46 protein-coding genes and 1 pseudogene (2 of these 47 cut by a window edge) are annotated in these 57,671 nt (G+C 71.7%); 26 read left to right on the top strand and 21 right to left on the bottom strand.

Features of this window, described 5'->3' with window-relative positions; all coding sequences use genetic code 11:
• Positions 1-1,590: the 3' portion of an MFS transporter gene (locus BGM09_RS35590; RefSeq protein WP_188285906.1), read on the top strand. Its footprint begins 72 nt before the window's first position; the window shows 1,590 of its 1,662 coding nt (coding positions 73-1,662); its start codon lies off the left edge, out of view; the stop codon is at positions 1,588-1,590.
• Here BGM09_RS35590 and BGM09_RS35585 read toward each other — a convergent pair.
• The 4 genes from BGM09_RS35585 to BGM09_RS35570 form a co-directional block, all read right to left on the bottom strand.
• The gene (locus tag BGM09_RS35585; protein WP_188285880.1) at positions 1,562-1,936 is read right to left on the bottom strand and encodes a hypothetical protein; all 375 of its coding nucleotides are present in this window, start codon (positions 1,934-1,936) and stop codon (positions 1,562-1,564) included. The two genes, BGM09_RS35590 and BGM09_RS35585, sit on opposite strands and share 29 nt — an antisense overlap.
• 85 nt (positions 1,937-2,021) lie before the next feature.
• A complete protein-coding gene (locus tag BGM09_RS35580; RefSeq protein ID WP_188285879.1) occupies positions 2,022-2,663 on the bottom strand; it encodes a GNAT family N-acetyltransferase in 642 nt (213 codons plus the stop codon).
• Positions 2,664-2,836: 173 nt separating this feature from the next.
• Complete coding sequence (locus BGM09_RS35575) at positions 2,837-3,451, bottom strand: SPW repeat protein (RefSeq protein WP_188285878.1); 615 nt, start codon at positions 3,449-3,451, stop codon at positions 2,837-2,839.
• Between the two features lie 641 nt (positions 3,452-4,092).
• Entirely contained in the window at positions 4,093-4,536 is a 444-nt protein-coding gene (locus tag BGM09_RS35570; protein ID WP_188285877.1) for a MarR family winged helix-turn-helix transcriptional regulator, read from the bottom strand.
• Between the two features lie 242 nt (positions 4,537-4,778).
• Between BGM09_RS35570 and BGM09_RS35565 the strand changes: the two are divergent.
• The 5 genes and pseudogenes from BGM09_RS35565 to BGM09_RS35545 all read left to right on the top strand — a co-directional run.
• A pseudogene (locus tag BGM09_RS35565) lies at positions 4,779-5,963 on the top strand (MFS transporter); the annotation flags it as partial.
• Between the two features lie 141 nt (positions 5,964-6,104).
• Entirely contained in the window at positions 6,105-6,515 is a 411-nt protein-coding gene (locus BGM09_RS35560) for a hypothetical protein (RefSeq protein WP_188285875.1), read from the top strand.
• 5 nt (positions 6,516-6,520) lie between these two features.
• Positions 6,521-9,238, top strand: coding sequence for a substrate-binding domain-containing protein (locus BGM09_RS35555; RefSeq protein ID WP_188285874.1), 2,718 nt, complete (start codon positions 6,521-6,523; stop codon positions 9,236-9,238).
• Positions 9,235-10,695, top strand: a complete 1,461-nt coding sequence (locus tag BGM09_RS35550) for an extracellular solute-binding protein (RefSeq protein WP_188285873.1) — start codon at positions 9,235-9,237, stop codon at positions 10,693-10,695. The genes BGM09_RS35555 and BGM09_RS35550 overlap by 4 nt, the downstream gene beginning before the upstream one ends.
• A gap of 107 nt (positions 10,696-10,802) precedes the next feature.
• Entirely contained in the window at positions 10,803-11,891 is a 1,089-nt protein-coding gene (locus BGM09_RS35545) for an alpha/beta hydrolase family protein (RefSeq protein ID WP_188285872.1), read from the top strand.
• Positions 11,892-11,952: 61 nt separating this feature from the next.
• Here the strand turns inward: BGM09_RS35545 and BGM09_RS35540 are convergent, their stop codons facing one another.
• Positions 11,953-12,633 (bottom strand): TetR/AcrR family transcriptional regulator, encoded by a 681-nt coding sequence (locus BGM09_RS35540; RefSeq protein WP_188285871.1) that lies wholly within the window; start codon positions 12,631-12,633, stop codon positions 11,953-11,955.
• A 158-nt stretch (positions 12,634-12,791) separates the two neighbouring features.
• Here BGM09_RS35540 and BGM09_RS35535 point away from each other — a divergent pair, with 158 nt between their 5' ends.
• Positions 12,792-13,826, top strand: a complete 1,035-nt coding sequence (locus tag BGM09_RS35535; RefSeq protein WP_188285870.1) for a medium chain dehydrogenase/reductase family protein — start codon at positions 12,792-12,794, stop codon at positions 13,824-13,826.
• 90 nt (positions 13,827-13,916) lie between these two features.
• Here BGM09_RS35535 and BGM09_RS35530 read toward each other — a convergent pair whose 3' ends face one another.
• The 4 genes from BGM09_RS35530 to BGM09_RS35515 all read right to left on the bottom strand — a co-directional run bounded on the left by BGM09_RS35530 (position 13,917) and on the right by BGM09_RS35515 (position 17,756).
• A complete protein-coding gene (locus BGM09_RS35530; protein WP_411158411.1) occupies positions 13,917-15,299 on the bottom strand; it encodes an RNA polymerase sigma factor in 1,383 nt (460 codons plus the stop codon).
• Positions 15,272-15,691: a YciI family protein gene (locus BGM09_RS35525; protein ID WP_188285869.1), complete on the bottom strand. Its 420-nt coding sequence runs from the start codon at positions 15,689-15,691 to the stop codon at positions 15,272-15,274. The genes BGM09_RS35530 and BGM09_RS35525 overlap by 28 nt, the downstream gene beginning before the upstream one ends.
• A gap of 132 nt (positions 15,692-15,823) precedes the next feature.
• Complete coding sequence (locus tag BGM09_RS35520; RefSeq protein WP_188285904.1) at positions 15,824-17,218, bottom strand: MFS transporter; 1,395 nt, start codon at positions 17,216-17,218, stop codon at positions 15,824-15,826.
• A gap of 49 nt (positions 17,219-17,267) precedes the next feature.
• Positions 17,268-17,756 carry a MarR family winged helix-turn-helix transcriptional regulator gene (locus BGM09_RS35515; RefSeq protein WP_188285868.1) on the bottom strand — a complete coding sequence of 163 codons (489 nt, stop codon included), beginning with the start codon at positions 17,754-17,756 and terminating at the stop codon, positions 17,268-17,270.
• A gap of 125 nt (positions 17,757-17,881) precedes the next feature.
• Between BGM09_RS35515 and BGM09_RS35510 the strand changes: the two genes are divergently transcribed.
• Positions 17,882-19,333 (top strand): amidase, encoded by a 1,452-nt coding sequence (locus BGM09_RS35510; RefSeq protein WP_188285867.1) that lies wholly within the window; start codon positions 17,882-17,884, stop codon positions 19,331-19,333.
• A gap of 8 nt (positions 19,334-19,341) precedes the next feature.
• Here the strand turns inward: BGM09_RS35510 and BGM09_RS35505 are convergent, their stop codons facing one another.
• Positions 19,342-20,631: a lanthionine synthetase LanC family protein gene (locus tag BGM09_RS35505; RefSeq protein WP_188285866.1), complete on the bottom strand. Its 1,290-nt coding sequence runs from the start codon at positions 20,629-20,631 to the stop codon at positions 19,342-19,344.
• A gap of 24 nt (positions 20,632-20,655) precedes the next feature.
• The gene (locus BGM09_RS35500; protein WP_188285865.1) at positions 20,656-21,120 is read right to left on the bottom strand and encodes an ATP-binding protein; all 465 of its coding nucleotides are present in this window, start codon (positions 21,118-21,120) and stop codon (positions 20,656-20,658) included.
• A gap of 160 nt (positions 21,121-21,280) precedes the next feature.
• Between BGM09_RS35500 and BGM09_RS35495 the strand changes: the two genes are divergently transcribed.
• The 3 genes from BGM09_RS35495 (at position 21,281) to BGM09_RS35485 (ending at position 23,371) form a co-directional block, all read left to right on the top strand.
• On the top strand, positions 21,281-22,150 hold the full coding sequence (locus tag BGM09_RS35495) for a helix-turn-helix domain-containing protein (RefSeq protein WP_188285864.1): 870 nt from the start codon (positions 21,281-21,283) through the stop codon (positions 22,148-22,150).
• On the top strand, positions 22,147-22,392 hold the full coding sequence (locus BGM09_RS35490) for a DUF397 domain-containing protein (protein WP_188285863.1): 246 nt from the start codon (positions 22,147-22,149) through the stop codon (positions 22,390-22,392). Before BGM09_RS35495 ends, BGM09_RS35490 begins: the two co-directional genes overlap by 4 nt.
• Positions 22,393-22,468: 76 nt before the next feature.
• The gene (locus tag BGM09_RS35485) at positions 22,469-23,371 is read left to right on the top strand and encodes a TIGR03619 family F420-dependent LLM class oxidoreductase (RefSeq protein WP_188285862.1); all 903 of its coding nucleotides are present in this window, start codon (positions 22,469-22,471) and stop codon (positions 23,369-23,371) included.
• A 75-nt stretch (positions 23,372-23,446) separates the two neighbouring features.
• Here the strand turns inward: BGM09_RS35485 and BGM09_RS35480 are convergent, their stop codons facing one another.
• A complete protein-coding gene (locus tag BGM09_RS35480; RefSeq protein WP_317453021.1) occupies positions 23,447-23,800 on the bottom strand; it encodes a beta/gamma crystallin domain-containing protein in 354 nt (117 codons plus the stop codon).
• A gap of 183 nt (positions 23,801-23,983) precedes the next feature.
• On the bottom strand, positions 23,984-27,043 hold the full coding sequence (locus tag BGM09_RS38680; protein ID WP_188285861.1) for an ATP-binding protein: 3,060 nt from the start codon (positions 27,041-27,043) through the stop codon (positions 23,984-23,986).
• Positions 27,044-27,652: 609 nt separating this feature from the next.
• Between BGM09_RS38680 and BGM09_RS35470 the strand changes: the two genes are divergently transcribed.
• From BGM09_RS35470 to BGM09_RS35460, 3 genes are all read left to right on the top strand, one after another.
• Positions 27,653-28,942, top strand: a complete 1,290-nt coding sequence (locus BGM09_RS35470; protein ID WP_188285860.1) for a hypothetical protein — start codon at positions 27,653-27,655, stop codon at positions 28,940-28,942.
• A gap of 81 nt (positions 28,943-29,023) precedes the next feature.
• Positions 29,024-31,336, top strand: coding sequence for a tetratricopeptide repeat protein (locus BGM09_RS35465; protein WP_188285859.1), 2,313 nt, complete (start codon positions 29,024-29,026; stop codon positions 31,334-31,336).
• 74 nt (positions 31,337-31,410) lie between these two features.
• Complete coding sequence (locus tag BGM09_RS35460; RefSeq protein ID WP_188285902.1) at positions 31,411-31,866, top strand: flavin reductase family protein; 456 nt, start codon at positions 31,411-31,413, stop codon at positions 31,864-31,866.
• Between the two features lie 80 nt (positions 31,867-31,946).
• On the opposite strand, the gene BGM09_RS35455 is transcribed toward BGM09_RS35460, so the two are convergent.
• The 3 genes from BGM09_RS35455 to BGM09_RS35445 all read right to left on the bottom strand — a co-directional run bounded on the left by BGM09_RS35455 (position 31,947) and on the right by BGM09_RS35445 (position 36,504).
• Entirely contained in the window at positions 31,947-33,767 is a 1,821-nt protein-coding gene (locus BGM09_RS35455) for an ABC transporter permease/substrate binding protein (RefSeq protein WP_188285858.1), read from the bottom strand.
• A complete protein-coding gene (locus BGM09_RS35450; RefSeq protein ID WP_188285857.1) occupies positions 33,760-34,998 on the bottom strand; it encodes a glycine betaine/L-proline ABC transporter ATP-binding protein in 1,239 nt (412 codons plus the stop codon). Before BGM09_RS35450 ends, BGM09_RS35455 begins: the two co-directional genes overlap by 8 nt.
• Positions 34,999-35,139: 141 nt before the next feature.
• On the bottom strand, positions 35,140-36,504 hold the full coding sequence (locus tag BGM09_RS35445; protein WP_188285856.1) for an MFS transporter: 1,365 nt from the start codon (positions 36,502-36,504) through the stop codon (positions 35,140-35,142).
• A gap of 72 nt (positions 36,505-36,576) precedes the next feature.
• Here BGM09_RS35445 and BGM09_RS35440 point away from each other — a divergent pair, with 72 nt between their 5' ends.
• The 4 genes from BGM09_RS35440 to BGM09_RS35425 all read left to right on the top strand — a co-directional run bounded on the left by BGM09_RS35440 (position 36,577) and on the right by BGM09_RS35425 (position 41,280).
• Positions 36,577-37,383 (top strand): DeoR/GlpR family DNA-binding transcription regulator, encoded by an 807-nt coding sequence (locus BGM09_RS35440; RefSeq protein ID WP_188285855.1) that lies wholly within the window; start codon positions 36,577-36,579, stop codon positions 37,381-37,383.
• Between the two features lie 370 nt (positions 37,384-37,753).
• On the top strand, positions 37,754-39,199 hold the full coding sequence (locus BGM09_RS35435) for a family 2B encapsulin nanocompartment shell protein (protein WP_188285854.1): 1,446 nt from the start codon (positions 37,754-37,756) through the stop codon (positions 39,197-39,199).
• Between the two features lie 95 nt (positions 39,200-39,294).
• Positions 39,295-40,341: a family 2 encapsulin nanocompartment cargo protein terpene cyclase gene (locus tag BGM09_RS35430; RefSeq protein ID WP_188285901.1), complete on the top strand. Its 1,047-nt coding sequence runs from the start codon at positions 39,295-39,297 to the stop codon at positions 40,339-40,341.
• Positions 40,342-40,404: 63 nt separating this feature from the next.
• A complete protein-coding gene (locus BGM09_RS35425) occupies positions 40,405-41,280 on the top strand; it encodes a geranyl diphosphate 2-C-methyltransferase (RefSeq protein WP_188285853.1) in 876 nt (291 codons plus the stop codon).
• Positions 41,281-41,385: 105 nt separating this feature from the next.
• Here BGM09_RS35425 and BGM09_RS35420 read toward each other — a convergent pair whose 3' ends face one another.
• The 5 genes from BGM09_RS35420 to BGM09_RS35400 all read right to left on the bottom strand — a co-directional run bounded on the left by BGM09_RS35420 (position 41,386) and on the right by BGM09_RS35400 (position 47,647).
• Positions 41,386-42,555: an ROK family transcriptional regulator gene (locus BGM09_RS35420; RefSeq protein WP_188285852.1), complete on the bottom strand. Its 1,170-nt coding sequence runs from the start codon at positions 42,553-42,555 to the stop codon at positions 41,386-41,388.
• Between the two features lie 70 nt (positions 42,556-42,625).
• Positions 42,626-44,128 (bottom strand): glycoside hydrolase family 36 protein, encoded by a 1,503-nt coding sequence (locus BGM09_RS35415; RefSeq protein WP_188285851.1) that lies wholly within the window; start codon positions 44,126-44,128, stop codon positions 42,626-42,628.
• A 172-nt stretch (positions 44,129-44,300) separates the two neighbouring features.
• Entirely contained in the window at positions 44,301-45,653 is a 1,353-nt protein-coding gene (locus BGM09_RS35410) for an ABC transporter substrate-binding protein (protein ID WP_188285850.1), read from the bottom strand.
• Positions 45,654-45,731: 78 nt separating this feature from the next.
• Positions 45,732-46,664 (bottom strand): carbohydrate ABC transporter permease, encoded by a 933-nt coding sequence (locus BGM09_RS35405; protein ID WP_188285849.1) that lies wholly within the window; start codon positions 46,662-46,664, stop codon positions 45,732-45,734.
• A gap of 32 nt (positions 46,665-46,696) precedes the next feature.
• Complete coding sequence (locus BGM09_RS35400) at positions 46,697-47,647, bottom strand: carbohydrate ABC transporter permease (RefSeq protein ID WP_188285848.1); 951 nt, start codon at positions 47,645-47,647, stop codon at positions 46,697-46,699.
• Positions 47,648-47,790: 143 nt separating this feature from the next.
• Here BGM09_RS35400 and BGM09_RS35395 point away from each other — a divergent pair, with 143 nt between their 5' ends.
• The 8 genes from BGM09_RS35395 to BGM09_RS35360 all read left to right on the top strand — a co-directional run.
• Positions 47,791-49,821, top strand: coding sequence for a DUF4832 domain-containing protein (locus tag BGM09_RS35395; protein ID WP_188285847.1), 2,031 nt, complete (start codon positions 47,791-47,793; stop codon positions 49,819-49,821).
• A gap of 87 nt (positions 49,822-49,908) precedes the next feature.
• Positions 49,909-50,889: a DeoR/GlpR family DNA-binding transcription regulator gene (locus BGM09_RS35390; protein ID WP_188285846.1), complete on the top strand. Its 981-nt coding sequence runs from the start codon at positions 49,909-49,911 to the stop codon at positions 50,887-50,889.
• Positions 50,890-51,219: 330 nt separating this feature from the next.
• Positions 51,220-52,539 carry a hypothetical protein gene (locus BGM09_RS35385; protein WP_188285845.1) on the top strand — a complete coding sequence of 440 codons (1,320 nt, stop codon included), beginning with the start codon at positions 51,220-51,222 and terminating at the stop codon, positions 52,537-52,539.
• A gap of 146 nt (positions 52,540-52,685) precedes the next feature.
• Entirely contained in the window at positions 52,686-53,627 is a 942-nt protein-coding gene (locus BGM09_RS35380) for a DUF4397 domain-containing protein (protein WP_188285844.1), read from the top strand.
• Positions 53,628-53,635: 8 nt separating this feature from the next.
• A complete protein-coding gene (locus tag BGM09_RS35375) occupies positions 53,636-54,301 on the top strand; it encodes a class F sortase (RefSeq protein WP_188285843.1) in 666 nt (221 codons plus the stop codon).
• Positions 54,302-55,007: 706 nt separating this feature from the next.
• Entirely contained in the window at positions 55,008-55,301 is a 294-nt protein-coding gene (locus BGM09_RS35370) for a lactococcin 972 family bacteriocin (RefSeq protein ID WP_188285842.1), read from the top strand.
• A 211-nt stretch (positions 55,302-55,512) separates the two neighbouring features.
• Positions 55,513-57,615 (top strand): hypothetical protein, encoded by a 2,103-nt coding sequence (locus BGM09_RS35365; RefSeq protein ID WP_188285841.1) that lies wholly within the window; start codon positions 55,513-55,515, stop codon positions 57,613-57,615.
• A gap of 47 nt (positions 57,616-57,662) precedes the next feature.
• Positions 57,663-57,671: the beginning of an ABC transporter ATP-binding protein gene (locus BGM09_RS35360; RefSeq protein ID WP_223188051.1), read on the top strand. Its footprint extends 771 nt past the window's final position; 9 of the gene's 780 nt are visible here — the first part of the coding sequence; its start codon is at positions 57,663-57,665; the stop codon falls past the right edge of the window.

Raw genomic sequence — 57,671 nt, 5'->3', positions numbered from 1 at the left:
GACCCGTTCGCGGCCGGGAACATCAGCTATCTGCTGTGGATGATCATGGGGTATCTGCTGGTCACCGCGGTCCTGGTGGTCACCCTCGGGCGGCTCGGCGACATCGTCGGCCGGGTGCGGATCTACAACCTCGGCTTCGTCGTCTTCACCCTCGCCTCGGTCGCGCTCTCCTTCGACCCCGCGCACGGCGGCGCGGGCGCGATGTGGCTGATCTGCTGGCGGATCGTCCAGGCGGTGGGCGGCTCCATGCTGATGGCGAACTCCGCCGCGATCATCACCGACGCCTTCCCCGCCGAGCAGCGCGGCATGGCGCTGGGCATCAACCAGATCTCGGCGCTGTCCGGCCAGTTCGTCGGCCTGGTGCTGGGCGGACTGCTGTCGGCGTGGGACTGGCGGGCGGTGTTCTGGGTCAATCTGCCGTTCGGCATCCTCGGCACCGTGTGGGCCTACCGCTCGCTGCGCGAGACCTCCGCCCGCAGGCAGTCCCGTATCGACTGGTGGGGCAATCTCACCTTCGCCGTCGGCCTCGGCCTGCTGCTGGTCTCCATCACCTACGGCATCCAGCCCTACGGCGGCCACACCATGGGCTGGCTGAGCCCGAAGGTGCTGACCGGGCTGATCTCCGGCGTCGTGCTGCTCATCGTCTTCGTGATCGTCGAGACGCGTGTGGCGCAGCCGATGTTCCGGCTCGCGCTGTTCCGCAGCCGCGCCTTCGCCGCCGGGAACGCGGCCTCGCTGCTGGCGGCGGTCGCCCGCGGCGGGCTGCAATTCATGCTGATCATCTGGTTGCAGGGCATCTGGCTGCCGCTGCACGGCTACGACTTCGACGACGCGCCGCTGTGGGCCGGGATCTTCCTGCTGCCGCTGACCGCCGGGTTCCTGATCGCGGGGCCGCTGTGCGGGTGGCTGTCCGACCGGTACGGCGTCAGGGCGTTCACCACCGGCGGTCTGCTGGTCTTCTCGCTCAGCTTCGTCGGCCTGCTCCTGCTGCCGATCACGTTCTCGTACTGGGCGTTCGCGCTGCTGATCATGTGCAACGGGATCGGCTCCGGGATGTTCTCCGCGCCGAACACCTCGGCGATCATGAGCAGCGTGCCCGCCACCGACCGCGGCGCGGCGTCCGGGATGCGCTCGACGTTCCAGAACTCCGGGATGTCGCTGTCGATCGGCGTGTTCTTCTCGCTGCTGATCGTGGGCCTGGCCGACCGGCTGCCGTCGGCGCTGGACAGCGGGCTGCGGGCGCAGGGCGTGCCGCCGGACGTGGCGGCGCACGCGGCGTCGCTGCCGCCGGTCTCGACGGTCTTCTCGGCCTTCCTCGGGGTCAACCCGGTGCAGACGCTGCTCGGGCCGACCGGTGTGCTGGACACGCTGCCCGCGCACAACAGGGCGGTGCTGACCGGGAAGGAGTTCTTCCCGCATCTGATCTCGGCGCCCTTCCACCACGGGCTGGTGATCGTCTTCGCGACGGCGGCCGGGATGGGCCTGCTGGCCGCCACCGCGTCGCTGCTGCGCGGCGGACCCGCGACGCGGGCGGTGGCGGCCGAGGCCAAACCGCCCCAGGTCAGGGCCGGTTCAAGACGATCGAGTTGACCGGGGTGAGGTTGTACGACCAGTGGTCGTTCAGCTCCAGGGTGATCCGGCAGTCGCCGCCGTTGTACTGCCAGCAGAGCTGGGCGGTGGCGTTGGCGCTGCCGTACTGGTTGTTGAGCACGGTGTGGTTGCCGAGCTGGCCGCTCAGATTGTGGGCGCCGTAGCTGTAGAAGATGTCGGTCGGGTGACCGGCCGTGTAGTCCGCGTTCTGCGCGTAGATGCAGACCGCGCCGCCCGGACAGCCGTACGCGGGCTTGTCGCTGGCGTGGGCCGAGCCGGTGCCGACCGCGGCCACGGCGGCGGTGGCGATGGCGAGCGCGGCGGCGCCCCGGGTGATCCTGCGCATGGTGATGTCCCTCCGTCCGCGGCCGGACCCCCGCCGGCCGTCGTGTCGGCGGCCGGGTCCCGCCGGCCGCCGTCACCGCCTGACGCTAGGAGAGGCCGGGCCCGGTCCGCTCCTGACGAATGACAGGGACTGGCGCGACGGTGCCGTCGAGGCGGACCTGGAGGGCGGGGTGCGGCGGGTTCGCGAAGCCGAGACCGGTGTAGAGACCGACGCCGTCGGAGGTCGCGTTGAGGTTGATCACCCGCGCCTGCGTCTCGTCGGCGAACCAGTCGAGCACGGCCTCCATGCAGGCCCGCGCGTAACCGCGGCGCAGGCGGCGCGGGTCGGTGCAGACGTTGGAGATGTGGCCGTGCAGGCCGCTGAGGTTGGCCGGGCCCGGCGCGTGCCGGTCGCAGGCGCCGACCGCGTTGCTGACCACGCCCAGTTCCGGGTCGTCCACGACGAAGGCGGCGAATTCGCCGGTGGCGGCGAGGCGTTCGGTGAACCAGGTGCGGGCCCGCGCCCGCCACGGCGCGTCGTCCCCGCCGACCCGCGTGCCCATCGCGTCGAGCATCACGGCTCTGAGACGTACGAGGGCGTCCGCGTCGGCGGCCGTCGCACGGCGCACGATCACGTCGGGGGCCGGGTCCGAGGCGGCCGGGCCTGAGACGGCCTGGCCCGGGGTGGCCTGGCCCGAGCCCAAATCCCTTTCGGGGGCGGGGAGTTCACCGTCGGTGCCGATCTTCATACAGCGCATTGTCACTCATACGGACAGCGCACGGCATCTCAGTTCCCCGAGCCCTTCACAAGGGCGCCCAGGAGTGGTAGGTGGGGCGGATGGTACGTGACGGTGGTACGGGCGGCCTCGCGGTCGTCCGTACCACCGGGTTCCGGAGTCGGTGCTCCGGACTCAGTACCGGATCAGCGGTCGGGGTCGATCCTCCGGTCGGTGTCGGCCCGTCGTTCGGTGCCCAGTCCGCGGTCGGAACGCACATCGCGGTCGGTGCTCATCGTGCGGTCCGAGCTGAAGCCGCGGTCCGTGCTCATCGCGCGGTCCGCGCCCGTCCGGCCGCCGGCCGGGAGCCCGCGGCTCTTGGACCGGCCACGGCCGAGCATGCCCATGCCCATCGTGGCGAGTCCGACCAGGCAGATCACCGCTCCGGTGATCACGTTGCTGAGGATGGTCTTGTGCACGTGGGGGCTACCGGACACCACCCAGGGTGCGACGATCGTGAACGCGCCGATCACCACGGCGGCCCAGCCCAGTCCGTGCGTACGTTCCAGGACGGAGCCGAAGCCCAGGGCCAGGACGGCCAGGGCGATGCCGAGGATCAGGTTGGTCACGGTGAGAGCGCGGAAGCCGGTGAATCCGGCCACCCACGGCGAGATCGCCAGGTAAAGACCGGCCAGCAGAGCCAGACCTTCGACCAGACCGGCCCATGGCTTCGCCGCCGCTTCCTCGTACCGGCCCCGAAGGGCCATCAGGTCCGGGTGGGTATCGATTCCCGTCGTCGGGTTGGTCGATTCGGTGGCCATTCGAGCCACCTCCTTTGCTGAGTGCAGTCGCTTCTACCACCGGATGTCCTTCGGGTCTCCGCCCCGAAGCTGCCGCATCCTCACACAGCGTAAATCGCCTGATACCACTCAGGCCACTCGGATGGCGTACATATCTCCTCATATCGCCCCGCCGCCCCCCGTCGGACCCTTGCGGCGACCGCCCAAGGGCGTTTCCTCGCCGATTTCGCGGGGCGGGGCGAGAGCGGGGGTGAGGACGGGGCGAGACCGGGGGGCGAGGGCAGGGGTGCGGGCGGGGTGACAGGGCCGGATCACCCCGGCGGATCACCCCGGGGGGTGACGACCGCGGCCGGGGCGCTCCGTAGCGTCCGGCCGGTCGGCGCACCGGCCGACCCCCGACGGGAGGCGGAACCCGATGGGTGCGCTCGAAGTGCCGGCCGCGGTCGCAATCGCGGTCCACGTGATCGGACGGCAGCTCCGCGGCGAACCGCTGCGCGGCAGGCGGCTGATCCTGCCGCCCGCGGTCTGACCAACTCCGAGATCGCCTCGACGCCCTTCCGCAGTCCCAACACCGTCAAGACGCACATCAACCCGGCCTCGGCTGACGTCTCCGCCTCGACTGACGGACCGTCACCTCGCCCTACGCGTAAGGCAGTCGGGCCTCAGCGGGCGCCGAGCGCCTCCACCGTACGGACCAGCGGAGCGAGTTCGGGCTCGCGGGCGGCCTCGTCGAGGGCTTCGCGCAGGGCGCGGTCGTTGGCGGGCCGGGCCTCGGCGAGCAGGGTGAGGCCGGTTTCCGTGACGTCGGTGTAGATGCCGCGGCGGTCGGTGTCGCAGAGGTAGCGGACCAGCAGGCCGCGGTCCTCCAGGCGGCTGACCAGCCGGGTCGTGGCGCTCTGGCTGAGCACGACCGCGTCGGCGACCTTCTTCATCTGGAGGTGGCCGCCGGGGCCGTCGTGCTGCTTGCTGAGCACGTCGAGCAGCGAGAACTCGCGCACGCTCAGCTCGTGCCCGGCCTGGAGCGCGCGCTCGATGCGCGCCTCGATCCTGCCGTGCAGCAGGGACAGCGCGCACCAGCCCTGGGCCAGCGCCACGGTCTCGGTCATCCTCGGCTCCTCCACCGGCCTCGCGGCGGCTCGCACCACGGCCATCCCGACCGGCCGGATCGAACCGGTCGGTCCAGCGGTCGTCGTCGGCCGCACCTTCAGGATAGCCCGCTTCCGCAATAGGCGGCGTTTGCACTTATCCCGCGTCTGCAATTATTGTGGGCGCTGGCTAAACATGCGCCGGTCCCGTACCCGTCCCGTACCGCCGGTTCCGTCCCCTCTCCCTCCGGAAGGTGTTTCCCATGCCGCTCGCGCTGCTCGCCCTGGCCCTCGGGGCCTTCGGCATCGGCACGACCGAATTCGTGATCATCGGGCTGCTGCCCGACATCGCCGGGGACTTCGGGGTGTCCATCCCGACCGCGGGCTTCCTGGTGACCGGCTACGCGCTCGGCGTCGTCGTCGGCGCGCCGCTGATGACCGTGCTCGGCACCAGGACCTCCCGCAAGCGGATGCTGATGCTCCTGATGGGGCTCTTCATCGCCGGGAACCTCGTCTCCGCGGTCGCGCCCACCTTCGCCCTCATGCTGGCGGGCCGCATCGTGGCCTCCCTCGCGCACGGCGCCTTCTTCGGCATCGGCTCGGTCGTCGCGGCCGGTCTGGTCGCCGCGGAGAAGAAGGCCGGGGCCATCGCGATGATGTTCACCGGCCTGACCGTGGCCAACGTGGTCGGCGTACCGCTGGGCACCTTCGTCGGGCAGTCCGCCGGGTGGCGCGTCACCTTCTTCGTCGTCGCCGGTTTCGGCGTCCTCGGCCTCGCGGGCATCGCGAAACTCGTCCCCGAGATCCCCCGGCCCGAGGGCGTACGCCTCGGACACGAGCTGGCCGCCTTCCGCAACGTCCAGGTACTGCTCGCCATGGCCATGACCGTGCTCGGCTTCGGCGGCGTCTTCGCCGCGATCACGTATCTCGCGCCGATGATGACGCACGTGACCGGCTACGCGGACTCCTCCGTCACCTGGCTGCTGGTGCTCTTCGGGCTCGGCATGGTCGGCGGGAACCTGCTCGGCGGCCGGTACGCCGACCGGCGGCTCATGCCGATGCTCTACGCCACGCTCGGCGGGCTCTCGCTCGTCCTCGCGCTCTTCACCGTCACCGCGCACAACAAGGTGGCCGCCGCCGTGACGATCTTCCTGATCGGCGCGCTCGGCTTCGCGACCGTGCCGCCGCTCCAGAAGCGGGTTCTCGACCAGGCGTCCGGCGCCCCGACGCTCGCCTCCGCCGTCAACATCGGCGCCTTCAACCTCGGCAACGCGCTGGCCGCGTGGCTCGGCGGGCTCCTGCTCTCGGCCGGGCTCGGCTACACCGCCCCGAACTGGCTCGGCGCGGCCCTCGCCGCGGCGGCGCTGGCGCTGGCCCTGACATCGGCCGCGCTCGGCCGCGCGCGCGGGGTCGCGGGCTCCCGGGCCGTCCTGACACACGAGGCCGAGCACCTCGAAGCCCGGCCCCTCGAAGCCCGGCCCCGCGGCAGCGCGGCGCACCGGCCATGTGCGGGAGAAAACCGGCCGTGCGGCGACGCGGGCGCGCAAGGCAGTGACGGAGTGTCAGCGTCCGTGCAAGAGTAGTGAGTTATGACTCATGGGGACGGGGAACCGGGCCGCAGGATCCGGATTCGGGTCACTGGCGACGACCCGCAGGATCTGGAAGCGCTGTACCGCTGGCTGAAGCTGGAGGAGTGGTTCGCGCAGGCCGAGGCGGCGCGTGAACTCACGGTGGAGCAACGGGAGTACGACGGCGTGCGGCCCGACGCGGAAGAGCGGCCGGACGGCCCGTCGATGGGCGGCGTCCTCAGCGAACTGGTGCTGGTGATCGCGGGCGCGGCCGTCACCCCGGTCTTCGAGGACCTGTACAACCGCGCGAAGATCGCCGCCCACGCGTGGGCGGACAACAGCAGCAGTGCCGATCACCCCATGGTGACCGACGTCCAGGCGGACGACGCCGACGAGGAGCCGGAGGACGACGAAGGCGGAAGGAACACCTAGCCATCGTGTCCTCGCATGCTTACGACCCACGCGGCAAGGCCAATCGCGCACTGCTCTTCGGGGTGTACCGGTACGACCACTTGGACGACCTGCCGGGCGTGCGGCACAATCTCGGCGAGTTGGTCAAAACCCTGGTGGCCGGAGGGGTGTTCGGGGCCGACGAGGTCCAGCAGGCGGTGCCCAGGACCCAGCTCGAATTCCTCTCGCGCCTGGAGACCGAGGCCAAGGCCGCCAAGGGCCTGTTCCTGCTCTACTTCGCCGGGCACGGCGGAGTGGACCGGAACGGCGAAAACTTCCACCTGCTGGTCCGCGAGTCCCGCAGGACCGGCCGCGACGGCTACGCGGAGGCGGTCTCCTGGAGCAGCCATGTGCTGCCCAAGCTCAGGGACATCGCCGAACGCCGCCTGGTCGACCGGATCGTGGTGATCCTGGACTGCTGCTACGCGGGCAACGCGCTGCTCGAATTCAAGCCGGGCGACCTGCTTCCCGGCAGGGACCGTATCTCGGTGCTGACCGCCGTCCAGATCAACCGCCGGATACAAGGGGGCAACGGGCACGAGCCGACGCCGTACACCAAAGCGCTCATCAGGCTGCTGCGCGACGGGCTGCCGAGGACCGATGAGGACGTCGGGCCGGAACAGGCCGCGCGGATCGAGCTGATCCCCCTGTCGGGCGCGGTGTACGAGGCGATGCGGCACAAGTTCACGGAAAGCAAGGACCCGTGGGTGCCGCGTCACCACGCCGCCGAGTCCCGGCAGGACGTGCTGCTCGGGCTCTCGCCGCGGCTGCTGGAGGAGATGGACCGGCAGAACGCCGCGGGCCGGGCGGCCGGGTGGGGACGCCGCCGAGAGCGCGGACGCCACAGAGAGCGCGAGCGGCGCAAAGGCCGTCCCCGTAACGAGAGTTCGGGTAACGGCGGCCCCCGCAAGGACCGCAATCTCAGGGTCCTGATCCCGCTGCTCACCGCCTTCGCGGTGCTCCTCGCCGGAGGCGGCTACGGCGTCTACACGTGGGTCGGCGGGAGCACGGCCTGCCCGCCGCCGGTCGAACTGCGGCTGCTCACCGACCCGGACGCGGCCCCGACCGTGAAGAAGGCCGTGGCCGCGTATCTGACCTCGGGCGACAACCACACGGGGAGCGGCTGCCGCCGCTCCGGGATCAGCCTGGTCGACCCCAAGTCCACCGACGCGGTGACCGGTTTCCAGCACGCGGCCGACTGGCGTACGCCGCGCTCGACCGGTGAACTGCGCCCGCAGCGCGACATCGGCGCGCAGCCGGACATCTGGATACCGGGGTCCGAGGTCACCCTGGCCCGCGCCAAGTCCCTTGTCGGCAAAGGCGACGACGTGGAGTTCGGCTCGCTCGGCCCGGTCGCGTACACCCCGGTCGTACTGGCCATCCCGACGACCCTGGCCAGTACCCCGGCCTCGGTCAGGGGCACCCCGCTCGGTCAGCTCCTCGACCAGCTCAGGCGCAACAACCCCAAGGCGGTGCCGGTGCTCCGCGCCGATCCCGAGTCCACGGACTCGGCGCAGCTCGCGACGGTCGGGGTGTACGGGCAGAACGGCGCCGCGCCCGTGAACGACGCGGTGGTGGGGCAGTTCGAGCGGCAGGCGGCCCAACTGCGCCCCGCGCAGCCCGACTCGTACGCGCTGATGTGCGCGCTGGCCGGAGCGGACCCCGAACTGAAGGACAACGCGGCGGTGTTGGTGCCCGAGCAGGTGATGACGCAGTTCAACAACCACGCGGGCGCCAAGACGCGGGTGGGCTGCGACAACAACAGGCTCCACCTCCGCGCGCCGCAGTATCCGGCCGATGTCGCGCCGCTCGACCTGCCGTTCGTGCACGTCACATGGAAGGGCGCGGACCGCGACGCGACGGCCAGGAAGGACGCCGTCGGCCGGTTCCACACGTGGCTGACCGGCGCGGCCGGGCAGAAGGTCTTCACCGACGACGGCTACCGGACGGTCGGGGGCCCGACCGGCACCGCCAGTGGTTCCGCGAGCGGCACGGCGACGGACACGGACTCCGGGGCCGCCTTTCCCGGCGGTACGGTCATGCCCGCCACGGACCCTCCCGACGCCCAGTGGCTGGCGAAGTACGCCGCCGCCGTGGGCAGTGCGCTGGACCGCTACCGGCACGCGCTCGGCCCCGGCCGGGTGCTGTACCTGCTGGACAAGTCCAGCTCGATGGACACCTACTGGAGCAATTCCGCGGGCGCCCTCGACCTGCTGTCGCAGTCGCTCGACACCTTCGGGCCGGACGACGAGTACGGCGTGTGGACGGTGGTCGGCACGCCGCCGACGCGGCAACTGGTGCCGCTGGGCAGGCATTCCGACCTCGCCGGTATCCGCGGCAAGGTCAAGGCGACGAAACTGGTGGACGAGGAGTCCTACCCGGGACCCGCGCTGGACGCCGCGCTCACCGAGATGACTGAGCGCCAGAAGGCCACGAGCGGCGCGCAGTTGATTGTCTACATCACGGACGACGAGGACGACGGGCACTTCAGTGGCCGGGATCTGCCCGATCTGCTGGCGCGGATCGCCGCCCGTCCCGTACCGGTGGAGTGGGTGTCGCTGGCGCCGGGCGGCGGCTGCGCGGCCGGGTCGGTCGGCGCGCAGATCGCCAAGACCAGCGGCGGGCGCTGTCTGAACGCGTCGAGCAGCCAGGTCTCGGAGCTGCGCGACGACGTCGCCCGCGCGGGAACGGGGAACGCCCGGTGAGGCGCCGTCGCGCGGCGACCGCCGCCGCCCTGTGCCTGCTCGCGCTCGCCGCCGCCGCGTGCACCGGCGGGGGCGGCGGGGGCCGTGCCGCACAGCCCACGACGACCGGCGACGGCGAGATCATCGTGGCCAGCGGTCTTGACGTGACCGGCAGCGACGGGGTGCGCCAGCAGCTCATCGAGCAGTGGAACGGGACGCCGGAGGGCAAGCGGCACCCGGCGCGGCTGGTCGAACTGCCCGGGGAGGCCGACCAGCAGCGCAGCCAGTTGCTCGGCGCGCTCCAGTCCGGCAGTTCCGCGTACGACGTGGTGAATCTGGACGTCACCTGGGTGCCGGAGTTCGCCCAGGCCGGGCTGATCAGCCCGCTCGACCACCAGATGAATCTCGACGACGGGGACGTCATCCCGTCCGTCGCGGGCACCGCACAGTGGGACGGCCACACCTATGCGGCGCCCTTCAACAGCGATGTGGGGCTGCTCTATTACCGCGTCGACACCATCAGAGCCATCGGCATCGATCCGGCGAGCTTCCCGAAGGCCGACACCACCTGGCAGGAGCTCCAGACGCTCATCAGCGATGTCGACGCCGACAAGGACCACCAGCCCAAGGGCTACATGGCGGGGTGGACGAGCCAACTCGGCGCGTACGAGGGGCTGACGGTCAACGCGATCGAGGCGTTCGCCTCGGTAGGGGTCCAACTCACGGACGCCGAAGGTCACTACACGGCCGACCCGGAGAAACTGCGGGCCGCTTTGAGTGAGTTGAAGTCCCGCGTGGGCCATGACGAGACGCTGCCCGAGGCGCTCAGCTCCGACGAGTCGACATCGCTCGGCGACTTCGCGGCCGGGCACACCGTCTTCCTGCGGCACTGGCCGTACGCGTACGGCGCGCTGTCGCGGACGTTCGGCCCGTCGCAGATGCAGGTGGCGCGGCTGCCGGGGAAGGCCGTGCTCGGCGGGCAGAATCTGGCCGTGGCGGCGGGGTCGCCGCGCGCGAAGTACGCGCTGGACCTGATCAAGTACCTGACGAACGCGCAGTCGGAGCGGTGCCTGCTGGACGCCGGATTCGCGGCGACGCGGGAGTCGGCGTACAAGGACGCGAAGGTGCGGTGCACGCTCGCGCCGGGCACGAAGGGGCCCGGGGGGTCCGGGGGCTCCGCGGGCTCCGGCGGCTCTCCGAGTCCGGGGGCCTCGGCGTCGTCGGAGTCGCACGACATGCCGCGCGACGCCGACGGCCGCCCCGAGTACGCCTCTTCCACGCTGCTGACCGCGCTGACCCAGGCGGTGCAGCGCCCCCGCACTCCGTACTACGGTGCTCTCACCCAGCTCCTCCAGACGCAGTTGCACAACTGGATCACCGACACCGGCCCGTTCAGCAACGGCAGTTCTTCCTTCGACTCGGGGCCGCTCGCCGGCTCCCTCGACCGGTCGCTGGCGAAGATCCTGAAGGGCAAGTAGGGCGCTCGCGATCGTCTTGACGCGCCTGCCGGGCCGGTGAGGCAACTCGTCCGGTGCCCCAGCGTGTTGACCGGAGTATGAGATCTCCTCTTCGATCCACCGTCCGCATGGCGGCGGCCTCGCTGCTGCTGGCCGCCGGGCTCCTGGCGGCGGGCACGCAGACACCGGCCGTCGCCGCCGTACCGAATGCGACCGCCGCCGTCACCGTCGCGACCGCCACGTACGACCTCGGCGACACGGCGTTCACCGATCCGGAGTCCGGCACGGTCAGCGAGGTGCGGGCCGTCGTGCACTATCCGCGTCATCTGACCGGGCGACTGCCGCTGGTCGTCATGTCGCACGGCTCCTGGTACGCCTGCGACGACCCGGACGCGCAGACCTGGCCGTGCCCGGCGGGCTCGCACCCGTACCCGAGCTACCGGGGCTACGACTACCTCGGCCGGGCGCTGGCCGAGCGCGGCTTCGTCGTGGTCTCGCTCAGCGCCGACGGCATCAACATGACGTCCTTCGACTACGGCGACCGCGCCCGCCTGATCAATGAACACCTGCGGCTGTGGCGGGACTTGGCCGACGGCGGCGGCGCTCTGAAGGGCCGCTTCACCGACCCGGCGACCGGCCGCAAGGTCGCGCCCGCGTTCACCGGCCACGTCGACATGACGCGCGTCGGCACCCTGGGGCACTCGCGCGGCGGCAAGGGCGTCATGTGGCAGGCGTCGGACAAGCACCGCGCCGAGTGGCCGACGGGCGTACGGGTGAAGGCCGTTCTCGCGCTGGCGCCGGTCAAATTCGACTACCCGGAGGGCGAGAACAGCGACACCCTCGACACGCAGGTGCCGTTCGCGGTCGTCACCGGCACCTGCGACGGAGCCGTCCGCGAGCAGGGCCAGGAGTACCTGGACGACATAGCGGGCCTGAACTCCGTGACGGACTTCTCCCTCTCGGTCCGGAACGCCAACCACAACTACTACAACCGGTCCTGGACACCGCCGGCCTCGCTCGGCGAGGACGACAGCACCTGCCCCGCGCAGGAGCTGACCCCCGCCCACCAGCAGGACGCCCTCACCGCGTACGCCGTCGCCTTCTACCGCTACGAGCTGTACGCCGATCCCGCCGGCCTCCCCGTCCTGACCGGCCGCCACCCCCTTCCCCACACCCCCGCCACCACCCGCGTAGCCCTCCCCGCCACCACGTCCTAGTTCCTAGGGTCCTTGTGGGCCCCGCCCGCTCGCGGCGGCGTGCCGTACGCGGGTCACGGCCTCAGGGCTTGAGGAGGGCGTGGAGTTCGGCTTCGTAGAGCTGGGCGGGGTCGAGGGACATGCCGGTGAAGTGGCCGGCGGCTTCGAGGGAGAGGACGCCGTGGAGCCGGGTCCAGCAGGTGAGGGCGCGGTGGAGGGCGGTGGCGGGGGCGGGGTGGGGGTCGGCCCATTGACGGTGGGCGGCCAGGTGGGTGTCGAAGGGCGTGACGGGGGCGGTGGCGTCGGGGTCGAGGGCGACGCAGGCGTCCAGGAGGACGGACATGATCTCGGACGCGATGCCGGTGATGTCGTCGGGGGCGTGGTAGCCGGGGACGGGCGTGCCGTAGAGGAGGAAGTAGCGGTGCGGGTCCTCCAGGGCCCAGCCGCGCAGGGCGTGGGCGAGGGCGGCCAGCTCGGGCCGGGAGTCGTAGGCCGAGGCGGCGGCGTGGACGCTGAGGAAGGTGTCGGCGAGGCTGCGGTAGCCGTCCCTGACCAGTTCGGTGATGAGTTCGTCGCGCCCGGCGAAGTAGCGGTAGAGCGCGGGGCCGCTCATGCCCATCTGTTTGGCGATGGCGTTGAGGGAGAGCGCTGAGGCGCCCGCTGTCGCGATCTGCTCCCACGCGTGTTTCTTGACCTCCTCGCGGACCTGGGCCCGGTACCGCTCGCGCGGGGTGGTGGTGGTCGTCGTACCCGGTTCAGCCACTGGCCTTGCCTCCTTCCCGTAGGTCGTGCCCGTGTGTCGTTCTCACATCACGTTAGTTAGAGGCTATCACGAACGCTATTGACACTCCCGACCGTGAGGTGTTAGAACTTCTAACGAACGCAAACGCCAGTAACGAGCAGATCGCAGCGGAGGCCGCCATGAACACCACCGAAGAACTCACCGAGGTCGTCCTGCCCGGCAAGGTCGAGCCGGAGGGCCTCCAGGTCCGGCACGGCGCCGTCCCCGCGCCGGGCCCCGGCCAGGTCGTCGTGCGGATGGAGGCCACCGGCGTCTCCTTCGCCGAGCAGCAGATGCGCAGGGGCCGCTACTACGACCAGCCGCCGTTCCCCTTCGTGCCGGGTTACGACCTGGTCGGCACCGTGCAGGCGGCGGGCGAGGGCGTCGGCACGGACCTGGTCGGCACGCGGGTCGCCGCGCTCACCAAGACCGGCGGCTGGGCCAGCCACGTGCTGGTCGACGCGGCCGACACCGTCCCGGTGCCCGAGGGGGTCGGCGCGGCGGAGGCCGAGGCGATGGTGGTCAACGGCGCCACCGCCTGGCAGATGCTGCACCGCAAGGCGCGGGTCCGCGCCGGACAGACCGTCCTCGTGCTCGGCGCGAACGGCGGCGTCGGCTCCGTCCTGGTCGAACTGGCACGGGTCGCGGGCGTCAAGGTGATCGGCACGGCGTCCGTACGGCACCACGACGCGCTCCGGGAGCGCGGCGTCACCCCGGTCGACTACCGCGCGGGTGACGTCGCCGCCCAGGTCCGCGCCCTCGCGCCCGGCGGCGTGGACGCCGTCTTCGACCACGTCGGCGGCCGGGGCGTCGTCGACTCGTGGCGGCTGCTCGCGCCCGGCGGGGCGCTCGTCTCGTACGGCACCGCGTCCACGCTCGACGACGAGGGCTCCAAGCAGTGGCCCGTGCTCAAGATCATCGCCCGCGTCTGGGTCTGGAACACGCTGCCCAACGGCCGCCGCGCCTACTTCTACAACCTCTGGGCCGGAAAGGCCCTGGCCAAGGACCGCTTCCGGGCCCGGCTGCGCGCCGACCTCACCGAGGTCTTCGCCGCGCTCCAGCGCGGCGACGTCACCGCCCGGATCGCGGCCCGACTGCCGCTGGCCCGCGCGGCGGAGGCGGTCCGGCTGGCCGAGTCGCGGACGGTCAGCGGGAAGGTCGTCCTCACGGCGTGACGTGCCCGGCCCCCCGGTCGGGCACAGGCCCGGCCGGTCCGGCACCGGCACCAGCTCACCGCTGACGCCCGGCAGCGGTCACAGCCCCGGTCACGGCAGCGGCAGGGCATCGGCCTTGCGGAGCAGCGCGGCGCGTTCGCGGGTGTTGGGGCAGTGGCGGGCGGCCAGGTGGAGGGCGGCGCGGGCTTCGGCGGTGCGGCCGAGGCGCGCGAGGAGTTCACCGCGCACGGTGGGCAGGAGATGCGAGTGGGAGAGGTGACCGGCGGCGGCGAGTTCGTCGACGAGGTCGAGGGCCGGCTGCGGCCCGTGGGCCATCGCGACGGCGACCGCGCGGTTGAGGTCCACGATCGGCGAGGGAGCGATCCGGCCGAGGGCTTCGTAGAGCACGACGATCCGTTCCCAGTCGGTCGCGGCGACGGAGGGCGCGGAGGCGTGGCAGGCCGCGATGGCCGCCTGGAGGCCGTACGGGCCGAGGCCGCGTCCGACGGCGGAGGCGCGTTCGAGAGCCGCCCGGCCACGGCGGACCGCCGAGCGGTCCCACAGGCGCCGGTCCTGGTCCTCCAGGAGTACGGCCTCGCCGTCGGGTCCCGTGCGGGCGGGGAAGCGGGCGGCGGTGAGTTCGCACAGGGCGAGCAGGCCGTGCACCTCGGGCTCGCGCGGCAGCAGCGCGGCCAGTACGCGGGTGAGCCGGATCGCCTCGTAGGCCAGGTCGGGGCGCAGGAGGTCGTCGCCGGACGTCGCGGTCGAGCCCTCGGTGAAGATGACGTAGAGCACGCTGAGGACGCCGCCGAGCCGTTCCCGCCGCTCCTCGGCCGGTGGCAGCGCGAACGGGACCCCGGCGGCGGCGATCGTACGTTTCGCGCGGGTGATCCGCGCCTGGACGGTCGGCACCGGCACCAGGAAGGCGCGCGCGATCTCCTCGCTGGCCAGGCCGCCGACCGCGCGCAGGGTCAGGGCCACGCGGGCCTCGGGCGAGAGGACCGGGTGGCAGGAGATGAACATCAGGGCCAGGAGGTCGTCGTCGATGCGGTCCGGGTCCCAGGGCAGGTCGGCGTCGGCCGCCGAGCCCACGCCCGTACCCGAGCCCATTCCCGTACCCGCGTCCTCGGCCGCCTCCCCGGCGAGCAGCGCGTACCGCTGGTCCAGCGCCGAGCGGCGGCGGAAGGCGTCGATCGCCCGCCGCCGCCCGGTCGCGAGCAGCCAGCCCACCGGGTTCGCCGGTGTGCCGTCGCGTGACCAGCCGGCCAGCGCCTCGGCCAGGGCCTCCTGCGCCACGTCCTCGGCCAGTTCGAAGTCCCCGGTGTAACGGGCCAGGGCCGCCACCACGCGGGCCGACTCGATCCGCCAGACGGCCTCGACGGCGCGACGCGCGGCCTCCGTACTGCGGGGAGCCGGCCCGCCGGGGGCCGACCCGCCGGGGGCCGACCCGTCGGGAACCGGCCCGCTCAGATCTGGCCCGTCCGCTCGCGCCACGCCCGCTCCTTGGTGATCCACTCGTTGTCCTGCGGGAACTCCTCGATGCTCGGCACCCGGCGTACCTCGCACTTCGACCCGGCGACGGCGGGCAGCCGCTTCGCCCACTCGACCGCTTCCTCCTTCGAGGCCACGTCGATCAGGTAGAAGCCGCCGAACAGCTCCTTCGTCTCGCCGTACGGGCCGTCGGTGACCACCGGCGCCTCACCGCTGAAGTCGACCACGACCCCCTGGCCCGGGTCGTCGAGACCCTCCGCCGCCACCAGGACCCCGGCCCGGATCAGCTCCTCGTTGAACCGGCCGACCGTCTCCAGCATCTCGTCGAACGGGGTCTCCATCATCTTCGCGACGGACTCGTCCGTACCCCGCATGATCAGCATGTACTTCGCCATGACCGCTCTCTCCGCTCTGTTCCGTGCGTTCAGCGCCGATGCGCTCCGGAGGCCGTTTCCCGACCCTCTCACCCCCAAGGTCGAACGGCACGGGAGCGGATCGACACGGCGGGCGGATCGGATCAGGAGAATTTACGGGACCGGGCCCGGGACGGGTGCCGGGACCGGCTCGGCATCCGCGTCGGCATCGGCATCGGCGTGGGACGGCGTGCGGTACGCCCGGAGCGGCGCGTTCGTCGCGGCCACGGCCAGCACCGCCAGGACGGCGGACACCCCGCCGAGGACCAGGGAGAACGGGGCGGAGGTCGCCGAGGCCAGCAGGCCGCCGCGGAAGTTGCCGAGTTCGGGGCCCGCGACACCGATCACGTGCTCCACGGAGGACACCCGCCCCCGGTAGGCGTCCGGCGTCTCCCACTGGACCAGGGCGCTGCGCGTGACGACGGACACGGTGTCGGCGGCCCCCGCCGCGGCCAGGCAGCCGAGCGCCAGCCACAGCGGCCCCGCCAGCCCGAACCCGGCCAGCGCCAGGCCCCAGACCACGGCGGCGGAGAGCTGTACGAGGCCGCCGCGCCGCCAGCGGGTCACGGTGCCGGAGAGCAGACCGGCCGTGATGCCCCCGACCGCGACGGCCGAGAGGAACAGGCCGAGGGTCCGCGGGTTGCCGCCGAAGCGGATCTCGTTGACGAGGGGGAAGAGCGCCACGGGCATGGCGAGGAGCGTCGCGGCCAGGTCGGTGGCCATCGAACCCCACAGCGTGGGTCGGCGCAGGACGATCCGCCACCCGCCGCGCTCGGGACGCCGCCGAGCGCCCCGCGCGGAAAGCCGACGACCACCCCGCGAGGGCCCGGACGCACCGCCCTTCGCGAGCCGACGCCAGCCGCCTCCGCCCGCCGTGGTCTCCGGCCCCCCGCCCCCCTCCGGCCGCATCGCCGGCAGGCGGATCACCGCGAGCACCGAGACCGCCATGGTCACGGCCTGAACCCCGTACGCGGCCGGGAAATCCCACCGGGCGATGATCAGTCCGGCCAGGGCGGGCCCGGCCAGCATCGCGGCCTGGAAGGAGACGTTGGTGAGGGCGAGCCCGGCCGCGACCTGGTCGCCGGGCAGCAGCCGGACGGGGAACGTGCGCCGGGCGGGAGCGCCGAGCGCGCTGAAGACGGTGGCCAGCGCGACGAGGGCGAGCAGGAGCAGGACGTTCCTGTTGTGCGCCAGGGCCTGGGCGAACAGGAGCGCGGCGACCAGGAGTTGGCCCGTGGTGGTGGCGCGTACGAGCGCGCGGCGGTCGACGGTGTCGGCCAACGCGCCGCCGATCAGCCCGAAGAGCATCATCGGCAGGCCGGTGGCGAGCCCGATCGCGCCGGTGCCGACCGTACTGCCGGTGAGGTCCCAGACCTGGGCGAGGACGGCCACATTGGCGATCTGGCCCCCGAGTTGGGAGACGGAGGTGCCGATCCACAGGTCACGGAAGGGCTGACTGCCGCGCAGCGGACGGGTGTCGAGGAACCGGACGCGTATCCGTCCGCTCACTTCGGCCCGCTCACTTCGCCCGCTCACTTCAGCCCGCTCTTCGGCCCGCTCACTTCGGCGGCTCGACAAGGCGGTTGAGGATGCGCTGCCGCATCGACCGATGTTCCAGCGCGCGCCGCACCTCCTCGACGACGGCGGTCATGGCGTACGGCACCTCGGCGTCCAGTTCGGCGACGGTCTCGTGGGTGGCGCGCCACTCCGCCTCCAGGAACGGTACGAGCGACCGGCCGCGTTCGGTCAGGTCGATCCGCCGGGTGCGGGCGTCGGGGCCGGGCTGCGAGGTGACCAAGTCCTCCTTGCGCATGGCGGCGACGGTCTGGCTGATCGCGGAGTGCGAGCGGTTCAGGGACGTCGCCAGCTCGCGGATGGTCAGCGGCCCGGTGTGCGCGAGCCGGATCAGCGGATACGCGAACCGGGGCCGTACGCCCGTGATGCCGCGCTCGACGTAGAGCTGCTCGATCTCGGCGTCCATGGCCGCCAGCAGCTCGTGCAGGGCGTGCCAGGGGTCGGGCAGCGCGGTGGGATCAGAAATTGTCACAGCGCTAATATAACAGCACTGCGACAATCACGGCGGCCCGGGAACACGGAGGAGATCGGGGCGGGCTTTCCCTTGTACGAAGCGACATTTCGTGGCTCCGGCCGGCCGCCCGTACGGTCCGCCGCATGGACAGAAGCTTTCAGACGGCCGAAGAACTCAGCGCCGCCCTGCGCGCCGGTGACGTGACCTCGGCGGAACTGACCGACGAGGCGATCGCCCGTATCGAGCGGGACGACGCGGCGGTCAACGCGATCTGCGTGCCGGACTTCGACCGCGCGCGGGCCGCCGCGCGCGACGCCGACGCGGCGCGGGCCCGTGGCGAGGACCGGCCGCTGCTCGGCATTCCGGTGACGGTCAAGGAGTCGTACGACGTGGCCGGGCTCCCCACGACCTGGGGCATGCCGCGGCACCGGAACCACCTGCCGGCCGAGGACGCGGTGCAGGTGTCGCGGCTCAGGGCCGCGGGCGCGGTGGTGCTCGGCAAGACCAATGTGCCGGTGGGGCTCCAGGACATCCAGAGCTTCAACGAGATCTACGGCACCACCAACAACCCCTGGGACCACGGCCGTACGTCGGGCGGCTCCTCCGGCGGATCGGCGGCGGCCCTCGCGTCCGGGTTCGGCGCGCTGTCCATCGGCTCCGACATCGCCGGTTCGCTGCGCACCCCCGCGCATTTCTGCGGTGTCTACGCGCACAAGCCGACGCTCGGGCTGGCGGCGAACCGCGGCATGGCCCAGCCGCCCGCGGCGGCGCTGCCGGTCGACCTCGACCTCGCCGTCGTCGGCCCGATGGCGCGTTCCGCACGCGACCTCGCGCTCCTGCTCGACGTCATGGCAGGACCCGACCCGCTGACGTCCGGTGTGGCGTACGCGTTGACGCTGCCGCCCGCTCGCCACGAGCGGCTCGGCGACTTCCGGGTCCTGGTCCTCGACCAGCACCCGCACATTCCGACCGGGGCCGCGGTGCGGGCGGCCGTGGGCCGGGTGGCCGACGCGCTGGCCGACGGCGGCGCCCGCGTCGAACGGCACAGTCCGCTGCTGCCCGATCTGGCCGAAGCCGCGGTGGTCTACACACAGCTCCTGATGTCGAGCTCCACCGCGCACTTTCCCGTCGAGGCGCAGGAGCGACTGCGTTCCCTCGCGGCCGAGTTGAGCCCGGACGACCAGAGCCTGGAGGCGACGCGGCTGCGCGCCATGGTGTTCAGCCACCGCGACTGGCTCGCGGCGAACGGCCGCCGCGAGCTCCACCGGCACGGCTGGCGGCGGTTCTTCACCGAATTCGACGCCGTGGTGTGTCCGATCACGCCCACCCCCGCCTTCGCGCACGACCACAGCCCCGATCCGAGGCAACGCCGGATCGACATCGACGGCGTCGGCTACCCGTACTTCGACCAGCTCGTCTGGGCCGGTCTGCCCACCATGCCCGGCCTGCCCGCCACCGCCGTACCCGCGGGCCGGTCCCCCGAGGGCCTGCCGGTGGGCGTCCAAATCATCGGCCCGATGTTCGAGGACCGCACCCCCCTGCGCCTGGCCGACCTCCTCGAACCGAAGACCGGCGCCTTCCGCCCCCCGTCGTAATCCCCGCCTCAGCGGGCCGGGGTGGTGGGGTGGTGGTCGGGCCAGGGGAGGGCGTAGGCGGAGGTGGGGGTGCGGGTGCGGGTGCGGGTGCGGGTGCGGGTGAGGCGGGTGAAGCGGAGGAGTTCGGGGACGATGCCGGCGGTGCCCATGGCCCAGCCGGGGTGGGGTTCGAGGGTGCTGGGGGTGGCGCGGTGCTCGATGTTGGACCAGCGGGCGCCGTCGCGGTCGCGGGTGGCGCGGGAGGAGATGTCGGCGACGAGGAGGCGGGCGAAGTCCGGGGGGTCGCCCTGTTCCGCCAGCCGGTCGCAGGCGAGGGCGAGGACGCCCGCGGTGCCGCAGCAGCGGCCGTTGTTGTCCCAGAAGCGGGGCCGCAGGCGGCGGGGCAGGCCGGAGTGGGTCACGGTGTGCCAGCAGCGGTCGGCGAGCGCCTGCCAGGCGGCGGGCTCGTCGAGGACGTCCCGGAGCAGCCGGAAGACCTGGGCGTCACCGGCCGGGCCGTGACACCAGCCGTAGCTGTAGCGCTCGATGAGTTCGGGCCGGTCCTGCGGGTCGGAGTGGGGCACGAGGAAACCGTCCGGGCCGTCCTCGTCGCGCGCCACGACATCGGCGGCGCCCGCCCGCGCCAGCTCGACCAGGTCGGTGCGGCCGGTCGCCGAGCCGACGCGGGCCAGCGCGTACACGATGCCGAGCGTGCCGTGCGAGAGGTGGTGCAGGCGCGGGGCCGCGTCGGTGCGCACCTCCCAGTGGACGCCCGCCGGGGTCCGCTCGGCCGTCCGCAGATACGGCTCCACGGCGAGCACGGCCAGATCGGCGTCGCCCACCGCCAACGCGCCCAGTCCGATACCGGCGTTGCCACCGAGCAGTTCGAACAGCACGCCCCAGCGCGTCCCGTCGAAACGGGAGCGCACCAGGTCCATGGCCCGCGCGGCGGCTGCCCCGGCCTCCGGAGCCCCCAACTCGTCGTGCACGGCCCGCAGCGCGAACGCCATGCCGGTCAGGCCGAAGTACAGCGAGCAGCCGTCCCAGCCGTCGACGGCTGCGGCCACACTGCGGGCGGCGCGCACGGCCGCGTCGCCGTACCGGTCGTCGCCGAAGTGCCGCCGCGCTTCGAGGAGTACGGGGATCACACCGGCCGTACCGCTGTAGAGCGAGGCGTCCAGCTCGTAGTCCGAGGGCGTGGTGGTCCAGGCGAGGCCGCCGTCCTCGCCCTCCCGCGCGTTCGCGAGCAGCCAGCGCAGCGCCTCCGCCGACAACTCCTCGACCTCGTCCGCTGTTACGTCTGTTGCGTCAGCCGTCATAACACCCACTTTGGCACGCTCTCGCTACGGGGCGGCTTCCGGGGGAAGGGGCAGGTCGAGTTCGGCGCGGAGCGTCTTGCCGACGGGGTCGCGGGGGAGGACGGACCAGCGGGTGGCGAGGGCTTCGACCAGGAGGAGGCCCCGGCCGGAGTCGGAGAGGGGGGAGGCGGGGCGGAGGTGGCCGGGGGCCGGGGGGCGGCGTTCGGCGCGGGCGTCGGAGACGTCGATACGGAGAAAGGTCGCCGTGAGGCGGATACGGAGTTCGAAGTCGCGCCCGGCGACGCGGCCGTGGGTGGCGGCGTTGGTCGCCAGCTCGGCCACCAACAGGGCAGCGGTCTCGGCCAGTTCTGTGCCGTGCGGGACGCCCCACAGGTGAAGCTCGTTCGACGCCGTGTGCCGCGCCAGCCGGGCCCCGCGCCGCGTGGCGCTGAACCGCTGACTGAACTCACGTTCGGTCACGGGGAGTTCGTCCATCGTTGGTGCTGTCATACCGCCCAATGTGGCCCCGGCCCGGCCCCTCCCACCAGGGTCCCGCCGCGTACGCTGCGCCAGCGTACGCGCACAAGACGTAGACAGTACCCGTCACCCCCTGTGAGCATGGTCCGACTCGATGTGGTCAAACGGGCGGGCGCGCGGGAGGTGGCCGAGGATGGCCGATGGCATGGACGGTGCGGACGACAACGGTATGGGTACGTTCGGCAGCGAGCCCGAGACCTCGGACAGCTTGCGCACCTTCGGTGCGTTTGTCCAGGCCCTCAGGGAACACGCGCGCCTCAGCCGGGAGGAGTTCGGCAACCAGGTGCGCTTCTCCAAGCACACGATCGCCTCCATCGAGCAGGGGCGACGCATGCCCGACGCCGACTTCGTGGACCGCGCCGAGCCGGTTCTCGGCAACACCGGTGCTTTACGCAAGGCGCTCGACCATGTCGGGCGGCAGCCCGGCCTCGCGGCCTGGTTCCACCAGTGGGCGCGCCTGGAGAAGACGGCGATCAGCCTCGACACATACGACTGCCGGATCGTTCCTGGGCTGTTGCAGACGGCGGCATACGCGCGTGCTGTCTTCGAGAGCGTCCCACCGCTGGTCAGCGAGAAGGCCATCACCGAGCGCGTCACAGCGCGGCTCGAGCGGCAGGCCCTGCTGTCCACCCACCGCGATCGGCCATGCGCGTTCAGCTTCATCCTCGAACAGGCCGTTCTCGAAAGGCATACCGGCGGCGAGGACGTCACGCGGGAGTTGCTCGAGCATCTGCTGGATGTCGCCGCGACGCACTGGAACATCGTGTTGCAGATCATGCCGCTCCAACGGCCCGTCCACGCTGGCCTGGACGGACCGCTCGCTCTCCTGGAGACGCCGAAGAACCGCTGGTACGCCTACTCCGAGGGGCAGAAGAACGGCCGCCTCATCGGAGACCTGAAGGAGATCAGCGAGCTCCAACAGCGGTATGCAAAACTTCGCTCGCAGGCTCTGACCCCCGAAGACTCGCGGGGCCTGCTGGAGCGAATGCGAGGAGCCCTATGAACACATCCGATCTGGCCTGGTTCAAGAGCAGCTACAGCAGCGGCAGTCAGGGCGATTGCGTCGAGGTGGCGGCCTCCTGGCACAAGTCCAGCTACAGCGGATCTGAGGGCGACAACTGCGTAGAGGTCTCGGCCTGCCCGAGCACCGTCCACGTGCGGGACTCGAAGGACAAGGAAGGGCCCCAACTCGCCTTCTCCCCCGCCCAGTGGGCGGACTTCCTGAGGTTCGCGGGCCAACTCTGAGGCCGGCGGGGTAGGCGACTCCTGGAAGTCGACCGGCCGGTGACGGCCGGTGCGCGCCGGAGTCGAGGAGGATGTCGTGAAGGTCGGATTCGCACTGCCGCAGTTCAACAAGCAGGCGTTCGAGGTCGCGCGGACCGCGGAGTTCGCGCGCGGGATCGAGTCGGCGGGCGGAGCCAGCCTGTGGGTGGGGGACCGGAATCTGGCCGCGGTCACCCCGAAGGTGGGGTACGGCGGCCGGGGCACCACCATTCCCCCGGAGCTGAACCCGGCGGCCGATCCGTTCGTGCTGCTGGGGGTGGCCGCGAGCGCCACCGAGCGCGTCCTGCTCGGCAGCCACGTCCTGGTGGCGCCGCTCTACCCGCCGGTCCAACTGGCCAGGTCACTCACGACCGTTGACCTGATCAGCGGGGGACGTCTGCTGGCGGGCTTCGGGGTGGGCTGGTCGCCGGAGGAGTACGAGGCGGCCGGGCTGGACTTCTCGACGCGCGGGGCCAGGATGGACGAACTCCTGGACGCGCTTGAGGCGATCTGGACGAAGGACCCGGCCGAGTACAGCGGACAGCACGTGACGGTTCCGCCGCACCACGCGCCGCTGAAGCCCGCGCGGCGGCCCCGGCCGCCCGTGTACCTCGGTGCGCACACCGGCCGTGCGCTCGGCCGGGTCGCCGAACGCGCGGACGGCTGGCTGCCGTTGTGCGTGGTGCCGAGCTTCGTGGACTTCGACGGCATCAATCAGCAGCGCGCCCAGGTGGACGAGTGGGCGCGCAAGGCGGGCCGCGACCCGCAGGACATCGACGCGGTCCTGCGCGTCAACATCGACGCGGGCACGTCCACGGAGCAGGTGGTGACGGCCATAAAGACCGCCGGGGAACGTTCCGGCATCGGTCACGTCATGGTCGACACCATGTACAGCGACGTGGGCGTGGACCAGTCGCTGGAGCGGGCGTTGGCGATCCTGGACGGCGTCCGCGCGGGCTGATCCGAGGAGCCGGTACCCCGGCCGGGCGCCGTACGTCGCCCGGCCGCCGGTTCAGGCCCTCGGAGCCTCGCGGACTCAGAGGATCTGGATGCTCTTCACGCGCGGGGGACGGTTCGGGAACGAGATGTCCGTCCAGCGGTTGATCCGCACCGAGTCGCCGTTGACGTCGTAGTAGACGAGATCGTTGTTGCCCGTGACGATCCGGTCGACCCACCAGCCGCCGAAGTCGGTACGGCCCGAGTTCGCGTAACAGTCCACGCTGTCACGGCCGTTGAGGTGCGAGTAGATCTTCAGGTAGTCCGCGCCGCCGACGCACTCGACGTGGTCGATGGCGAAGGCGGGGCCGCTCGGCACGGCGACGGTCAGCGCGGCGGCGGCGGCCAGCGCCATGGTCATCGAGCCGATGACCTTCTTGGCTTTCGAGATCACGTGTTCTCCTTCGTCGCGGAGCCGGGAACGCAGCCGGGCTCCGTCGCTTCTTCGAGCCGGGACGGCCCGCTGTCGATCTTGTCGGGATGCCGTTGGCACATGCGTCAGACATGACGGTGTCGCCGGTTTTTGACTCGATCGAGCGAAGGAGGGTTTACGGGGACGGCGGTTACGGCGCGGGGATCACGGAGCGGGCTCGGGGCGGGGGCGGTCCGTACGCGCGTAGACCAGGGCGGCTTCTGTGCGGTTGCGGACGCCGAGCTTCTCCAGGATGTGGGAGACGTGGACGGCGACGGTGCGGTCGCTGATGTAGAGGGAGCGGGCGATCTGGCGGTTGCTCTCGCCGCGGGAGAGCAGGGCGAGGACCTGGGCTTCGCGTTCGGTGAGGTCGAGGCGGGCCTGGGCGGCGACGGACCGGGTCGTGGGGTCGGGCGGCCGGGTGAGGCGGCCGCGGGTGGCCAGTTCGTGGGCGAGGCGCAACAGCGGTTCCGCGGACAGGGGTTCGGCCAGGCCGAGGCAGGCGGCCAGGGCGCGGCCCGCCTGTTCGCGGCGGCCCGCGCGGACCGCGGTACCGGCCTCGCGCAGGCGCGCGTACGCCTCGCGGTAGGGCTGGTCGGCGGCCCGCCAGGCGTCGGCGACCTGGCGCCAGGTCGCGCGGTCGTCGGAGCCGTCGGCGCGGGAGTGCTCGGCCGCGGCGAGGGCGCCGAAGGCGGCGACGACGGGTTCGCCGCCGTGGCGGGCGGCGATGGCGGCGGCGCGCTCGGCGAATGTCCCGGCGGAGGTGTCCCAGGCGGCGGGCAGGCCGTGCGGGCGTACCGGGCCCGGCAGCAGGGCGAGTTCGGCGGCGAGGCGGGTCCCGTCGGCGAGCAGCCGGATCTCCTCCTCGGCGAGGGCGCCGCCGCCGACGGCTCCCAGGCCGTGCAGTACGTGGTCGGCGGCGGTCGCCAACTCCCCCGCGTCCAGGGCCTGTTCCGCCCGGCAGGCGTGGCAGGGGCCGAGCAGGCGGGGGTCGTCGGGGGCTTCGGCGAGTACGGCGGTCAGTTCCGCGGTGCGGCGGCGGTCGCCGCGGGCGACGGCCAACTCCAGTTGGAGCAGGTGCAGATAGCGGGTGATGTGGGCGGTGGACTGGCCGACGAGTTCGGCCAGGAGCTGGTCGGCCTCCGGCCAGCGGCCAGTGGCGACGAGGACCGCGGCCGTGTTGAAGTCCAGGACGGCGGTGAGCGGGGGCGGCGCGCCGAGTTCGCTGGCCGCGCGGCGTCCGGCCAGGGCCACTTCGCGCGCCTCCGCGAAGCGGCCCCCCGTACAGAGCAGGTACATGTGGTTGCTCGCCGCGCGCAGGACATCCTCGACGGAGTCCGTGCGGCGGGCCAAGTCGCGTGCCGCGCAAAGGGCTTCGAGGCCCGCGTCCAGGTCGCCGCGCTGGGCGCGGACGATGCCGAGGGTGGTGAGGGCGTGGGCGTGCTCGGCGAGGGCGCCGACGCGCTCGGCCGTCCGTAAGGCCCGTTGCGCCAATGGCAGCGCGCCGTCCGGGTCGCCGACCTGGACGCGCATGTCGGCCGTCGCCGCCAGGACTCTGGCCCCCAGCGCGCCGCCCGCCCCGGGCGCCGTGGCCAGCAGCCCTCGCGCCTCCTCCAGCGCGGCGATGGCGCCCCAGGGGTCGCCGGCCTCGCGGCGGTAGGCGCCGAGGCGTTCGAGCAGCCGGGCGCGGGTGAGGGCGCGGTGTGCCCGGTCCTGTGCCGGTGCCTGCCCCGGTGCCTGCGCCTTTGCGGCGGCTGCCGCGTGGCTTCCGTCGGCGCGGTACGCCTCGGCCGAACGCGGGCCGTGGCGTGGTGTGTTGACGGTGGCCGGGCCGCCGCCCGCCGACAGGGCCAGTGCGCGCGTGACGTAATCCGTGGCGCACTGGGGCTCGCCCGCGTAACTGGCCGCGCGGGCGGCCTCCGGCCACAGGGAGGCGGCGGCGGCCTCGGGCAGGTGGTCGCAGAGGGTGACGGCGAGGGCGTAGAGGCGGTGGGCCTCGGGGTACGCGCGGGCGCTGACGGCGAGGCGGGCGGCCGTCAGGGCCGAAGTGGCCGCGCGGGCGGGGCAGTCGGCGAGGTGCCAGTGCCGGGCGAGGAGGGCGGGGTCCGAGGCGGTACGGGCGGCGAGGGCGTGCGCGTAACGGCGGTGCAGGCGGCGGCGCTCGCCCGGGAGCAGGTCGGCGTACAGGATCTGGCGGATCAGGCCGTGCGGGAGGGCGTAACCGTCCTCGGTGGAGGTGAGCAGGCGCTGCTCGACGGCCCGGCGCACGGCGGCCAGGAGCGTGCGTTCGGGTAAGGGGACGGTGGCGGCGAGGAGTTCGTGCGTCATGCCGTCGTCGGTCACGGATATCTGGTCGATGACCTCGCGCACGTCGGCGTCCACGCAGCTCACGCGGGCGAGGACCACTTCCGCGATGGACGCGGGCGGCCAGGGGCGGGCCGCCCGCGCCAACTCCTGTGCGTACAGCGGGTTTCCCTCCGCCGCCGAGACGGCCGCCGCCACGTCCGCGGCCACGTCCGCCGCGTCGGTGTCGGGCGGGAGCAGCGCGGTCACCAGCTCGGCGACCTCCGCGTCCGCCAGGCCGCTGAGCCGCAGCCGCGTCACCCTCGGACATCGGCCCAACTCCGCGAACCAGCGCCGCGCGTCAGCCGTCAGCTCCTCCTCCCTCACCGTGCCCACGATCAGCACCGGCTGTCTTCTCAGCCGCACCGCCAAGAACGCCAGCAGATCCCGCGTCGACGCGTCCGCCCAGTGCAGGTCCTCCAGCACCAGCACCAGCGTCGTCCGCGCCGACATCTCCCCCAGCACCCCGAGCACCCCCTCGAACACCCGCTGCCGCGTAGCCGGCCGCCCCCCGCCGACCGCGTACGCCGCACCGTCGAAGCGCCCCGCCCCCCGCGCGCCACCATCCGGCGAGGGCTCGCGCTCGCGGGGAGAGCCGGCGGGGGGCGGGGCGGAGGCGAAGAGGGGGCGGAGGGCGGCGATGAAGGGGCCGTAGGCGAGGGTGGGGCCGGTGAGGGGGACGGAGTCGCCGCTGCGGAGGTGGGCGTGGCGGGGGGCGGTGGTGACGAGGGCGGCGAGTTCTTGGACGAGGCGGGTCTTGCCCAGGCCCGCCTCGCCGGTGACGAGGAGGAGTTGGGCCTGGCCGGCCGCCGCGCGGTCAAAGGCGGCGACGGCGGCGCGCTTCTCGGGGTACCGCCCGACGAAGGGCGCTGACTTGGTCATGTGCGCAGTGTGAGCACCCGGCAGCGGTGTGTCGACGCCGAAGCGAAGAAGCTGCCATCGGGGGCGGAAGGAAACCGGCCCATTTTCATCGTGGCTGGTACGGGCGTTCCGGAAAGGCCACGTGAAGGTTTGGCGCCTGGTGGCAGACGGTGTTCGCTCACCGGACGCGGCGGGAATCCGGCGTGATTCCCCGTGCCGCACCCCGGCGGCGGTCTCGTATCTGTCGCAAACAGAAATCCGTGAAGTCCCCGGCCGTACGCGGGTATACGCCGAAAAAGGGGTCACCCGGCGGTCGTGGACGAGTACATCTAGTCAATTCCCACATACGCGCCTACGTCATGTTGCAGACGTGCGCGAGCGCTTTACCACCGCATAGTTGGCCCGGTTCGGCCCGGCGGCCAGCCGCGGCCGAAGACCGCTCGACGGAACCGGGAGGAGGAAACCCCATGAAGAAGATGTCGATCCGCAAGGCCGGCACCATCCGCCTGACCAGCTCCGCGTACTACTGCTGCTCGGCCCTCTAGCAACACCGCCGGAGCCGGGCCCTGTTGACCACCTCGCACAGGCCCCGGCTCCGGTGACCGACTTCCCCTCAGAGAGGCACCCCGCATGACCGTGACCTCGTCGGACGGCACCACGACCGCGCCGGACGGCGGCGGCGGCGCGGTCCTGCTGCACAAGCTCACGATGATCCCCGAGGACGACGGCGTGATGGTCGGCCGTCCGGACACCGCCTCGTACGCCGTGTTCCCCGAGGAGGGGGCGGAGGCGCTGCGGATGCTGGAGGCCGGGGCGCCGGTGGCCGAGGTGGCCGCCTGGTACGAACGGACCTGCGGCGAACCGCTGGACGTGGACGACTTCCTCGACGTCCTGGCCGATCTGGGGTTCCTGCGCGGGACCGGCGGGGACGGCGAGGACGAGCCGGCCGGCCCGGTGCGCTGGCAGCGGCTCGGCAACTGGACGTTCTCCTGGCCCGCGTGGCTGGTCTACCTCGCGCTGATGGTGACCGCCGCCGCCTGGATGATCAGGGACTCGTCGCTGCGGCCCTCGTACCACGACGTGTTCTTCACCGACCATCTCGCGCTGATCCCCATCGCCCTGACGGTCGTTCAGATTCCCTGCATCCTCGTGCACGAGGGCTATCACGCCCTGTCCGGGCGGCGGTTGGGGCTGCCGTCCACGCTCACGATCAGCCGCCGGCTGTACTACCTGGTCGCCGAGACCCGGCTGGACTCGCTGTTCAGCGTGGAGCGCAAGCGGCGCTATCTGCCGTTCGTGGCCGGGATGCTGGCCGACGCCGTGCTGATCTCGGGCCTGACGCTGCTGGCCGTGGCGCTGCGCGGACACGGCCCCGCGTGGATCTCCGCGCTGATGCTGGCGATCTCCTTCACGTGCGTGATGCGGCTGCTCTGGCAGTTCATGTTCTACCTGGAGACCGACCTCTACTACGTCCTCACCAACGCCCTGCGCTGCTCCGACCTCCAGAACGCCGCCCGCTTCCAGGTGCGTACGCTCTTCCGCCGCTGGACGCGCAGGCCGCCGCCGGTGGCCGACCCCGACGCCGAATGGTCCGACCGCGACCGGCGGATGGCGCGCTGGTACGCGCCGATGCTGGTGGTCGGTTACGGATTCTCGCTCGGCAGCCTGCTGTGGGCGGGGATTCCGACCACCGTGCACTTCTGGTCGCAGATCAACAACCGCTTCAGCGATTCCGGGACGGCCACCAGCGGGATTCTCGACGCGATCAGCTTCGTCGGTCTCACCGCGCTCCAGTTCGGGCTGCTGCTTTACGTGACGGTACGGGACCGGCGCGCGGCCAGGGAATCCCGTGGGGATTCGGAACGGGAAGAGGAGCAGGGCCCGAACGGCCAGGAGCCGGAAATCGCAGGCGTCGCTTAAAGCGTGCGTTTTCTCTGCGCTCGCATAAACCCCAGGAACCTCAGGAACTCCCCGGAACTCCAGGACCCCAAGGAGCACTTCATGACCTCGTCCCCGCCTCGGCACTGCTGGGTCGCCTCCACCGGAGCCACCGCCGACCCGGCCGACCCCGCCGGTTCCGCCGACCCGGCCGCCCCCGCCGACCCGGCCGGTTCCGTCACGTACGGCGATCTCCCGCCCGCGCCCGAGCCCGACATCGACGTGCGCTGTCATCGCCGGCTGCGGGGACCGTACACCGGGGGCGGGGCCCTGCTGCGCGCGGTGATCCCCGAACTGGCGGGAGAGCACGACGAGTTCATCGCCGCGCGGGCCACCGAGGTGATCTCGCTGGCGCCCGACCTGGCACCCCAAGTGCCGATCGCGCCGCAGACGCTGACCGCGCTTGCCAGCCGCGCCGAGCGCACCCGCTTCTACTCCGTCGCCCGTACGCTGCGCGTCTCGCACGGCGTCGCCGAGCTGCTGACGGACTGGGCGCGGGCCGTCCGCCCCGGCGGTACGGTGATCCGCTTCCGTGAGCTGGACGACGCCGACCCCACCGACCGCGAGCTGGTCGCCGTCCTGCTGCGGCGCTGCGACCCGGCCGTCCTGCGGCTGGTGGTGGAGACCGACGGACTCGCCGACGACGAGCTGGGGCAGGCGCTGCGCACGTACGCCGACCGGGCCGCGCCGGAAGCGGCCGGGACCCCGCGGGCGTTGCCGGAAGGCGCCGATCTCGCGCAGCTCTTCATCGACGCGGACGGCACCAGCAAGGACTCTCGGCTCATGGCCGCCTACGAGGCGTCGGACCCGGCCGAGCGCGCCGCCCGGCACAGCGCCCGCGCGGAACTGCTGGCCGAACGCGCCGAGCCCGGCGTGTCGTTGGGCGCGCACCTCTATCACCTGGAGCACGGCACCGACCCGGCGGCCGGTGCGGGCACCGCCTTCGTGGACGCCTGCGAGTCCTGCTTCGACAGCGGCTTCTACGAGGCGGCGCTGGAGATCTCGCAGCGCGGGCGGGCGCTGTTCGGCGACGCGCGGCCCAAGCCGTACTGGAACCTCACCAACAAGATCGGCGCGTGCCTGTCGTATCTGCGGCGCGGTGAGAAGGGCTTCTCGTACTTCGCCGAGCTGCGGTCGGGCAGCACCGAGCCCGAGATCCACATGAATAGCTGCTACATGATGGCGATGCTCTACACCCGCCACCTGCCCAAGGGCATGCACGACGAGATGCGGGCGCTGGAGTGGGTCAACACCGCGATCGCCATCGCGGACTGGAACCCGGACCCGCACCGCCGGGTGTTCGTGGGCGCGTTCATGCGCAACGCGAAAGCGCTGGTCGAGCTGCACCGCGCCGACCTGGACGCGGCGCTGGCGCTGGTCAACGACGCCATCGCGATGACGGACGAGGACCTGGGCCCGGACGAGCAGCTTCTGCACCGCTCGGTGCTGCGCTACAACCGCGCGCAGATCCTGGCCGCGCGCGGCGACCACGACGGCTCGCTCGCCGACTACGACCTGGTGATCAGCCGCGACCCCGACTACGGCGACTACTACTTCGAGCGGGCCGGAGGGCGGCGCGCCAACGGGCAGTTCGACGCGGCGCTCGCCGACTACGCCGAGGCGATCCGGCTCAGCCCGCCGTTCCACGAGGCGCACTTCAACCGGGCCGATCTGCTGCGGGAGTTGGGCGACGAGGAAGCCGCGCTGCACGATCTGGACTACGCGGCGATCCTCGACCCCAGCCACGTCGACACCCTCGTCAACCGGGCCGATCTGCTGATGGCGCTCGGGGAGATCGAGCAGGCGACGGCGGACGTCGAGGCGGGCCTCGCGCTGGACTCCAAGAACGCCAACCTGCTGTGCGCGCAGGGGACTTTGCTGGCCGAGGCAGAGGAGGTCGACGCGGCCTTCTCCAGTTTCACCGCCGCCCTGGAGTCCGACCCGTCCTTCGTCGCCGCCTGGGTCAACCGGGCCGTGCTGTCGTACTCCGCCGGGCGGCTGCCGGAGGCCGTGGACGACCTGGACCACGCGGTCGAGCTGGCCGACGACCCGGTGCTGCGCGGCAACCGGGCGCTGGCGCTGTACGACCTGGGCGCGTACGAACGGGCCTTGGCCGACCTGGACATCGCGATCCCGGCGCTCGCCGACGAGGACCCCGAGCTGCTCTACCGGCGCGGCGCCGTACGCCTCGCGCTCGGCGAGACGGACGGCGCCTTCGCCGACTGGCGCGACCACCTGGCGGCCTACGGGGAGGGCGAGGCGTCGCCCTTCGTGGAGGAAATCGCCGAGCGGATGCGGGAATTCGTGCCGGGCGACGGGGAGTCCGCCACGGGGGTCCGGGAGTCCGTATCCAGCGGCCGGGAGGGCACGGCGTGACCGCGTCCGCCGAAGCGCCCGCCTCCGTAACGGAGTTGGAGGCGGGCGTGGGACCCGGGCTCTACCGGGCGGTGATGCGGCAGCACGCCAAGGGCGTCGCCGTCATCACCGCGGGCGAGGACGCCGGGCCGCCGGTCGGCTTCTGCGCCACCTCGCTGACGTCGGTCTCGCTCGACCCGCCGCTGGTCTCCTTCACCGTCGGCCTGCACGCGGCGTCCTTCACCGCCGTGGAGACCGCCCGCCATGTCGCCGTCCACCTGCTCGCCGAGGGCCAGGAGGACACCGCCCGGCGCTTCGCCCACGGCGGGGCCGCGAAATTCGGTGCGGCCACCGCCTGGCACCGCGGGCCGCGCGGCCTGCCCGTGCTGGACGACGTCCTCGCCGCGCTGATCGTCTCCCTCGTCCAGGTCGTGCCGGTCGGCGACCACGCCCTGGCCATCGGCCGGGTCGTCGAGGCCACCCACGCCCCCTCCCCCGCCCGCCCGTTGATCCACCACGACGGCGCGTTCGTCCATCTGGCGCTTCCCTAGGGCGTGTTGACGGCCCGGCGAGAGGACGCCGCGGGCTCCCCCGTCCACCGTTCGGCGTCCACCGTTCGGCGGACGGGGGGTCAGCCGGCGGCGGTCACCGGCGTCATCTTGTCGGCGATCCCCGGATTCTTCGCGAGCCACTTCTTGACGCCCGCCGCGGTGTTGTCCTGGCCCGCGGACTGGATGTCGGCCTCCAGGGAGCTGAGCTGCTCCTCGGTGAGATGGAAGTTCTTCATCCAGGCGGTGACCTGCGGCAGCTTGTCCGCCTGGCCCTTGTTGGCCAGGTTGTGGATGGAGTCGGCCTTGCCCCACAGGCCCTTGGGGTCGGCGAGCTTGGTCAGCTCGTACGTGCTGTAGGCCCAGTGCGGGGACCACAGGACGACGGCGACCGGCTTGTGCTGCGCGTAGTCCCGCTTCAGCTCGGCGAGCATGGCGGAGGTGGAGCTGCTGACGACCTTGTACTCACTGTCGAGGCCGTAGCCCTTGAGCACCGTGGAGTTGAGCAGCTTCATCTCGCCCGCGCCTGGCTCGATACCGATGATCCTGCCGCCGAACTCCTTCCCGCGGCCCTTGAGATCGGCCATGGACGAGACGCCCTGGACGTACGACGGGACGGAGACCTCCAGGGACGTCTGGTCGTACCACTTGCCGAGGTCGGCGTAGTCCTTGCCGTACTGCTGGAGGTAGGACGCGTGCGTGGTGGGCAGCCAGGCGTCGGTGAGGTAGTCGAAGTCGCCGGTGGACAGGCCGGTGAAGGCGGCGCCGGGGTCGTAGGTGTTGACCTGGGCCTTGTAGCCGCGCGCGTCCAGGACTTCCTTCCACAGGTTGGCGGACGCGATGGACTCGTCCCAGTTGAAGGAGCCGATCTTGACCGTCCGGCCCTTGCCGACGTTCGCCGAACCGGCCGTCGTGGGGCCGTCGTCGGAGTCACCGCCGAAGATCCCGGTGCCGCAGGCGATCAGCGCGAGGGCGACGACGGCGGACAGGCCGACGGCGGGGCGCGGGCGGTAGCGCAGCACGCTCAGGCCGCGCGTGGGGAGCTTCGCGCGGGCCAGCGCCAGGGCGCGGCGGCCCAGCGGCGAGACCTGGTCGCCGAGCGCGCCGGTGATCCGGTCGAGGTAGATGGCCAGGATGACCACCGCGATGCCGCCCTCGAAGCCGAGGCCGATGTTGACCTGGCTGATCGCGCCGAAGACGGTCGAGCCGAGTCCTTCCGCGCCGACCATGCCGCCGATGACGACCATGGACAGCGTCAGCATGATGACCTGGTTGACGCCCGCCATGATGGTCGGCAGCGCCAGCGGCAACTGCACGCGCATCAGCGTGCGGCCCGGCGACGTACCGAACGCGTCGGCGGCCTCGACCAGTTCCTCGTCGACCTGCCGGATGCCCAGCTCGGTCATGCGGACGCCGACCGGCATCGCGAAGACGATGCAGGCGATGACGGCGGGGACCGTGCCGAGGCTGAAGAAGATGATCGCCGGGATCAGGTACACGAAGGCGGGCAGCGTCTGCATGACGTCGAGCACCGGCCGGAGGACCGTGCTCGCGGTCCGGTTGCGCGCCGCCCAGATGCCCAGCGGCACCGCGAGCAGCAGCGCCACGGCGCCGGAGACGACGACCAGGGACAGCGACTGCATCGCCTCGTCCCACTGCGCGACGGAGTCGATCAACGCGAAGCCGAGGAAGGCGAGTACGCCCGCCGGGAGGCCGCGCATCCACAGCGCGATCACCGCGAGGATGGCCGCCATGAGCAGCGGCGGCGGGCCGCCGAGGACCCATTCCACGCCGTCGTACATGTGGTTGACGACGCTGCTGATCGCGTCGAAGAGCCAGGAGAGGTGGTCCGTCAGCCAGTTGACGACGTTCTCAGCCCAATTTCCGAGGTGGATCCTAGGCACGGGCGGCCTCCTTCCCTACGACGGTCCCGGATTCCGATACGGGTGCGTCCTCGTGGTCGCCGAGCGCGGCGAGCAGCGCCACGCGCGGGATCACCCCGGTGAGCCGCCCGTCGTCGTCCACGACGGCCAGCGGCAGCTTCGTCCGCGAGGCGGGCGTGAGCAGGCCGGACAGCGGGGTGTCGGCCTGGGTCGTCACGCAGTCGGTGTCCATGAGGTCGCGGACGGTGCCGTCGTTGTCAGCCTGCGTGCAGCTGACCTCGGTGACCGTGCCGACCAGCTTGCGGCCGCCCTCGGCCCCGCCCTCGACGACGAAGGCGGCGGACGCGTGGTCGTCGCGCAGGACGCTCATCGCGGCGCGCGGCCCGTCGTCCGGGCTGACCATCACGCGCGGCTCCTCCATGATCGAGGCGGCGGTGAGCACCCGGGAGCGGTCGACGTCCTGCACGAAGCTGGCCACGTAGTCGTCGGCCGGTTCGGTGAGGATGTCCTGCGCGGTGCCGATCTGGACGATCCGGCCGTCGCGCATGACGGCGATACGGTCGCCGAGCCGCATGGCCTCGTTCAGGTCGTGGGTGATGAAGACGATGGTCTTGCGCAGCCGCTGCTGGAGTTCGAGGAGCTGGTCCTGCATGTCGCGGCGGATCAGCGGGTCGAGCGCGGAGAACGACTCGTCCATCAGCAGCAGTTCGGCGTCGGTGGCCAGCGCGCGGGCCAGGCCGACGCGCTGCTGCATACCGCCGGACAGCTCGTCGGGCCAGGACTTCTCCCAGCCGCTGAGGCCGGTCATCGCCAGCGCCTCGGCGGCCTTGGCCTCGCGCTCCTCGCGCGGGCGGCCCTGGACTTCGAGGCCGTAGGCGGCGTTCTCCAGCACGCTGCGGTGCGGGAAGAGCGCGAAGTGCTGGAAGACCATGCTGATCCTGCGGGAGCGCAGGTCGCGCAGGGCCTTCGCGGACAGGGCCGTGAGGTCCCGCCCGTCGAACAGCACCCTGCCCGAGGTGGGCTCCAGCAGACCGTTCAGCATGCGCAGCAGGGTGGACTTGCCCGATCCCGACAGGCCCATCACGACGAATATCTCGCCGGGTTCCACGGTGAAGGAGGCGTCGACGACCGCCGCGGTCGTCCCTTCCTCCCTCAGTTGTTCCCGGTCGGCGCCTTCCCGGAGCCGACGTACTCCTTCCTTCGGCCTTCTGCCGAAGATCTTGCTTACGTGCTCGACGACGAGCTGTGTCACGGTGGCCTTTCGGGGCAGGGGACAAAGCGGAGCCGAACCTTCCGACTCCGCGTCGCCGCCTACCCGGGGTCACACACAGCGCAAACAAGACGGCTCAAATCGGTCCCCTATGCCCGATTTCATGCCGCTTCGCGGGGCAGCTCATTGTGATCGGATCGTGTCCAGGAACTCAGGAGTCTCGTCAGGCCCGCCTGACGCATTGACCCCGTGCGGCGCGCCGGCGGCTTCCGTCTCAGCCGCCGCGTCCGCGTCCGCCCGCGCCGCCGTGTCCGCGTCCGCCCGCGCCGCCGTGTCCGCCTTCAAAGTGCCCGCCGCGACGCTCGCGATCACGCAGAAGGCGACCGGCAGGGCGAAGGTGGCGTTCAGCGGCATGAAGTGGGTGAGCGGGCCGATGACGGCCGGGCCCGCGAGCATGCCGAGGTAGCCGAGGCCCGCCACGCGGGAGACGTTGGCGCCCGCCGCGTCCTTGTCCGCGTGGCCGGCGGCGCTGAAGAGCTGCGGGATGCAGCCGGACAGGCCGATGCCGAAGACCGTCCAGCCGACGAGGGCCAGCGGGACGCTGTCGGACAGCGCGGCCGTCGCGAGACCGACGGCGCCGAGGGCGGAGCCGTACCGGAGGACCGCGACCGTGCCGACGCGGGCGGCGACCGAGTCGGTCAGGAAGCGGCCGACGGTCATCGCGGTGGCGAACGCGCCGTACGCGAGGGCGGCGGTGGCCTGCGGGGCGTCGAGGACATCGCGCAGGTGGAGGACGCTCCAGTCGTTGGCGACGCCTTCGCTGAGCATGAGCATCAGGGCGAGGGCGGCGAGAATCCAGATACGGGAGGGGGTCGTGCGGGCGGACGCGGTGGCCGCCTTACGCGCACCCGTGGGCGTATCCGTGGCCGTATCCGTATCCGTATCCGTATCCGTAGGCGCGTCCGTGGCCGTATCCGCCTGCTCGGCCACGTCCTTCGGGAGCAGCGCCGGGGTGGCCAGGGCCATGACGGCGAGGCCGACCAGGGCCGCGGCGCCGAGGGTGACCGCCGGGCTCCAGCCGAGCTTCAAGGTGAGCGCGCCGAGCAGGGAGGCGATCACGCCGCCGACCGAGAAGACGGCGTGGAAGGCGGACATGATGGGCCGCGCGTATCCGTGCTCGACCTGGACGGCGTGGGTGTTCATGCTGACGTCGAGGGAGCCGTTGCCGAAGCCGAAGACGAACAGGGCGGCGGCCAGCGCCCACGGGTTGGTGGCCAGGCCCGGCAGGACGACGGCCGCGGCGCACAGCGTGGCGCTCGCGGGTACGACCTTGCGGGAGCCGATCCGGTCGGTGAGCGGCCCGGCGAGCTGCATGCCGACGAAGGCGCCCCCGCCGAGCAGCAGAAGGAGCCAGCCGAGCACGGCGTGGCTGATGCCCACGCGGTGTTCGACGGCGGGGATGTGCACGATCCACATGCCCAGGACGAAGCCGTTGAGAGCGAAGAAGGCGAAGGTGGCCAGCCGTCCGGCCCGCAGGGATCTCTCCATGGTTCGAACGTAACGAACAGATTCTCTGTTTGTAAAGTTGCAATCCGAACATCTCGGGTGTTCGATTGAGCCATGGCGAGTACGGCGGGCGGTACTGAGGGAACGGGCGGCGCGGGGCACGCCGGGGCGGCGGACCGGCTGCGGAGGATCGCGGAGGCCGTACGCGAGGCGGGCCGGATGAGCGTCGCGGACCTGGCGGAACTCACCGAGACCTCCGAGATGACGATCCGCCGCGACCTGGAGGCGCTGGCCGAGCAGGGCGTCATCGAGCGCTACCGGGGCGGCGCCAGGAGCCTGCTGCTGCGCGGCGAGGAGCCGCCGTTCGCGCTGCGCGCGCGGGACGGGACCGACGCGAAGCGGCGGATCGCCGCCGCCGTCGCGCGGATGCTCACCGACGGCGAGTCCGTCGTCCTCGACAGCGGCACCACATGTCTGGAGGTCGCGCGCGCCCTCGAACACCGGCGGCTGACCGTCATGCCGCTGTCCCTCCACGCGGCCAACGCCCTCACCGGCGCCGCCCACGTCAAGCTGCTGCTGCCGGGAGGCGAGCCCCGCCCCGGCGAACTCGCCCTCACCGGGCCGCTCACCGAGGCGTCGCTCGCCTCCCTGCGCTTCGACACCGCCGTCATCGGCTGCTGCGGCCTCACCGCGGCCGACGGCCTCACCGCGTACGACCTCGCCGACGCCGCCGTCAAGCGCGCCGCCATCTCCGCCGCCCGCCGGGTCATCGCGGTCGCCGACGCGGCCAAGTTCTCCCGTACGGCGCTGGCCTTCGTCGCCGCGCCGACCGCGCTGGACGCCGTCGTCACGGACGGCGCGGCTCCCGCCGAGGAGACGGAGGCCCTCGGGGCGGCCGGAGTCACGGTTCACACCGTCTGAGATGCGCCCCGCGGGGGCCTTCCCCGCGTCCCGGGAGCGGCGCGCGGGGAGGGGACGTACTCCTGGTGAAACCTCGCGGCCGGGGGGATCACCCGAACCCGTGAAGGGTGGGGAAAACGCCTGGCGGCGGGGTTGTGGCGGCGAGCTGAGGTGATCGCCGGGGCGCGCGCCCCTTCCCGCCTCGGCCGGCAGGTTTGCACCACTCGCGGCGCGAAGTCGCCCCCCGCGCGCCGTACCGGGACGGTGCCCCGGGCTGTTTCGCTGGTTCCCGTGCGGTGGGCCGTCCGGTCCCGGGGCCGTTCGGTCCCGTGGGCCGTCCGGTTCGCAACTGGCCTGTGCGCACAGCTCTGTTCCCCGTCCCGGAGGCAAAGTGCCCGCTTCGGAAAGCACCATCAGCCCCACGACCGACGAGCCGCCGCCCGCCGCATCCGGCGACGGCGCGCGGCTCACCAGCCTCAGCACCCTGGGGGCGCGGCAACTCGCCACCACCACCAAGTCGGAACCCCAGATGCGCGGGATCAGCTCGCGCTGGCTGCTCAGGATGCTGCCCTGGGTGGACGTCCCGAGCGGCACCTACCGCGTCAACCGCAGGCTCCAACTCCACGTCGGCCAGGGCAGGGTGAGCTTCGAGCGGAACGGCGCCGACGACGTCCGGGTGATCCCGCGGACGCTGACCGAACTCCCGGCGCTGCGCGGCTACCAGGACACCGACGTACTGCGGGAGCTCGCCGGCCGCTACGAGGTCCGCCACGTGCGCGCCGGAGAAGCGCTGTTCACGGCAGGGCAGCCGATCACCGACACGTACCTCGTCGTCCACGGACGGCTGACCCGGTACACCGAGGGCAAGTACGGAGAGGAGGCGGTCACCGGAGTCGTCACCGACGGCGGCCAGTTGGGGGACGAGGCCATCGGCCAGGACGAGCCCCGGTGGACGTCCTCGGCGCGGGCCGACACCGCGGCCGTCCTGCTCGCCGTCCCGTGGACCGAAGTCGCCGAAGTCGCCGACCGCGTGCCGTCGTTCGCCGCTCACCTGGCCGCGTACGCCGAGCAGCAGCGGCGGCCGACGAACCGGCGCGGCGAGGCGGACGTCCCCGTGCAGGCGGGACACCGCGGCGAGCCGTCGATCCCCAGCGGCTACGTGGACTACGAACTCGCCCCGCGCGAGTACGAGTTGTCGCTGACCCAGACCACGCTGCGCGTGCACAGCAGGGTCGGCGACCTCTACAACGACCCGATGGACCAGACCCAGCAGCAGCTCAAGCTGACCATCGAGGAGATCCGCGAGCGCCAGGAGTGGGAGCTGGTCAACAACCGCGACTTCGGGCTGCTGCACAACACCGAGTACGACCAGCGGATCAGCACCTTCGGCGGCCCGCCGACACCGGACGACCTGGACGAGCTGCTGTCCATGCGGCGCGGCACCCGCTTCCTCATCGCCCACCCGAAGGCGATCACCGCCTTCTTCCGGCAGGTGAGCAAGCGCGGTCTGATGCCGGGCCTCGCCGACGTCAACGGGCACGCGGTGCCCGCCTGGCGCGGTGTGCCGCTGCTGCCCTGCGGCAAGATCCCGGTCACCGGGCACCACACCAGCAGCATCATCGCGCTGCGTACCGGTGAGGACGACCAGGGCGTGGTCGGCCTGCTCCCGACCGCGCTGCCCGAACAGCTCCAACCGGGCCTGAACATGCGCCAGATGGGGGTGAGCACGACGGCGGTCATCAGCTATCTGGTCACCGCCTACTACTCGATGGCGATCCTCGTTCCCGACGCGGTCGGCATCCTGGAGAACGTTCAGCTCGGCAGGACCGTCGAGTGACCGGGCCGAGCGTGGACCACGCGACAGGCGCGCCCCCGGCTCCGGACGTATCGGATGTGGCGGGGGCCACCACGGGGGCCACCACGGTGGCCGCCGTGACCCCCGCCGTCCCCCGGCAACTGCCCGGTCCGCAGAATCTCACCCGGACGCTCAAGGCCCGGCGTACCGGGGCCGTTCCCGGTCTCAGGTACCAGCCCGCGCCCCCCGTGGACCAGGCGAAGGTCGACGAGGTGGACCGGCGGCTCGAAGAGTGGGCGCGCGGCCTCGACCTGTTCCCGCCCGCGTGGAAAGGGGACTTCGCGGGATTCCAGTTCGGCCGGGCCGTGGTGCTCCAGCATCCGGGCGCGGCCGACCTCGAACGGCTCACCGTCGCGGGCGAGTTGCTGCTCGCCGAGAACCTGGTGGACTCCTGCTACTGCGAGGAGGAGGAAGGAAGAGGCGGTTCCCACCAGGGACTCGGCGGGCCGCTGCTCATGGCCCAGTCGGCGATCGACCCGCACCACGGCACGCCCGAGTCCGAGGCGCGGTGGCGGCTCGGCATGCAGGCGGACGGGCCGCTGCGCTCGTACCACTGGGCGATGAAGGACTACGCGGAATTCGCCACCCCGAGCCAGAACACCCGCTTCCTGCACGACATCGCCCGGCTGCACCTGGGCTATCTCGCCGAGGCGGCCTGGGCGCAGACGCGTTTCGTCCCGCAGGTGTGGGAATACCTGGTGATGCGGCAGTTCAACAACTTCCGCCCCTGCCTGTCGATCATCGACGCGGTCGACGGATACGAGCTGCCCGAGGCCGTCTACGCGCGGCCGGAGATCCAGCGGATCACGGCGCTGGCCTGCAACGCGACGACCCTCGTCAACGACCTCTACTCCTTCACCAAGGAGTTGGAGGGCGACCCGACGCACCTCAACCTGCCGCAGGTCGTGGCCGCCAACGAGGGATGCGGCCTCAAGGCGGCCTATCTGGAGAGCGTCGAGATCCACAACCGGATCATGCGGTCCTTCGAGGAGGAGGCCGCCGCCGCGTCGGCGACGTCACCGCTGGTCGCGCGGTACGCACGCGGGCTGTCGGACTGGGTGGCCGGCAACCACGAATGGCACGCGACCAACACCCACCGATACCGCCTGCCCGACTACTGGTAGGCGCAGGCTGCTTCACCCGCTCCACGGCACGATGACCGACCCCAGTACCAAGAGGAGTCAGCGTTGACCATTTCGCACCCCGGCGTCGCCAAGGCACCGGTTCCGGCCCAGTCCACGTACCAGACCCGCGTCGCGGACTACTGGAACGCCGAACAGAACCCGGTCAACCTCGAACTCGGCAGGATCGACGACCTGTACCACCACCACTACGGTGTCGGCGACGTCGACTGGTCCGTGCTCGACGAGACCGACCCGGCCGGGCGCCGGGACCGGATCACCGCGGAACTGCACCGGCTCGAGCACGCCCAGGCCGAACTCCTCGCCAAGCACCTGGGCCCGCTGACCCCCGAGGACCGGGTCTTCGACGCCGGCTGCGGGCGCGGCGGCGGCAGCGTCACCGCGAACATGCGTTACCAGTGCCACGCCGACGGCGTCACGCTCTCCACCAAACAGGCCGACTTCGCCAACGAGCAGGCGCGGACCCGCGGGATCGACGGCAAGGTCCGCTACCACCACCGCAACATGCTCGACACCGGCTTCCAGACCGGCGGTTACGCCGCGTCGTGGAACAACGAGTCCACGATGTACGTGGAGTTGGACCTGCTCTTCGCCGAGCACTCCCGGCTGCTGCGCCGCGGCGGTCGCTACGTCGTCATCACCGGCTGCTACAACGACACGTACGGGCGGGCCTCCCGCGAGGTCTCCCTGATCAACGCCCACTACATCTGCGACATCCACCCGCGCTCGGCGTACTTCAAGGCGATGGCCAAGCACCGGCTGGTGCCCACCCACGTCGAGGACCTGACGGCCGCGACTATCCCGTACTGGGAACTGCGCAAGTCCGCCGACCACTTGGTCACCGGAGTCGAGGACGCCTTCCTCACCGCGTACAAGAACGGCAGCTTCCAGTACCTTATGATCGTCGCCGACCGCGTCTGACCATCGTCGCCGACCGCGTCTGACCTTCGGCGCGCAATACCTCCGGGGGGACCCCGGCTCGGACCAACACGAGCCGGGGTTCCGGGGGTTACCGGCCCGGCCGGCCTACTGGCGGCGCGGTGGGAGGGGGGCGGACAGGCCCGTACCGAACAGGCGGTGGTCGACCTCGTCCAGGGCCAGGCGCAGGGCGCCGAGGGCCACGCCCTCGTCGGCGAGCGTGGAGGCGCGGATCTCGGGGAGCCGCAGGCACAGGCGGCGCAGTTCGCGTTCGAGCGGGGCGAGCAGCACGTCGGCGGAGCGGGAGTAACCGCCGCCGACCACGACGATCTGCGGGTCGAGGGTGAGGACGAGGGCGGCGGTGCCGACGGCGAGGTCGCGGACGTATCCGCGCACGGCGGCCTTGGCCGCCTTGTCGCCCGCGCGGGCGGCGGAGAAGACCCAGGCCGCGGCGTCGTCGGTGGTGACGGTGTCCGGCAGACCGGGGCAGTTCTGGAGGTGGTTGGGGGCGTTGAGCCAGCGGACCTGGCGCAGGGCGCCGATCTCGCCGGCGGCGCCGCCGTAACCGCGCCGCAGTGCCCCGTCGAGGATCAGGCCCGCGCCGGTGCGCATGCCCGCCATCAAGTAGACGATGTCGTCGGCGTCCTGGGCGACGCCGTGCCAGCGTTCGGCGACGGCGGCGAGCTTGCAGTCGTTCTCGACCAGGATCGGGGCCGCGAACCGGGCGCCGAGGTGTTCCGCCGGGTTGACGCTCGTCCAGCCGGGCAGCGGGGTGAACAGCGTGGTGCGGCCGGTCTCGTCCACGGGCCCGGTGACGCCGACGCTGATGGCCCACAGGTCGTCGCCGCTCATCGCGGCCCCGGCCAGGCAGTCCGTGATGACGGCGTCCATCGCGGCCAGCCGCGTCGCCGGGTCGGCTTCGGGCGTGACCGCGATACGGGCGCTGTGGACCACCGTGCCGTCGAGGTCGGCGAGCATGGTCAGGATCTTGTGCCCGCCGACGTCGACACCGAGGACGTGCCCGGCGTCCGCGCGGAACTGGTAGCGGCGCGGCGGTCGGCCGACGACGCTGTTCCCCGTCGGCTCCACGACGGTGGCCCAGCCGTCGCCGACCAGGGACTTGACCATGACGTCGGCGGACGGCCGGGACAGCCCGGTGCTCGCGGACAACTCGGTGACCGTCATGGGCGGGTTGCCGCGCAGCGCCTTCACGACGCTCAGCGAATTCAGCTCGCGAAGCCTGTTCAGGTCGGTACCGGTACCTGCCGTGTCGGTCAACGCACACCCTCTTCCACGCTCTGTCCGACCCCCTAATATTGCTGGGGTCTTTACGAATCCTATCCGTATCTCAGGAGATCGGATATAGCTGCCCGGCCGCGTCGGGGTCGACGGCCGCCCCGAAGTCCACCTCCCTCCCGTCGATGGCGTAGCGGTAACGGCCCAGGTGGCGGATCTCCGGGCGGTGCGCCAAGTAGGCCACCATGGAGGCGTGTTCGTCGGCGCTGAGCCAGCTCGGCGGGTCGGAGACCGCGCGGAATCCGCAGATGTCGGCGAGGTCCCGGAGCCAGGCGAGCTGCTGGTCGGTGAGCAGGTTCAGCCGGCGCCTGAAGTAGATGACGTCGGGGTCCACCTCGGCCAGCGGGGCCTGCCACAGCCGGTGCACGGAGTTGGCGACGGCGTTGCGGGCCATCGCGTCGGACGGGTCGTCGCTCGCGTGGTTCTGCCAGATCGGCGCCGTGTCGGGGCCGCTGCGCAGCCCGTCGAGCACGCCGAGCGACGGCAGCAGGACGGCGCCGCTGCCGAGCAGGTAGACGTCGTCGCCCGCGATGGAGCGGATCAGGGTCAGCGCGTCGCGGTAGACCTGCTCGCGGTCCACGCCGTCGGGGCGGGCGGCGGGCGCGAGCGCGCCGTTGATGAAGTCGAGCTTGAGGTAGCGGAAGCCCCACTCGTGCACGATGCGGTGGATCATGGCAGCGAGGTGGTCGCGGGCGGCGGGCTTGGTGAGGTCAAGACCCCAGTAGCCGACTCCCCAATTGTAACCGGCGATCACCGGCTGCCCGTTCGCGTCGTGCAGGAACAACTCCGGCCGCTCGCGGGCGATGTCGGAGTCCGGCAGCGCGATGAACGGCGCGAGCCACAGGCCAGGCACCATGCCCGCCTCGGTGATCCGCGCGGTCAACGCGGCCATACCGGAGGGGAATTTGTCGTTCGGGAACCAGTCGCCGACCTTCGTCTCCCAGCCGTCGTCCACCTGTACGACGTCGAAGGGCAGTCCGCGCAGTTCGGCGATGTCCTGCGCGAGCAGCTCCTCGGTGACGCGCTCGTAGTACGCGTACCAACTGCACCACACATTGCCCGCCTTACGGTCCCGGGCGCCGAGCCTGCGCGCGAGGTGGCGGGTGTAGGCGGCGAAGACCTCCTCCTCGGGGCCGTACGCGAGGAACCAGGGCGCGCTGCCGGTCTCGTACCAGCCGGAGACCGTGTCGAGGTCGGCGGACAGCCGCGGGCTGCCCAGGCCGAGCGAGCCGAGGAGCAGGACGTTGCCGTCCTCGCCCTGGAGGGCGGCGACCGCCGAGGAGTGGTGGCGGTGCGGATCGTCCCACCGGGGGTCGTCGGCGGTGACGCGGCGGCGCGGGTCGGCGATGCGCAGCGGTGGCTCCGACAGGCGCCGCCACCCGCACGGGCTCCACGAGTTGTGGCCGTGCCGGTAGAAGAGCGCGTCGCCGAGACCGTGCAGCACAGCCACCCGGCCGGGCGTGAGCAGCACGCCTCCGTCGACCGGCTGCGGCCCGCCGGGGCCGCCCGTCTCCACGGCGAAAGTGCGCCCGGCCAGCTCCACGAGCAGCGCCATGATTCTCCTTGGGAAACTTGAAGAAAGGGGTGGATGAGAAGAGGGGCCCGTGCGATGCGCGGCGCCCCCGTGCCACGCGCGTGCGGAGCCGCCCGCGTGAGGTGCGGAGGCACCCCCATGAGGTGCGGAGGCGCCCCCGTGCCACGCTCCGCGCATCGCCTTGGCGGGGCCGCTACTTGAACATGTCGTTGACCGTGCTGTTGGCCTTCTTCAGCGCGGCGGCGGTGTCGCTCTGGCCGAGGATCGCCGACTGGATCGCGTCCTGGACGGTCTGGCTGATCTCGTTGCCGTGGTCGGTGACCGGCAGGAAGAAGGTGCCGTCGGGCGCGGCGGCCCCGTCGGTGAAGACGTGCACGTCCTGGCCCTTGGCCTTGTGCGCGGCCAGCGACTTGGCACTGGCCTCCTTGAGCGCGGGAAAGACGACGGCGTTCTTCCCGACCAGGTCCTGGCAGGCGCTCGACCCGAGGAATTTGGCCCACTGCCAAGCCTGTTCCTTGTGCTTGGTGCCCGCGAAGATCGCGTCCGACAGTCCGTTGATCGCGGTCTTACGGCCGGACGGGCCGGTCGGCAGCGGCGCGAACGCGTACTTCTGCTTCGCGGTCGGCGAGAGGTAGGAGTTGATCGTCCACGAGCCGGTGACGGTGATCGCGCCCTGGCCCGTGTCCATCACGGCGTCCCGGCCGAGGGTCGACTGCTTGTCGAACTTCGGCGCGTAGCCCTTGGCGATCAGGTGCTTGAACCAGTCGATGGTCTTGGCGAGCTTGGGGTCGTCGTAGTTGTAGCGGGTTCCCCAGGGGTTCTTGTCCAGGAAGCTGAAGCCGTCGCTCACCGCGAGGTCGCCCCAGCCGTTCTGGCCCTGCGAGCCGTCGGCCCACTCCGGCAGGAAGCCGTAGACCTTGACGCTGTTCTTGTCGAAGGCCGGATCGAGGCCGTTGTGGCCGTTCTTGTCCACGGTGGCCTTGGCTATGGTCTGCTCCAGGCTGCCGCCGTCGTCAGGATTCCAGGTCAGCGTGTCCAGGGCCGCCGCGTCGATGCCCTGCTTCGACAGCAGCGTGGTGTTGTAGACCAGCGCCATCGTGTCCCAGTCCTTGGGCAGCCCGTAGCGCTTGCCGTCCTTGGCGTAGAGGTCGGCGAGACCGCTCTGATACTGCGTCAGATCGACCTTGTCGCGGTCCACGTACGGCTGGATGTCGAGGATCTGGTTGCTGGTGACGAGCTGCGGATAGTACGAGACGTGGTCGGTCCACACGTCGGGGGCGCTGCCCGAGGCGAGCTGGGTCGTCAGATTCTGCCAGTACTGGGCCCAGGCCGTCTGCGTGATCTTGACGGTGATGTCCGGGTTGGCGGTGTGGAACGCGTCGGCGCACTCCTGGTACGAGGCGGTCTGGTTGTCGTCCCACAGCCAGTAGTTGAGGGTCGTCCTGCCGCCGGAGGCGTCGTCCGAGGTGTTGCCGCTGCACGCGGCCGTGGAGCCGACGAGCGCGAGGGCGAGCAGCGCCGCCGCGGCCTGTGCGGGATGTCTCATGGGGTGTCCTTTTCGGGGTTGCGGGTGGAGCGAACTGGGCGGTGCGATACGGGGGTTGGCGGCCGGCGGCCGCCGGGGTCACTTGATGCCGCTGAAGTTGAGCGACTGGACCAGCCGCTTCCCGAGGAAGACCAGCAGGATCAGGACCGGCAGGACGGACAGGGTGGAGCCGGCCATCAACCCGGTCCAGTCCGGCTGGGTGTTGGGCGACTGCTGGAGGAACACACCGAGCGCCACGGTGAGTACGCGGGTGTCCTCGCCGCGCCCGACCAGCAGCGGCCAGAGGAAGTCCTTCCACGCCCAGACCGTGGTGGTCAGCCCGATCGTGATGAGCGGGCCGCGGCTCATCGGCACGATGATCCGCCAGAAGGCGCCCCACCGGCCGACCCCGTCGAGCACGGCGGCCTCCTCCACCTCCTTGGGGATGGAGAGGAAGAACTGCCGCAGGAAGAAGACCGCGAAGGGCGTCATCAGCACGCTGGGCGCGACGAGCCCGGCGAAGGTGTTCATCAGGCCCATGCTCTTCACCAGCGCGAAGTTGGGCAGCAGCGTGAAGATCGGCGGGACCATCAGCGCGGCGACGAGCACCCCGAAGAGCAGGTCACGGCCGGGGAAGCGCAGCCGGGCGAAGGCGTAACCGGCCATCGCGCAGAAGAAGGTCTGCACGATCGCGATCACCCCGCTGTAGATGATCGAATTCAGGGTGTACATGAGGAAGTTGATCTGTGCGCCGGAGCCGCCCGCTGCCCGGGTCTCCGCCGCGCTGGTCATGCCCAGCACGCGGCGGAAGTTGATCAGCGTCGGGTGGTGCGGCCACAGCGACCCGGCGTCCGAGAACAGGTCGGCCGACGGGGTGAGCGCGGTGCGCAGCATCCAGTAGAAGGGGAAGACGGTCATCAGGACGGCGGCGATCAGCACCGCCCAGGCCACGCCCCGCCCTATGCCGATGCCGCGCCGCCGTACGCGGCTGCGGGGTCGGCCGCCCGCCCGCACGTCTCTGGTGATTGCCATCGGAACTCCTGGTCGCGTCAGGTCGGGTCGGGTCAGCCGAGATCGGAGTGCGAGGCGCGCAGCAGACGCAGTTGCACGAAGGTGAGCAGGCCGAGGATGACGACGAGCACCATCGCGACGGCGGAGGCGTATCCCATGTGGAAGAAGCTGAACGCCTGTTGGTAGATGTAGAAGTAGATGACGCGGGTGGCCGGGATGGGCGAGCCCCGGTAGACCACCGCGACCGTGTCGAAGATCTGGAACGAACCGATCAGCGAGACGACGAGGACGAGCGCGAGGATCGGGCGCAGCAGCGGCAGCGTGACGCGCCGGAACATCCGGATCTCGCCCGCGCCGTCGATGAGCGCGCTCTCGTACAGGTCCTGCGGAATCTGGAGCATGCCCGCGTAGAGCAGCAGCGCCGTGTAGCCGGTGTACGCCCAGGTGTTGACCAGGGCCACGGACGGCATCGCCCAGGTCGGGGAGTAGAAGGAGACACCGCCGAAGCCGAGTGAGTGCAGCAGGTGGTTGGCAAAGCCGAGGTTGGCGTCCAGCAGCCAGGCCCACAGCAGTCCGACGGTGACGTTGGGGACCAGCCAGGGCAGGAGCAGGGTCGCGCGCAGGACGGCCGAGCGGGTCAACCGGTGCATGAGCGCGGCGAGTCCGAGCGCGATGACGGTCTGGGACACGATGTTGATGACCACGTAGTAGCCGGTGACCTTCAGCGCGTTCCAGAACTGGTCGTCGTGCAGCAGGTGCGAGTAGTTCTCGGTGCCCACGTACGAGGGCGAGTTGAGCAGGCTGTAGTCCGTCAGCGAGAACCAGACGCCGCGGACCGTCGGATACACGTAGAAGACGGCGAAGCCGATCAGGACCGGCGCGATGAACAGCGGTGCGACGCGCCGGTCATCGCGTCGGCGTCGGGGTCTTCGGGTGGCGGCGGCCCGCCCTTCGGCGCCCTCGTCCGCCGCGCGGCCGGTTGCCCAGCCCGTCAGTGCGGCCATCTGACCTCACTCTTCCGTCCGTTGAATCGATCATGGATGTGACCCTTGCCACAGGGCGACTGCACTTCAATAATGATGAAGCTCTTCGAAATTTTGTCAACACCTCTGCGTATCCCCCTACTTGTGCAAGAGGAGGCAGACCCATGCGCAACCCCCCACCACGACGCCGGACGACGACGGTGATCGCCCTGTGCGCCGCCGTGTTCGGCATCGCGTTCCTGGTACTTCCGGCGAGTCCCGCGACCGCGAGCCCCGGCACCGCGAACACCTCGGCCGCGCGGCCGACCACGGCCGCCGCCGTCGTACCGCACGGCGCCCCCGCCCGGCCGGCGCCCCCGTCGACTCCCGATCCCTCGTTGCAGGCCCACCCGTTGACGGCGGCGCCCGGCGCGCTGGACAACCCGCTCAAGGGCTTCGCGACCTACTACTCCGCGGGCGGTGACGAGAACACGGGCTACCCGCACTCGCTGCAATGGAGCTACTTCGGCCTGTCCGAGGTCATGACCGACCCGAACAACTGCTCCACGTTCAACTGGAGCGTGCTGGACAACGCGCTCAACGAGATCGCCTCGTACGGCAACCAGGCCGCGATCCGCTTCTACATCGAGTACCCGGGCGGCACCGGCACCCACCCCGGCAACGCGATCCCGCACTGCTTCGACGGACACGTCACGTACCGCACGAACGCGTACTGGGGCACCACCAGCCCCGACTACGACAGCCCGTATCTGCTCGACGCGCTCGGCACGTTCATCGCCGCGTACGGCGCGCGCTACGACGGCGACCCGCGCATCGGCTTCATCAACCTCGGCCTGGTCGGCCTGTGGGGCGAGTGGCACACCTGGCCGTACGACACCGACACGAGCGGCGACAGCTACCCGAACTACATGCCCACCGACGCGCACGCGGCGCGGATCATCCAGGACTACGACAACGCGTTCCAGAAGACCAAGCTGGAGGTGCGCTACCCGACCTCCGGCGGCGGCGCCGCGAACAGCCTCGACGTCGGCTACCACGACGACTCGTTCTGCTACCGCGAAGGCAGCCCGCTCGCCGGCGTCACGCTGCCGCAGTCGCTCGGCGGCGCCGACTACTCGCAGCTCCAACTCGCCCTGAACGAAGGCGTGGAGAACAAATGGATCACCGACTCGATGGGCGGTGAGGTGCGCCCCGAGATCCAGTCCTCCGCCTTCTCCTCCTGGCCGGGCGGCTCGGGCCAGGTCGACGACATCAAGGCGTGCCTCGAACTGGAGCACACCACATGGAAGATCAACGAGGGCAGCAGGAACTACTCCCCCACCGACGCGAACGTCGGCGCGGCCGTACGCCTGATGGGCTACGACCTCGGCGTCACCAACGCCTACTACAAGAACACCGCCAGCGGCACGACCAGCATCGGCGTGAAGATGACCAACGACGGTGTCGCGCCCTTCTACTACCCGTGGACGGTCACCCTCGGCCTCAAGAACAGCGGCGGCGCCGTCGTCAAGACCTGGGACACCCCCTGGGACCTGCGCACCGTCATGCCGCAGAAGATCCGCGCCTTCCCCGACTGGGGCCTCGGCTCCGACCCCACCTACCTCGACTACGGCTACGCGCAGTACTTCCAGACCGCCGTCGACCTGTCCTCGGTGGCCGGCGGCGACTACCAGCTCGTCCTGCGGGTCAAGAACCCCCTGGAGAGCGTGAGTTCCAGCGCCAAGAAGCTGCGCTTCGCCAACGCCGCCCAGAACGCGGACGGTTGGCTCGGCCTCGGCGCGATGACCGTCGGCACGGGCTCGGGTTCCGGTACCCCGTCCGGCAGTTACGAGGCCGAGGCGTCCGGCAACACGCTCGGCGGCTCCGCGGTGGTCGCGGCCTGCTCGGCGTGCTCGGGCGGCGCGAAGGTCGGCTACCTCGGCAACGGCGGGACGCTGCGGATCAACGGCGTCAACGGCGGTACGGGCGGGTCCGCCCAGGTCACCGTCCACTACACCAGCGCCGAGACCCGTACCGCCACCTTCAGCGTCAACGGCGGCGCCGCGACCTCCGTCAGCCTCCCGTCCACCGGGAGCTGGGACACGGTCGGCACGGCGACGCTGACGCTGAATCTGGCGGCCGGGACGGGGAATTCCGTCACGATCGCCAACCCCTCCGGATGGGCGCCGGACATCGACCGGATCACGGTCGGCTGACCGCGAAGCCCTGATCACCCGGCCGGGGGGCGGGACCTGCTCGCGTCCCGCCCCCGGCCGTCCCGTACCGCCGAGGAGTTCCCGCGCATGCTCGCCAGCCAACGTCACCGCGCCATCTCCGCCCTGGTGAGCAGCCAGGGCGGCGCCAGCAACCTCGAACTCACCCGCGCCCTCGGCGTCTCCGAGACGACGGTCCGCCGCGATCTGACCGCGCTCCACGAGCGGGGGGTGCTGCGGCGCGTGCACGGCGGGGCGCTGCCGGTCGGCCCGGACCGCAAGGCGCCCCGGAGCACCGCGCCCCGGGTCAGCGCGCCCCAGGTCAGCGCGCGCCCGTACGACATCGCCCGCACCGCCGCCACGCTCGCGACCCCGGGATCGACGATCGCCCTGTCCGGCGGCGCCGGCACGCTGCCGCTGGCGCGGGCGCTGACGAAGGTCCCCGACCTCACCGTCGTCACGACCTCGCTGCCGGTCGCCGACGCCCTGCGCGGCGCCCGGCACCGCGAGCACATCGTCGTCGGCGGCATCAGCACCCGTAACGGCCACGTCGGCGCCCTGACGCTGGCCACGATCGAGTCGCTGCACGTGGACACGGTGTTCCTGGCCGCGCACGGCGTCCAAGCAGGCCGGTTCACCGCCGCGAGCGAGCCGGAGGCCGACATCGGGCGGGCCCTGATCGCCGCCGCACGGCGCACCGTCGTGCTCGCCGACCGCACCGCCTGGGGCCGTACCGGGGCCGCCCCGGTCGCCCGTCTCGATCAGGCGGACGCCGTGATCACCGACAGCTCCCTCGGCGCGGAGGCCCGGAGTCCGCTCGGCGAGCACGTCCCCCGACTGATCCTGGCCTGCGACCCATCCGCGGCCGGAGCGGCTCCGAATACGGGGCAGGAGAGCGTCTCCGTGTGGTCGTCGTACGGGAAGGACCGGGCCTGCCGCTTACCTCCACTGAGCTGTGGAGGTGTCGTTTCCGGACTGCGGGATCTGCTGAATTTCTGCCAATTCAGCCCCGGTCCGGAATTTGTCGTGCCCGAATACCGGAATGCGTCCACTGGGCTTTGTGGTGCGTGAGTGAATTACTCGCGAGTAAAAGGATCATCTTAACGATCATCGTCATGATCACCGCACTGACCAGCACATTTGATCGCCCCAGGCATATTCGGGATTCACTCTGTGTTCGAGATTGAACGGAAAGTGAGAGGGCTTGTCAGCTTCGCTCAAGTGTGCTGATATTCGGGCTGGATTCCTTTCGCGCCGAGGCACTGCGGAGGCGGCTTCCTCAGGGGGGATGCCGAATTCGCGGACGCGGGCAACAGCCCGTGGCGCCCCGGTCCCGGTCGTCCGGGCGGCGGTCGTCACCGCCGCGCGGGCGGCGTTCCCCTTCCATCCCGTGAGTGGTTCATGTCGCAGAACTTCTTCGAGCCCCGCACACCGGTACGGCGGCCACGGCCGCCGGGACCGGCGCTCGGCATGCCGCCCGGCCTGGTGCCGGGGCTCGAACCCGCGGCCCGGGAGGGGAAGGCCGCGGGACCGTCCGGGGGCGGGGGGCCGTCGGAGCCTGGTGAACCTCCCAGACCCGGCGGCCCCGACGAGCCGTCCTGGCTCCGGATCTACTGGAACACCCTGCGGTCCTTCGTCCGGCGCCACCTCGGGCTGAAGCCGAAGGCGCCGGCCGCGCCCGGCGAACAGGCCGCCCGACGGCACCGGGGCCGCGCGCTCGCGGTCACCGTGCTCGTCCTGGCGGTGGTGTCCGCGGCGGCCGTGGTCGTCCTGCGCGATCGGAGCGGCTCCGGGACCGGGACCGGGACCGAGGGCTCCGACCGGCCGACGGCGGCCGTCGGCCCGAAGGCGTCCGAGCCCGGACCGTCATCGTCATCCACGTCGGCCTCGCCGTCCACGCCGCCGCCGATCCGCGACGCCGTCGCGACCTGGGTCGCCGCGCACATCGGCCCCACCCGTGTCGTCGCCTGCGACGTCGCCGTATGCGCCGCGCTCGTGTCGCACGGCTTCCCCGCGGGCTCCACGCTCACCGTCACCTCCTCTCCGCAACAGCTGCTCGGCGCCGATGTCGCCGTCGTCACCGGCCCGTTGCGCGCGATGGCGGGGGACGCGCTACGGGATCTGACCGGCCCGCAGCCGCTCGCCGTGTTCGGCGGGAGCGCGGGTGACGGGACGGGGGCGGGTGACGGGACCGGGGCAGGTGACGGCAGCGGGACCGACGCGGCGGCCGACGCGCAGCGCGCCGAGGTGCTACCGGTCGCCCACGCCGGGCGTACGGCGTACGAGCGGGTGGCCGCCGCGGACCGCGAGGAGCGCCGCTTCTCGGGGGCGGCGCTCGCCGCCAACAAGCGGATCACCTTCCAGGGCGGCACGCGCGCGCTCCTGACGGGCGGTCATGTCGACCTGCGCGTCTGCGCGTTGCTCGCCGTCCTCAGCAGCGGCCACACCCTCACCGTCACGTCCTTCGACGCGCCCGCGCCGGGCGCCGGCGCCGACATCCCGCGCGGCGGCGTGGCGATCTCGCGCGTGGACGGCGCCCCGGCCACGGGGAGCGGACCGCCCGCCACCGCGCTGCGCGCTCTGATCGACGCCCAGCAACCGCCCTACCGGCCGCTGCGGACCGCCGCCCGTACCGGCGGCGCCGGAACCCCCGCCGTCCTGACCGTGCTGTACGACCAGCCCGCCCCGGACGGCCTCGTCAGCGCCGACTCAGCGTCGTGAACGCCGTATCGCACCCGTCCGGCCCGCCCTCCCGGCCCGGCCAGAACCCCGACCGTGAACGCCGAAGCCGATCCCGGCCCGGACCCCGACCCGACCCTGGACGCCGAGCCAATCGGCGCATCCGCCCGTCAGCAGAAGGACTTCGCATGAGGCTTTTCCCGCGGGCGACCGCGCGCACCGGCTCGTCGGCCAGACCGTCGCCCCGGCCGTCGTCCAAGCCGTCGTCCCGGCACTCTTCGCGGTCCGCCGCGCTCGGCGCCGCCGCCGTCCTCACGCTCAGCGCCGCCGTCCTGGCGGGCCCGGCCGCGGCCGGTGCGTCGGCGGCTCCCGCCTGGTCCGGCGGCTGGCTGCGGCTGGCGCACTTCTCGCCCGGTACGCCGCCGGTGGACGTCTACCTCTACCCCTTCGGCGGATCGAAGGCCGCGATGGTCCTCAAGAGCGTGTCGTACGGGCACGCTTCGCCGTACGAGTCGGTCGCCACCGGCCAGTACACGGTGGCGATGCGCAAGGCGGGCGACCCGGCGTCGGTGTCGCCGGTCATCTCCTCGACCGTGCGGGTCGTCGAGGGCCGCGCGTACACCGTCGCCGGGCTCGGTCCCAACTCCGCGCTCCAACTGCGCACGCTGTCCGACCAGTTGTCGGCCCCGCAGGGTCAGGCCGCGGTACGGGTCATCCAGGCGTCGCTCAGCCAGCCCGCCGTCGCGGTCCAGCTGGCCGCGCAGGACCAGGGTTCGCTGCGCTTCCCGACGTCGACTCCGTACCGCACGGTGTCCGCGGGCAGCACGACCGTACGGGTCTCGGCCGGGGCCGCGACGACCTCCCGTACCGTCCAACTGACCGGCCGCAGCACGCACACGCTGGTCGTCCTGTCCTCCACCGGCTCCGCGCCCGGACTGCTCGACCTCACCGACTCCGCGGGGCCGAGCCGTCAGCCCAACGGCGGCGTGGACGCGGGCTTCGGCGGTCTCGACCAGCCGAAGGCGGCGGCCGAAGGCTCCCGCACACCCCAACTCGTCGGCTGGGGAGCCGCCTTGGTCATCGGTTCCGGCCTGCTCGTGCTGTCGGTACGCCGACTGCGGCGCGGCTGAGCGGCGTCATGGCGCCGCGACACGCACGGCCCCGGCCGCGTCATCGGGGAGCGGCCGGGGCGCTCGCCGTCCTCGGGGTGGTGACGGTCGCGGGCGGCGCCGTCGGCCTCGCCACGAATCTGGTGCCGGGGGCGGGGGCGCGAACGGGCTCAGGACAGGGGCGCGCCGCCGTCGGCGCGGTCGCCCCGGAGCCGGGCCGGGTCGTCAGCCGGCCCGTGGCCCCGACGGAGGCGACCGCCGCCCGCCCCCGCGCGCTGGCCATCCCGGCCATCGACGTCGACACCCCGCTCGAACCGCTCGGTCTGACCCCTTCCGGCGCCCTGGGCACACCGTCCCGGCCGAGCGAGGCGGGCTGGTTCGACGGAGGCCCGGTCCCCGGCGCCCCCGGCCCCGCCGTGCTCGTCGGCCACGTCGACTCCCCGGACGGCCCCGCCGTCTTCTCCCGTCTCTCACTCCTGCGGGTCAACGACGTCATCCGCGTCACCCTCGACGACAACCGGACCGTCCGCTTCCAGGTGACGTCCGTCCGGAGCTACGCCAAGGACGCGTTCCCCACCGAGGCCGTCTACGCCCCGCGCCCCGACCCCCAGCTCCGCCTGATCACCTGCGGCGGCCCCTTCACCGGCCAGACCTACCTCAACAACATCGTCGTCTTCGCCCGCCTCCTGCCCTGAGGCCGCCCTCCTCGTTCCCCCCGCGATACAGCGCGCCGTGAAGATTCCGAAAGCGTTTCGCGGGAGCGGTCTCACATTCCCGCGACGCCGTTCCGGATAGCCGTACGTCGCGGAAAACGGAATGCCGTGTCTTACTTGAAGCGTGAATCACGCTGAATCCGGAATTCCGCGCCGCGGGGCCGTTTTCCGTATCTGATTCAAGCCGCATACCGCCGAGAACGCGCCAAGCATCGGTACGCGATTCGAGGTCGGCCGCATCCGCGCCTATCGTCGGCCGGGTTGCCGCGGACCACCCGGCACCGGCACGGGGGAGCACACATGCGTGGGATCAGAAGACCGCCCGTCGACGCAGCGCAGCACGTGAGACGGTACGCACCCTTACTGGCCGACGTACCGGCCGACGCCTGACGCGTCGCCACCGCACCGGCGCCCGCCCGCCCGCGCCGGCCGTCCACGTATCCCGTACCACCCGAAATCCGGCCCGCGGCCGGACATTCCGCGTTGCGGAATTCCCGCCTCCCATTCGCCTGCCGACCACCATCGTCGCCGCCCGTTGACGCCGGTGGATTCAGGCATGGGCGGATTGTTCCAGTCCGCCCGCGACAAGAAATTCCCGGAGCGCAATTTCATGGTTGCCAGTGCAACTGAATGTGTGCCAGGGTTCTGCCTCGTCCGATCAAGTCCACGATGAAAGCGGAGTTCATTCATGAACAAGAAAACCGGAATTAAGGTCGCCGTCGCCGCTGTCGCCCTCAGCTTCGCCGCCGCCACGCCGGCCCTGGCCACCTCGGTCGACGTCGGCGGCGGCAGGTGGAGCTACGACCACGGCGCCAACACCGCGTGGTCGAACTACAAGCACCCGACGAACAAGCACGCGTCGTCGGTGAAGATCGGCACCGTCGTGTTCGGCAGCGGCTGCACGGCCAAGGGCGTATGGTCCCTGGCCTCCGCGGGGCTGAACGGCAACTCGGTGAGCTACTACTACAACCCGTCCTGCTGACCCTCCGTCAGCGAAGGGGCCGGTCACGGCTGCCAGCCGAGCGGTACCGGTCGGGCGGTACCGGTCGCGCGGTAGCCGTCGGGTGGTAACGGCCGGGTGATCCTGCGCAGCCGTGGAGGCGGGGACGTCACCGCCTCCACGGCTGCTCGCCCGCCGTAAGCCGCCGTCACGCCCGCCTGAATTCCCGAGCGCCCTCAACCGAGGAATCACCATGCTGCATCGCGGTATTCGAGTCGTCCACGCCGCCCTCCTGGCCTTCTCCGCCGTCCTGGCCTTTCTCTTCGTGCGCGGACTCGACGAGGACGGGGTGCTGGGCAACTCCGCCATGGTCGACGTGCTCGACTCCGACGGATCGACGAGCGCGCCCCAAGTCGTCCAGGCCGTCGAGTCGTTCGCGGCGCGGCACGGGGTGGGGGTCGCCCGCGAGGTGCCCGACCTCAAGAACCCCGACACGGTCCGCCACCTGTACCTCGCGCCCGGCGGCACCGGTACGCGGACCGCGAAGTGGCTGGACCACGGCTACCCGGCGTTCAGCGAGAACTTCACCACCCGCGTGCACCCGCTCGCCGACATCGGCCCACTCGACCCGCGCGGCACGTACTACGTCTTCGGGTCAGCGGGCGCCGCCGACGCCCTGCGGCTGGAGTTCACGCACCTCGGCATGACGGTCGACGTCAGCCACCCGCTGTCCGTACGGGGGTTGATCGACCGGTACAAGAACGACTCGCTGTTCCGTTCCTTCTACGTCGTCGCCCTCGCGGCGCTGACGATGACCGGTGCGAGCGTGCTGCTCAACGCGCGGGCGTACGGCGTCCTGCGCATGCAGGGCATGTCCTTCACCGGCATCCTGCTGCGCGACCTGCGGCGGCTCGCCGTCTTCTGGCCGCTGTCGGCCGCCGTCGTCGTGGCCGCGGTCCTCACCTTCCTCGGTCTCTACAACGGCCTCGCGTGGCTCGGTCTGTTCGCCGCGGTGGCCGCGGTCCTCGCCGTCCTGCTGGCCGCCGTCGTCCTGGCCGCGCACGCCGCCGCGCTCGCGCTGACGTTCAAGGTCGGCGTCCTGCCCGCGCTCAAGGGCGAACTCCCCTCCCGGGCAGCGTCCTTGAGCGTGTACCTGGTCCGTATCCCCGCGCTGCTGCTCGCGCTCAGCATCGCCACCAACGCCACGCTGGCGAGCCGCGACGTTCTCACCCGTGAGGACAACCGGGACGCGTACCACGCCGTCGGCGACGCCGTGTCGATCCGGCTGAGCGGCGCGTTCGCCATGCACATGGACCAGTTGGACCAGCACGTCGGGCCGTGGCTGCGCAGTGCCGACGCGCGGGGCGAGGTGATCGTGGCCGGGCGGCGGGACCTCCAGATGTCCGCGCCCGGTGAGCATCTGCCCTCCGGCGAGATCCTCGTCGTCAACGACACCTATCTGGCGCGGCAGCCGATGGTGGACCCGGCGGGGCGGCGATACGCGTCGCAGGCCGGGAGCGCGACGGCCGCGGACTCCCGCGCGGTGCGGCTCCTGATCCCCGACACGCTCGCGTCGGACACCCCCGCGATCACCAAGGCCGCCGAGGCGATCATCGACCCCGACCTCACCGGGCACGTCCCCATGAAGGTCTCGGCGACCCGCGGCGGCCAGCGGGTCTTCGGCTACAACACCGGTGCGTACTCCTACCGTTCGGGCCACGACGCGGCCGAGGACCGTTCCATGGTGCGCGACCCGGTCGTGATCGTCGTCCCCAACGGATCGCGCTTCCTCACCGACGACGCCTACACCGCCATCGCGACACAGGCCGGAGTCGTCTTCCCGGACCCCGCCGACGTGACCGCGGGCATCCGCGCGGAACACCTCCAGGACTACGTGAACTCCATGAGTCCGGTGGGCGAGAAGACCGCCCTCGACCTCAGGAAGGCGCTCACCGAACTCCGGGTCCAGATCTTCAACCTGGTCATCGCGGCGATGGTGCTCCTCATCGCCGCGGTCGGCGTCTGCCTCATCTACGCCCGCAAGAACGCGCAGAGCGTTTTCGCCCAGCACGTCAGCGGCTGGCGGTACGTCGCCTCGCACCGCTTCCTGCTGGCCGTCGAGGCGGCCATCGCGGTGATCTTCGCGACCCGGGTGCCGTTCCAGGCGTGGCAACAGCGCCAGCACCTGCGGCAGTTGGCCGCCGCCGGTGAGCCCGCGACCTTCGAGCCGACCCGGCTGACCGCGCTCGACCTCGGTGTCATCAGCGGTCTGGTCGTCTTCGAGCTGGCCGCCGTGCTGCTCGCCCTCGCCTACTTCCACCGCCGCATCGTGAAGGAGGGCTCGACCGGGACCTGAGCCGGCCGCGCCACGGAATTCCTCCACCGAGCAGGAGTGTGCCTGTCATGACGAAG

The sequence above is a fragment of the Streptomyces sp. CBMA29 genome, from assembly GCF_014596445.1.
Lineage (GTDB): Bacteria > Actinomycetota > Actinomycetes > Streptomycetales > Streptomycetaceae > Actinacidiphila.
Note: the sequence above shows the minus strand (reverse complement) of the source record. Positions and strands in the feature narration are given on the sequence as shown.

Coding starts and splice junctions, on each gene's coding strand:
- BGM09_RS35585 (WP_188285880.1), bottom strand. CDS start 1,936: ATGCGCAGGATCACCCGGGGCGCCGCCGCGCTCGCCATCGCCACCGCC.
- BGM09_RS35580 (WP_188285879.1), bottom strand. CDS start 2,663: ATGAAGATCGGCACCGACGGTGAACTCCCCGCCCCCGAAAGGGATTTG.
- BGM09_RS35575 (WP_188285878.1), bottom strand. CDS start 3,451: ATGGCCACCGAATCGACCAACCCGACGACGGGAATCGATACCCACCCG.
- BGM09_RS35570 (WP_188285877.1), bottom strand. CDS start 4,536: ATGACCGAGACCGTGGCGCTGGCCCAGGGCTGGTGCGCGCTGTCCCTG.
- BGM09_RS35560 (WP_188285875.1), top strand. CDS start 6,105: ATGACTCATGGGGACGGGGAACCGGGCCGCAGGATCCGGATTCGGGTC.
- BGM09_RS35545 (WP_188285872.1), top strand. CDS start 10,803: ATGGCGGCGGCCTCGCTGCTGCTGGCCGCCGGGCTCCTGGCGGCGGGC.
- BGM09_RS35535 (WP_188285870.1), top strand. CDS start 12,792: ATGAACACCACCGAAGAACTCACCGAGGTCGTCCTGCCCGGCAAGGTC.
- BGM09_RS35525 (WP_188285869.1), bottom strand. CDS start 15,691: ATGGCGAAGTACATGCTGATCATGCGGGGTACGGACGAGTCCGTCGCG.
- BGM09_RS35510 (WP_188285867.1), top strand. CDS start 17,882: ATGGACAGAAGCTTTCAGACGGCCGAAGAACTCAGCGCCGCCCTGCGC.
- BGM09_RS35505 (WP_188285866.1), bottom strand. CDS start 20,631: ATGACGGCTGACGCAACAGACGTAACAGCGGACGAGGTCGAGGAGTTG.
- BGM09_RS35500 (WP_188285865.1), bottom strand. CDS start 21,120: ATGACAGCACCAACGATGGACGAACTCCCCGTGACCGAACGTGAGTTC.
- BGM09_RS35495 (WP_188285864.1), top strand. CDS start 21,281: ATGGCCGATGGCATGGACGGTGCGGACGACAACGGTATGGGTACGTTC.
- BGM09_RS35490 (WP_188285863.1), top strand. CDS start 22,147: ATGAACACATCCGATCTGGCCTGGTTCAAGAGCAGCTACAGCAGCGGC.
- BGM09_RS38680 (WP_188285861.1), bottom strand. CDS start 27,043: ATGACCAAGTCAGCGCCCTTCGTCGGGCGGTACCCCGAGAAGCGCGCC.
- BGM09_RS35470 (WP_188285860.1), top strand. CDS start 27,653: ATGACCGTGACCTCGTCGGACGGCACCACGACCGCGCCGGACGGCGGC.
- BGM09_RS35465 (WP_188285859.1), top strand. CDS start 29,024: ATGACCTCGTCCCCGCCTCGGCACTGCTGGGTCGCCTCCACCGGAGCC.
- BGM09_RS35460 (WP_188285902.1), top strand. CDS start 31,411: ATGCGGCAGCACGCCAAGGGCGTCGCCGTCATCACCGCGGGCGAGGAC.
- BGM09_RS35445 (WP_188285856.1), bottom strand. CDS start 36,504: ATGGAGAGATCCCTGCGGGCCGGACGGCTGGCCACCTTCGCCTTCTTC.
- BGM09_RS35440 (WP_188285855.1), top strand. CDS start 36,577: ATGGCGAGTACGGCGGGCGGTACTGAGGGAACGGGCGGCGCGGGGCAC.
- BGM09_RS35415 (WP_188285851.1), bottom strand. CDS start 44,128: ATGGCGCTGCTCGTGGAGCTGGCCGGGCGCACTTTCGCCGTGGAGACG.
- BGM09_RS35410 (WP_188285850.1), bottom strand. CDS start 45,653: ATGAGACATCCCGCACAGGCCGCGGCGGCGCTGCTCGCCCTCGCGCTC.
- BGM09_RS35405 (WP_188285849.1), bottom strand. CDS start 46,664: ATGGCAATCACCAGAGACGTGCGGGCGGGCGGCCGACCCCGCAGCCGC.
- BGM09_RS35400 (WP_188285848.1), bottom strand. CDS start 47,647: ATGGCCGCACTGACGGGCTGGGCAACCGGCCGCGCGGCGGACGAGGGC.
- BGM09_RS35395 (WP_188285847.1), top strand. CDS start 47,791: ATGCGCAACCCCCCACCACGACGCCGGACGACGACGGTGATCGCCCTG.
- BGM09_RS35390 (WP_188285846.1), top strand. CDS start 49,909: ATGCTCGCCAGCCAACGTCACCGCGCCATCTCCGCCCTGGTGAGCAGC.
- BGM09_RS35385 (WP_188285845.1), top strand. CDS start 51,220: ATGTCGCAGAACTTCTTCGAGCCCCGCACACCGGTACGGCGGCCACGG.
- BGM09_RS35380 (WP_188285844.1), top strand. CDS start 52,686: ATGAGGCTTTTCCCGCGGGCGACCGCGCGCACCGGCTCGTCGGCCAGA.
- BGM09_RS35375 (WP_188285843.1), top strand. CDS start 53,636: ATGGCGCCGCGACACGCACGGCCCCGGCCGCGTCATCGGGGAGCGGCC.
- BGM09_RS35370 (WP_188285842.1), top strand. CDS start 55,008: ATGAACAAGAAAACCGGAATTAAGGTCGCCGTCGCCGCTGTCGCCCTC.
- BGM09_RS35365 (WP_188285841.1), top strand. CDS start 55,513: ATGCTGCATCGCGGTATTCGAGTCGTCCACGCCGCCCTCCTGGCCTTC.